Origin of the sequence: Peribacillus frigoritolerans, from assembly GCF_004358755.1 — a bacterium.
Classification (GTDB): domain Bacteria; phylum Bacillota; class Bacilli; order Bacillales; family Bacillaceae; genus Bacillus_P.
Genome location: NZ_SMZY01000010.1, coordinates 1 through 46981, shown reverse-complemented (window position 1 = coordinate 46981; position 46981 = coordinate 1). Strand labels below are relative to the sequence as shown.

The following is a 46981-nucleotide window of genomic DNA, read 5'->3' as shown; positions in this document are numbered from 1 at the left end:
CGCCAGCGTTCGTCCTGAGCCAGGATCAAACTCTCCGAAGAAAATTTGTGACTCAATTTGTTGCTGACTTAAAAATTTAAAACGTTTGGTACGCTTTTGGTTTTGTTTAGTTTTCAAAGATCATTTGTTTCAAGTGCAACTTTCTAATCATAATCTATCTGACTAGCAAAGTCAACAACTTTTTTCATTTCATTTTATCGCTTGTTTGCGACAACAGATATTAATATACCACGATAACTTTAGAGAGTCAACGTTTTTTTAAAGGTAATTTATTTATCTGAAAGGTGCTCTTAAAAGGCACAAGAGATAGAATACCAATCTATTAAACTAAAGTCAACAAAAAAAAGAGATGCCGAAGCATCTCTTTTTTTGTTTCTTCTATTATCCTGCTAAAAAGACGAAGTAGAGAATGAAGATGACGAACAGTCCATACATAATTGGATGAATCTCTTTTGCTTTTCCTTTTACGATCATCGTAATTGGATAGAAGATGAACCCGATGGCAATTCCTGTTGCGATGCTGTACGTTAACGGCATTGCAATGATTGTCAAGAAAGCCGGAACAGCCATCTCAAAGCGGTTCCAATCAATTTTTCCAAGAGAAGAAACCATGAGAATACCTACTATAATTAATGCAGGTGCTGTAACTGGCGCTGTGATGACACTAAGCAGCGGCGAGAAGAACAGAGCAAGCAAGAACAAAGCAGCCGTTACGACAGAAGCAAATCCTGTTCTCGCTCCTGCTGCTACACCCGCAGAAGATTCTATATAAGATGTAGTAGTAGATGTACCTAAAATAGATCCGATCACTGTTGCTGCTGAATCGGCAAATAAAGCTTTGCTCGCTCTTGGCAGCTTGTTTTCTTTAATCAGTCCAGCCTGATTGGCAACAGCTACAAGTGTGCCCGCGGTATCAAAGAAGTCCGCAAACAGGAATGTCAGAATGACCACAAGCATTTGAAGAGTAAACAGCTGATCTAGATTTTGGAACGCTGCGCCAAATGTTGGTTCAAGACTCGGAACAGCCCCTACCACTTGGGTCGGTACATCAATTAATTGAAAGATCATGCCCATAATAGCTGTAAGGATCATTCCATAGAAGATTCCGCCATTGATCCGTTTAACCATAAAAATGACTGTGATGACTACCCCAAAGATAGCAAGCAATGCATTTCCGTCTTTCAGATTCCCAAGACCCACTAACACTGCATCATTATTTGTGATAATGCCAGCATTCTGAAAACCGACAAATGTGATAAATAATCCGATACCTGCTCCAACTGCGTGTTTCAATTCTTCCGGAATGGAGTTGATAATTTTCTCACGAAGACCTGAAGTCGTTAAAACAATAAAGATCAATCCTGAAACAAGCACCCCTGATAAAGCAGTCTGCCAAGGGATACCCATTGTAAGAACAACAGTAAAAGCGAAGAAAGCATTTAATCCCATACCCGGAGCAAGCGCAATCGGATACCTGGCTATCAGCCCCATCAGCAAGGACCCAATTGCAGCAGCAAGTGCTGTTGCTGTGAATACCGCACCCTGATCCATTCTAAGTTCATTAGGGAAATCAGGCACAGACGCAAGAGATAGTGTCAGCGGATTGACAAATAAGATATAAGCCATGGACAGGAAGGTTGTTAACCCTCCAATAAACTCGCGGCGGTAATTCGTGCCCAGCTCCTCAAATTGAAAATACTTCTTCATCTAAAATCCTCCCAATATCTTAAACGCCGTTATAAGCAGGTGGCCCGCAAAAAGATAGAATAAGTGCAAAAAGCGCTCCCTGCTAACGGGAGCGCTTGACGACAATGATATTAGATAGGACGGGTTCCGGAAATAGATCACGGATTCCCAATCTTATATAACACCTCGTAGTCAAGCTCTTTACGGTAGCTTGGTAGAAACTTTTGGGCCATATCCCCAACTTTATACGACGTATTTAGACAATTTTTGTGTACCTTCATCTTAACAGCATAGGTATAAAGTCGTCAATAAAAAAAACGAACATTTAATTAAAAATGTTCGTTTTCGTTCGTCTATTCCCACTCAATTGTTGCTGGCGGCTTGCTCGTGATGTCGTAAACTACACGGTTAATATGTTTTACTTCATTCACGATGCGGGTCGAGATGATCTCAAGCACTTCCCATGGAATGCGCGCCCAGTCAGACGTCATCCCGTCAATTGAAGTTACCGCACGGATGCCGATTGTATAATCATATGTTCTTGCATCACCCATAACACCTACACTGCGGATGTCAGGAAGAACAGTAAAGTATTGCCAGATATCTCTTTCAAGTCCTGCCTTAGCAATTTCATCGCGTAAGATTGCATCAGATTCGCGAACAATCTCAAGCTTTTCTTCGGAAATGGCTCCTAATACACGGATTCCAAGTCCCGGTCCAGGGAAAGGCTGGCGCCATACGATTTCATCAGGAATACCAAGTTCAGAACCAAGTGCACGCACTTCATCTTTAAAGAGGGTGTTCAAAGGCTCGATCAGTTTAAACTGCATGTCCTCTGGAAGTCCGCCTACATTGTGATGAGATTTAATCGTTTGAGCTGTAGCCGTGCCGCTCTCGATAATATCTGTATAAAGAGTTCCTTGAGCCAGGAATTCAATGCCTTGAAGTTTTGTTGCTTCATCATCAAATACGTAGATGAACTCATTGCCGATAATTTTGCGTTTTTGCTCAGGATCAGAGACTCCGCGCAGTTTTTCCATGAAACGCTCTTTTGCATCCACTTTAATGACATTCATATTGAAGCCTTCACTGAATGTTTTCATAACACCCTCTGCTTCATCTTTACGAAGAAGACCGTGGTCAACAAAGATACATGTCAGCTGATCTCCGATTGCTTTATGAATAAGCACTGCTACTACAGAAGAATCGACTCCTCCGCTTAATGCACAAAGAACTTGCTTGTCGCCGACCTGCTCACGGATTTTCTGAAGCTCCATTTCAATGAAGTTTTCCATTGACCATTCTTCTGAACAGCCGCAAACTCCGAATACAAAGTTTTTCAGCATGTCAGTCCCGAACTCTGAATGGCGTACTTCTGGATGGAACTGTACCCCATAAAGACGGCGCTCTTCATTACTGATCGCCGCAAAAGGACATGCCGGACTTGTTGCATCGACAATGAAGCCGCCCGGAATATCAGCAACTAAATCGCCATGGCTCATCCACACGATCTGCTGTTTTGGCAGATCAGCAAACAATGCTGTTTCTGTTTGAACGTTTAAAGTCGCTTTTCCGTATTCACGATGATTGGCAGCTTCTACTTTTCCGCCCAGGTAATGTGTCATCAATTGCATGCCGTAGCAAATGCCGAATACTGGAATGCCAAGGTCGAAAATTCTTTCGTCACAGCGGAAAGCCTGTTCGCCGTACACACTGTTTGGCCCTCCAGATAAAATGATTCCTTTAGGATTCATCTTCGTGATTTCTTCAGCCGTAAGTGTATGCGGATGAAGCTCACTGTATACACCTAGCTCACGAATCCTGCGGGTAATTAATTGATTATATTGACTTCCAAAATCCAACACTAAAACCATTTCATCTTGCATGTTTATCACGGGTGGTCACCTCATTCGAAAGATATCCTCTTAATGAATAAAGAGGGGTCAGGCGTCAGACACTGATGCATCTTGTGCTTATTAAAAAAAGCTAGAACTATGCCTTCAATTCAAAAAGAAAAGAAGGCAGAATTCTAGCTTTTACACTCGTCTATTCTGCCTTCATAGTCAGATTATTTGCGGCAATCCGGTAGAGACTCTCGAACCATATTATCGAGGATATATGAAGGATAAGTACTATTAATTTTCCCTATTCTAACAATGTCCCGTCATTCGGTCAAGATGATATCTTTTTAATTAAATTTTCCCACAATTCCTTTGATTTTATCCATTCTTCTTTTGAATTATCTCCGCGGTAGAGAGATTTCTCATAACTGGCTGTCAGTCTGATCATATCCCTTACGTCAAAAAAGGAATCAACATACCTTGCATAATCCCGAAGTGTTTGCCCTTCTTGGCGCTTCAATCCATAACGCTCCAGCTGTTTTAATAGTGCGGCATATGCATCACCATACACTCTTTCGTCTTTACGGTGCTTATAGGTGTATAAAATCACATATGGCATCCATTTCAATCTCGTTTTATATAAAATAAAAAGAATCAGCGCACCTGCTAACAGGATCAGATAGAAGGCCGTACTTCCGATTTGGATGGAAAATGGCCATGAACTGCTGTTTGAACTGCTTGACTGCGGCGTATTGTTCTCCTCAGGGACAGGCTCTCTCTCAGGCTGGGATTGTTCCGGTGTTTCCGTTTCTGCAGTCTCCTCTGAATCTATGTTAAACGTAAAATCATATGGATTTGAAAAGCTTTTGGTCGGTTCAAACGGCACCCAGCCGATCCCGCTGAAGTAAACCTCTACCCAGGAATGGGCATTATTGTTCGTAATCTTGTACTCTTTCTGATTCCCGCCAAGGTTTTGGACAAATGCCCCGTCTGAATACCCTTTTACCCATCGGGCGGGAATATCTGCAGCCCGAAGCAAAACAATCATCGAGGTCGAAAAGTTATCACAATACCCTTTGAATGTTTCAAAAAGGAATTGATCCACGTAATCCTCCTCCCCCCTTGGTACAGCAACGTCTGTTGTTTCATACGTAAACTGCGACCCTCCGAGGTAGGTTTCAATGGATTTCGCCTTATCATAGTAATTTTCGTTATCAGATGTTAATTCCTGCGCCAAATCGCGGACCCGCTGCGGAAGCTCCTCAGGCAGCTGAGTATAACGGGCACGAATATCGTCTGGTACACCATTATTTGATGAAACGTTACGGAGTTCATCAATTTTAAAGTCCGGAAACTCATAGACTGTTTCATAAGATCCAGGCGAAAAGTTTCCTCTGTTCTCAGCCAGGCGCGGAGTCATGAGCTCGGTAAGAGGATTAACATCTAAAACTGAATCCCTGGGAAGAGTAACAGACTTAATTCCAGCAGGATATATGACATGGTCATATCGGTATCGATTATCAATCTCTACACTTGCTGTTAGCTGAACAGTGTCTACTCCTTCTTCAGTCGATAAAATGGAGATATTTTCAGGATCCATCTGAACAGAATCTGCATCAGGATCTGATACATCCCAGCCTTTTCCCGTGTAGACATCCTTTGTTTCCACTCTCCAGTAATGACGGTCTTCGGCAACCGCAGTAAAAACAGGGGTATCATCCGCGACAAAAGCTCCGCCAAGCTGTTCGTCATTCGGGCCATAGCCAATTTTGTTAACCGTGCCGTTCGGTCCTTCCTCCTGACTCCCATATGCCGTTAAATATGGAACAGGATCCGGCCATTGCGGTTCAGCCTTTGGTGCGAGAAAACCGACAAGAACAGCACAGCCGATTAAAGCGGAAAGCGGCAGCACCCACTTCACCGTCATATAACGCTCTCTCTTAATCCTTTCAAGAATCTTGAGCCTTTCCAGATAAAGCAGCCCGATCAGCACAAAGCCAATGACGACAATCCTTACAATGGCAAAGCTTGCATCATATTCCGTAAATGTATCAAGCACAGTCACATAAACAATCGTAATGATAAAAAAGAACATGATGCGTTTTTGGAAGATGATCCAGTAATTAATCAGATACACAAGCAGCCATAAAAGGACAAAGAACAGCAGCGTACGGAATGGAGAGGAAATCTCCATCCATCTTGCTTCCATCATTAAGACTGAGTTATTACTAATATCTCCCAAAAACATTCCCAGCCATGCAGGACTGAAAAAAGATCCCTCAAAGAACAAAAGATGCTGGACAAACAGAATGTAAAAGATTTTCACTAAAGCCCCTATATACCAGCGAGCCTTTATGGATATGAATAAAAAGCTGAGGCCAATAAAAAGGACAAACACTGCGGTATTCCCTGTTTCCGTGAAATCCTGAAGCGGCCTCAGCCATTCCCACAGCAGCAGAAATGCAAATCCATAATAGATGTAGGCGGATGTCTGTTTTTCAAAGTTTTCACTCACAGCGTACTCACCTCTTTAAATGCATCTTCAAATCTGCCCGCACTTACTGCTTTTATTATAATTCTCCGTTTCATCAGCCGTTCTATCATCACTTTTTCTTCGCTTGAAATACGGTCACCTGCTTTTTTTATCAGGAACACAAACGTTGAGTGATTCCGGCTTCCAATCAGTTCAAGCTTTCTGACTAAATCAAGTGATAAGCTTGCCGTTACAAGCAATGGCGTCACATTTTTTGATTGCCAAGCCGGCAGTTCGCTTTCCGTTACATCTGCAAACGAACGCCCGCTGTCACAATCGACTTTTGCCAGGTGATAGTAAATCTGCTGCAAATGCTGTTCGGTTTCCTGCAGGTTAAACACCGTTTTTTCCCGTCCGGCGGAAACAAAGCCTATCTTTGCCCCGCTTTTTATAATCGCTCTTGCAAGCGAGGCCGAAAACGTGACGAGTTCTTCAAAAGCCTCAGACTTTACCCGGTCCATCATCACCACGACATCATGACTTTGCATTTGTTCAAACTCTTTTGTCATGATGCGGTCTCTTCTTGCTGTGGCCTTCCAGTCAATCCACGAAAAACGGTCTCCAGGCTGATACTCCCTTATCCCGATTGCCATTGTGGTATCCTGCCAGAATTTCGCTTTCGAATTGGTTGCTCCCTGCTCAAACTGCTTCTCGTGTTGACGGTAAGTCAAGTCTACTGAATGAGGATAAACGAGGAAGTAATTTTCAGCTTTAAATGTCATCTCTTTATCGATAAGGCCAAACAAATCTCCCGTTCTGACCCGCACTTCTGTAAAGCGGTGCTCGCCCCTAGGCATCCGCTTCAATTCATATTGCATGGTGATCGTTTTTTTAAACCATGGAAACAAAAGCTTCTTCGGTTCTTTCATTAATTTCTGCTCTGTCAGCTTCTCAGGCAGAATGTCTTCTACTATTAAATAGAACAAAGGAAAAGGCACGTTCCTTTTTATCGTGATTGTCCCGACTAACTGTTCCCCTACTGAAAATTGCTCCTGATTTATGGAACGTGTTACTTGAAACGTTCTGATTGGGTAAATGGCAATCAACAGTGAATAAATGGAGATCGGCAGAAAGCTGTAAAATAAAAACCAGCTCACAAATCCCCCCTGAAACATGGCATAGGCATATGTGACCGCCGTAAAAAACAAAAGGCTCACGAGCTTCCAGACATAGCGGATTTTAAGAAAAAAGGATTTCATTAACGGCTCATCGACCTTTGCACCGGCACAGAAGTCCTTGAAATGATTTCAGAGAGCAGATGTTCAGCAGACTTCCCTTCATATTTCGCTTCTGATTTTAAAATCATCCGGTGAGGAAGCGTATATGGGGCAAGATATTGAATGTCGTCCGGAATAACATAGTCACGGCTATACAGGAAGGCATAGGCTTGAGCGGATTTCATAAGTGCGATGGATCCGCGGGGACTTGCTCCTAAGTAGACGGAAGGATGTTTGCGCGTCTTAGTGACCAGCTCGACTATATATCGTTTCACTGTCTCATCTACATAGACTGACTGGATTTCTTTTTGAAGCTCGACTAATTCTTCTTTCGTAATGACTGATTGGATATGATGGATGGGTCTTTCTTTTTCTGCGAGGTTTAAAATTTCAAGCTCTTCTCCAGGAGTTGGATAGCCCATTCTGATTTTGAAAAGAAAACGGTCAAGCTGGGCTTCCGGCAGCGGATAAGTGCCTTCGTATTCGATCGGATTCTGCGTAGCCATAACAAAGAACGGACGCCCGAGTGATTTCGTTACACCATCAACCGTCACATTTGCTTCTTCCATTCCTTCTAAAAGTGCCGATTGGGTTTTTGGCGACGTACGGTTAATTTCATCCGCAAGGACGATATTTCCCATAATTGGACCCGGGCGGTATTCAAATTCGAGTGTTTTCGGATTATAAATAGAAACTCCTGTTACATCAGACGGCAATAAATCAGGAGTAAACTGAATTCGTTTAAAATCTGCTCCCACCGATTTGGCAAGAGATCTGACCATCATGGTTTTACCGACGCCAGGGACATCTTCAAGCAGAACGTGGCCCTCAGCCAATATGGCAACAAGACTGAGCACGGCCACATCCCGTTTTCCAACCATGACACGTTCTATATTTTCAATCACTTTACTGAGTTTAGGATGCATCATTTCATTTTGAGCCATTCTATTCCTCCTAGAACTAGTTATCGATAAGCTGCTTAACTATAATAGAGTTCTGAACGAAGCGACAAATTCCTGTTTGTTTTTACATATTTAATCTTTTCTTAACAATAACACGGAACCTTTTGAACAAATCAAATCTCAGCACATTCGCAGCAGATTCATAGAAAAGCGGAACCGACTGTTTAGACCCGACAGACAGATAAGGATTCGTCAGAAAAGGAGCTTTTTGCCTTTACTGACGAATCCGTTCTGGCCGAGGGTCTAGGAGGTGGAGCTAGACACCTCGAAAAGCGGAACCGACTGCTCAGCCCCGACAGGTAGATAAGAATTCACCCATAAAGTCCGATTTTGACTTTTTGGGTGAATCCGTTCTGACCGAGGGGTTAGGAGGTGGAGCTAGACACCAATGCGCAAAACTTTATCCTTTCTTATCTCTTGAAAAAAGCCGCTTCACAGGCTTGAAGCGGCTTCATATCTATGCTTTTAGTTCACTGTCCCGCGGTCGACCTGCTCTCCCAGCATTTCCATATTGGACGTCACCCTTTGAGAAACGTCGCAAAGAGCCTCGATGGCATTTGCTTTGTTTTGTCCGAGCTGTGTAACCACATCTGAAAATGTCATTTCCATTTCTCTGAGAATGGCAAAAGCTGCAAGATTATATAGTTGGACATTCGCATAACTCGTTGCATTGAAAATGGCTTGATCGAGGTACGGCCTGAAGTTTGAAACAAGGGTTGGAAATTGAATCATCAGCCTTTCCGCCCCATCTCGGATCCCTTCAACAGTAGCAGCCATCTCATCCAAGGGTTTAAGCGTGTTATGCACATATGCCGTAATCTTGTCATCAAAATCCGTAAACATGCCGATTAGTTTTCCAGGCAGTGTATGGTTCACTCCAAGGTATGCTGCTCCTTTTATTGCTGAAGAAATCCCTTCAAGAGTAATCTCAATAAGCTCCGTTAACGTTTTTAAAGCAACGATGAACGGGAAAACCTTACTATAAGCAAAACCGGTAAACGCTGTGAACGCCAAATCAAGCTGTATCTCTTTGATCCGCATGCCCACTTTCAAATAAGGAGATTCCTCTAAAACAAAGGAGGTTGTTTTTTGGACAGGGCCTGCTTCATCTGCTGCCTCTGCACCTGCTCTTATGCTTTCTCCTATTGAATGATCTCTGCTCTCAAATGAATCAGCTGTGCCATTTACTTGAGCTCTGAATTGTTCAATATGTTCAACCAGTTTGTCTTTGTTTCCATTTATTATATCAAAATGAGCTCTAAGCTCTCCTACTACCGCATCATACCAAAGATCCGTTCCGCCTTTGAACAGCTCCGGAATCAGGTCAGAAATCACGTTCCCGAGCATTCGAGAGAGTCCGTCTGCTTCATCCTTCATCTCACAAAGCTGATTCCTGGCTTTTCCAAATAAGCCTTCTACACTCACATCAACATTAAACACGTGTTCCATAAGTTCTGCCGGCGGGGAATTTAAAACAGAGTTTAGAGATCTGCAAGAACCTTCCGCGCGCTCCAGCAGAGAAATCAGATCATCTATTTCTCCTTTTAAACGGCTGCCTGCAGATGTAATCCCAATAAAAAGAGGATCACCAATCGAGTTTTCAAATGACTCCTCAAAAATCTGCTGCAGCATTGAAATCCGCTGATACAGCCTGGTCCCCTCATCTTCAATAATTTCTGCAGAATTTGCGAGATAATCATTTGCTGTTGCAATCCTCGCCTTTACCTGACTATCGATTCTTTCAGCAAGCAAAATGAGATTTTCTTTATTGATTTCGATGTATGCTGTATTTCCTCCGTAGAGAGGACTTCCGGTCCAGAGGCTCGTCACAATATGTGCATCGGCATCTATAAAGATCTCTCCCGCTCCTGGCTGACCTGGCATCCCAATTTTATAAGATTGAGAGCCGTCATCTTTTCGCAAGTACCCTGTGTGGTTTGTCCCTAAATGTTCAAATGCAGGTACTGGGATTCCATTGAAAATTTCATACTGATGGCCGGGTATACGGGAGTGAAGGTCAAGACCAGACAGTCCTTTTGTTAAAGGGTCATAGCTGCTGAAGTAATTTGTAATATGGCTGTATTCCATGGCAGGTTCCATCATGCCTGCAGGAAGGAGGGCGGGATTCAGAGTCACTGCTTTTACATCAGGGTGTTCAATGGCAACTGACCCCACAAGAGCTCCGCCGAGGGAGTTCCCTGACATCGATTTAATTCCGCCTGCACTCTGATACTTTTTATCCATCTCATTAAAGTATGCTCTCGCATCTGCGATTTGTGCGGGAGTCAGATCGCTCATCAGCTGGAGATCTGTCAGGAGATCTTGTTTTTGACTCGGGTTTGTGCCGACGTAGACGACGGTATATTCTCCAGTTTCATAGTTTTGAACTGTTAAAGCGTCTAAACCGCTTTTTTGATTATATTTAGTGTTAACTACTGTATAGTTTCTTCCGTTTACAGTGATTGTCTCATCCACATCAAAGCTTCTATATGCATGGTAACCCGCTAGTTCTACTAAATCTTTATCACTTATTGTGGAATCAACACGGTTAACTTCATTAACTTTAACAGTCGATGTACCAGGTTTTTTCATAGTAGAGACTCCTTTTTCATTGCCTATTCTTTTACAATATAATCCGGGTTCGAGCGCTCTAGCGTATTGTCCTTCGTTCCTATACCATTCGTTTTATCGATTAAATTATCATTAAGATAGACCGAATAAGAACCACGGGGGAATCCATCCATCTCTTCAAGATCTTTTACAACCTTGTCAAAAACCTTTTGATCAGGCTTTGCACCTTCTTCTTTCATATAGAGATATAGAGTAATAATGACGCCTTTTGACGGGTAATCATTTTTTGTGAAAGTTTGTTTCCATTCTTCTTTTGACAGATCCGGATTTTTCAAATATGCGTTGTAAAGCTTGTCAAAAGCAGGATCTAATGTGTTTACATAGTAATATGGGGTACTATATCCTCCAGCACGAACAGTTTCCAGCGCTTCCTGAGTGATGCCGACAACAGGATTTTCTTTTACAACATCTTCTACATATTGATCTAGCGCAGAAAATTCCTGATCGAAAATCATAGCAAAGATACCAGTCTTTATCGCATCTTCAACCTGCCCCTCCTGTGACCATACCTTATCCGATAACACTTTATCTCCTTCAATCGGTACAATCGCATACGTATAAAAATGCGGCTCCCCAACGGACTCCACAAACACTGTTGCCCCGTCTGCAGCTCCTACAACATTGTGAACTTTAACTTCTGTCTTATATGTATCCTGAAAGAACGCCTTCACTGCCTCGTCAATCTCTTCCCGATTGGATTCAGCAATTTTGTCGGTTTTTTTGCCGTTATCGAGTTCGTAGCCTTCTCCCTTGTAATCTTGGACACTTACATACACATCTTCCATTTGCTTTTCTTGTTGCGCTGCTGTTTGTTTTTCAATCTCTTTTTCAGTCCCTGCGTTATTCATGTCAGAACACCCTCCGAGCATTAATGATAGACCCATGCTTGATATGATTAATTTCTTTTTATAGTTCACTCAGCTGTCCTCCTATTGGATGGCATCGAATTATGATTTTCTTTTATTTTATCGGAATAAGGAAGGTTTTTACATGAAGGATTAGCTTGACCTCCTGAAATAAGTCAATCCTCATAGGGTTCTTGGAATAGGAGTGCTACTTTCCAACTAGTAAAACTAAAGAGCAGATAAAACTTTTGTTATACTGGTTATACGTGATATCTGAACTATCAATTGTATAATTACCCCATATTTTGAATTTTCAAGCATGTTGTTTAACTATTTACTAAAAAAAGGACTTCCCTATACGGAAAGCCCTCTCTCAATCGATCCCTCTATTTCATCATCTCTTTAACTAACTCCCTGTTCCGCTCTTTAAACACTTCGTTATGAGAGGAAACCATTGCAGACTTATGTGCATCTGGCTGTATATACTGCTTTGCTTTGTTTACCGCATTGGCCGCATCCTGGAAAGCTCCCGCGATTAAGTGCAGCTTCCCGCTGTGCATGAGTATGTCGCCTGCAGCAAATAGTCCTTCAACAGAAGATTCGCTCGATTCATTGCCTGCAATATAGAATTCTTCTGCGAGCGCGATGTTCAGCTGACTTTTTTGAAGCAGTTCAGCATCCCGTTCATATCCATGATTGATGACCACCTCATCAATAGTGAGGTAAGATCTTTCTCCAGTTTCATGATTTGTCAGTTCGACACGTTCGATTTTTTCATGGTCATCAGAGGCTATCAGTTTTGTAATAGATGTCTGAAATACGCACGTTGCTTTACTGTTCATCAGCTGGGACACTTGTGCTTCATGACCTTTAAGTGCATCCTTCCGGTAAACGACATACACTTTTTCAGCAACAGGCTCAAGCTCAAGCGCCCAGTCTATGGCCGAATTCCCTCCGCCTGAAATGATGACCGTTTTATCTTTAAATCGCTTTAATGATTTGATCGTATAGTTCAAGTTTGAGACTTCAAATCTCTCTGCCCCTTCAATCTCGAGCTTTTGAGGATTTAAGATGCCTCCGCCTACTGCTGCAATGACCGTTTTTGAATAATGGGTGCGTCCGGATGCAGCTTTCATCACGAAAATGCCTTCTTCATTTTTTGAGATAGACTCTACTTTTTCATTCAGCACAACTTCCGGATGAAACGTTAATCCCTGTTTAACCAGCTGATTAATTAATTGTGCCCCTGATATGGGAGTAAGTCCCCCTATATCCCAGATCATCTTCTCAGGATATACATGAACTTTTCCGCCGAGCTTGGGCTGATACTCAATAATCTTAGTTTTCATTTCTCTCAGTCCGCTGTAAAAAGCCGAATAAAGCCCGGCAGGACCGCCCCCAATAACCGTCACATCAAAAATTTCATGCCCCTCCACACTCAACACTCCCTCTTTGCAAAACTCTTTATTTATATAGTATTAATTATTATTGATTATCATTCTCAATTAAATATATCTTGTTATCTTAAAATTGACAAGTAAAACTGTTATTGACAATAGTCAGAAAGAATTATAGACTTTTCTTATTCGACACTGAGAATCATTATCAGTAAATATTACCAATTTATCAGCAAATGGAGGGAGAAAAATGGTTCGCCTACTTACCGAGTCAGTAAACATTGGCTATGGTGAACGTTTAATAGTAAAAGATCTTAGCGTGAGTATTCCGGATAAAAAGATTACAACCATCATCGGTCCAAATGGCTGCGGAAAATCCACTTTGTTGAAAGCGATTACCCGTATTATCTCTCTTCAGTCAGGGGACGTCGTTCTCGACGGAAAATCGATTTCCAAAGAACAAACAAAAAAACTGGCAAAGAAAATGGCGATCCTTCCTCAAACACCTGAAAGCGCCGCCGGCCTTACAGTAGGCGAGCTTGTATCATACGGGCGTTTTCCTCACCAAAAGGGCTTCGGCAGATTAACGAAGAAGGATTATGAGGTCGTTGAATGGGCTCTTGAAGTGACTGGAACTGCCGACTTTAAATTCCGTCCTGTCGATTCACTTTCTGGCGGCCAGCGTCAGCGTGTATGGATTGCGATGGCCCTCGCGCAGGAAACAGACATTATCTTCCTTGACGAGCCTACTACATATCTTGATATGGCTCACCAGCTTGAAGTGCTTGAACTGCTGCAAACGTTAAATGCTGAGCAGGAACGCACCATTGTCATGGTTCTTCACGATTTGAATCAGGCAGCCCGCTTTGCAGACTACATCATCGCTCTTAAAGACGGCGAAATCGTGAAAGCAGGATCATGTGAAGAGGTCATTTCCCGTGATGTGCTGAAAGAAGTTTTTCACATTGATGCTGTGATCGGAAATGACCCGCGCACTAATAAACCAATGTGTATGACCTATAACTTAATAAAGGGTGAAAAAGAAAATGAAGAAATTAATGATTCCATTCCTGCTGCTGCTCTTAGTCTTGCTTAGCGCTTGCGGCAATGATGCAGCTAAAGATAAAGGCTCAGATAAGAAAGAAGAAAAAAGCACCATCACTTACGAGTCAGAAGCAGGACCTGTTGAAGTGCCTGCAGATCCAAAACGCGTCATAGTCCTCTCCTCTTTCGCAGGAAATGCGATGGCCTTAGATACAAACCTTGTCGGAGTTGATTCATGGTCAAAAATGAATCCGCGCTTTGAGGACAAATTAAAAGGCGTAGAAGAAGTAACAGATGATAACCTGGAAAAAATCATTGAATTGAATCCAGACTTAATCATCGGCTTATCAAACGTCAAAAACGTTGATAAATTAAAAGAAATCGCTCCAACGGTTACATTTACTTATGGAAAAAATGATTACTTAACCCAGCACCTTGAAATAGGCAAACTTTTAAATAAAGAAAAAGAAGCTCAAGCCTGGATTGATGACTTCAAAAACCGTGCGCAAACTGCCGGTAATGACATCAAAGCAAAAATCGGCGAAGATGCAACGGTTTCTGTTATTGAAAACTTCGAAAAACAGCTCTACGTATTCGGCGACAATTGGGCTCGCGGCACAGAAATACTTTATCAGGAAATGAAATTGAAAATGCCTGAAAAAGTAACGGAAATGGCCTTACAAGAAGGTTTCTATGCCATCTCTGCAGAGGTTCTTCCTGAATTTGCGGGCGACTATATGATTTTCAGCAAAAACACAGACGGAGATACTTCCTTCCAAGAGACTGAAACATATAAAAATATTCCTGCCGTTAAAAACAATCAAGTATTCGAAGCGAATGCAAAAGAATTCTACTTCAACGATCCAATCTCACTTGACTACCAGCTTGAATTCTTTAAGAAAAGCTTTTTAGAAAACTAATGCAAAAAAGAGGGATTCTTACTAGTAAGAATTCCTTTTCCTTTATTCCTAAAAGAAGAGAATGATTGACTGATGACAAAAAACATGTTGTTCCCACTAAAAATGACCGCTTGCATTCTCGTATTCATAGCTGCTTTTACTGCGGCTATGATTTTCGGTGCAGCAGATACGACTCTGAAAGATGTCCTGCTTGCCATGACGAGCTCAGATCTGAATGATAAGGCAACCATGATTCAGGAAATCCGCCTGCCGCGTGCGCTCGCGGCCATTTCAGTCGGCGCTGCCCTTGCAGTATCTGGTGCCATCATGCAGGGGCTGACGAGGAACCCGCTAGCTGACCCTGGATTAATCGGGCTGACAGCAGGCGGTACGGCAGCTCTTGCTGTCACACTCGCTTTTTTCCCTTCAGTGAATTATTTCGGCATTATGATTGCCTGTTTCATTGGCTGTGCAGTTGGAGCCGTTATGGTTTTTGGTATAGGTTCGATGAAAAGAGGCGGATTTTCGCCAATGCGCATCGTATTAGCTGGTGCAGCCGTCTCTGCTTTCCTATTTGCGGTCGCCGAAGGAATCAGCATTTATCATAAGCTTTCAAAGGATGTTTCAATGTGGACTTCAGGAGGCATGGCAGGCACATCGTGGAATCAGCTTCAGTTCATTGTTCCGTTTATTGCGGCTGGTATTGTCATTTCCCTGATGCTTTCGAGACAGCTTACTATTCTAAGTTTAAGTGAAGAGGTTGCTGTAGGATTAGGACAAAAAACGGTTTATATTAAGGCTACTCTTTTTGTTGTCGTCGTTTTGCTTGCAGGCGCAGGCGTTGCTCTTGCAGGCAATCTGGCTTTTGTCGGACTGATGATCCCGCACATCGTCCGGGCGATAGCGGGAACGGACTACCGTTATATCATTCCAATGTCCGTTGTCGCGGGAGCAACGTTTATGCTGATTGCTGACACGCTTGGCAGAACCATCAATGCTCCTTATGAAACACCTGTGGCGGCAATCGTCTCCATTCTCGGTCTGCCATTCTTTCTCTTTATAGTCCGCAAAGGAGGCCGAGATTTCACATGATACATTCTGCCTTAGTCAAAAAACAGCGAATCACCATTTTGATCTTGTTTACCCTGCTTATAACGACCATTATTGCTGGAATGGGGCTTGGCTACGCTTCTCTTTCTTATGACAGGCTGATTCCCGTTCTGCTCGGACAAGGTACATTTAAAGAAGAATTTATTCTCTATTCCATTCGCCTTCCGCGGATCATCATCACGATTCTCGCTGGAATGGCGCTTGCTCTATCAGGTGCCATTTTGCAGGGCATCACAAGAAATGATCTGGCTGATCCCGGCATTATCGGCATTAACTCCGGCGCAGGAGCAGCTATCGCTGTATTCTTTTTGTTCTTTCCTATTGACGCAGGTTCATTCGTTTACATGCTGCCTCTAGTTGCATTTGCGGGAGCCCTGCTGACCGCTATTCTCATCTATGCTTTTTCGTACAGCCGCACCGGGGGCATGCAGCCAGTCAAACTCGTATTGACTGGTGTGGGATTTTCTATGGCCCTCTCAGGTCTGATGATTGTCCTGATTTCATCTGCTGATCGCCAAAAAGTGGACTTTATTGCAAAATGGCTGTCAGGGAACATATGGGGTGCGGATTGGCCTTTCATTTGGGCCATCCTTCCATGGGCTGCCATTCTTATCCCATTTACCCTGTACAAAGCGAATCGGCTGAATCTTCTTGGGATGAGTGAACCTGTGCCTATTGGCTTAGGTGTCTCAGTTGAAAAAGAAAGGGTGATCCTGCTGATGACTGCGGTTGCGCTTGCAGCTGCTGCTGTCTCTGTCACAGGAGGCATCGCCTTCGTCGGACTTATGGCTCCGCACATTGCAAGAGCTTTAGTCGGGCCCCGAAATCAGCTTTTCCTGCCTGTAGCGATTCTGATTGGTGCCTTCCTCCTGCTTTTAGCAGATACGATAGGACGGAACATCATCGAACCCGAGGGTATACCTGCTGGAATCATGATTTCGCTGATAGGAGCTCCGTATTTTATATATTTGCTGCTTAAAAAATAGGATAAATCGATTCTAAAGCTGAAGATCTCTTCAGCTTTTTTGTTTGCCCATCATTTCGTCAAGGGAACATAATATGAGACATCCCTGCGAAAAATATAAGGGTAATTGGCCTTTTACAAATCCTACTTGTGCACGATTGACTTGGATTTTGGGTTTGATATAGTTTTAGGATGCTAAAGAGAGAAAGCCGTATTTCAGCCTTCCGCGAAAGGAGTGACTCCTGTGAAAAGCATACAAAGCCGCCTGTTGATCATGCTGCTGATTTTCATTGTTCTGCCCTACTTCCTGTCTGTTTTTTTCATCTACACCTATACAAAAAGCAGTGTGGAGCAGCATGAACTTGAAAACAGCCGGGAACAGCTTCAGAAGAATGCGGATGAGCTGGAGCAGTATTTTGACGGCATGATCGATTTTCCTTACATCCTTTACCGGAACCCTGATCTTTTCCGGATTTTTAACAACGGCTTTGAAGACTCTATTTATTTCAGCCCCAAGACGATGGAAAAGAGTCTCGAAACCTTTTACCTGATGAGAAACGAAATCAGGCAAATTAGGTTCTATATTAATAAAAACAAAGAATCATTCACGCTGTACAATGCGATGATCAGCACACGCAGATATCAGCCTGAATTTCTTAAGCAGAGTCCAATTAAAGAGCTGTATGCTTCTGATTCGAATTATCTAATAGAGCCTCCCCGCCCGCTTGTCAATTACAACAACGCAGCGATTGTTCCAAAGTCAGACAAAACGATGGTGATGACGTTTCATCACAAGATTACAGATGTTCTCTCCAGGAAATTTCTCGGGATCATCACGATTGACATTGACATGGGCGGCTACGCGCGCATCTGCAATAACCTTGTGCAGGGTGATGAATCTTCTGTTCTGCTTATTGATTCTGAAGATCGTGTTCTGTATTCAAATGACCGTGAACTGATTGGAAAACCTCTTTCTAAGCCGCGTCTGAACGGAAATGGGAGCGGCAAGGATGACAATATTCTGCTTTCCAAGGAGCTATCCGGCTCATTAAACGGATGGAAGCTGATCAAAATCACCTCCAGTCAGGCCTTATATGAAGATGTCAGAAAAACCGCGTTTACGAATATCCTTGTCGGACTTGGCGTAGGTTTGCTGGGCCTCCTGATGATCGGCATTATCTCAAATCGAATTACCCGCCCGATCTCTAAGCTGAGCAGCAAAGTCCGTTCCATTGAAGGCGGAAATCAGAATGTGCCGTTTGATGATGATAGAGATGATGAAATCGGCCATCTTGAATCTCACATGAAAGATATGATGAACCGGATCAATTCCCACATTGACCGGGAATATAAGCTTGAAATTGAAAACAGGAAAAACCAGTTCAGAGCATTGAAATCACAGATTAACCCGCATTTCCTGTTCAATGCCCTGCAATCAATTGGGGCAGTTGCTTTAAGGTCAAATGCTTCAAAGGTGTATCATTTGATTACCTCGCTGTCCAGAATGATGCGCTACTCCCTGCAGGCGGATCAATGGGTTCGGGTACGGGATGAAGCCGACTACACAAAAGCATACCTGTCTCTGCAATCCGAACGATTCGGTGAAACGGTCAGCTATTCAGTCGATATCGATGAGTCTATTATGGACATGACCATTCCAAGCATGATTCTGCAGCCGCTCGCTGAAAATTTCTTTAAACACACATATGAGGATGGCTACAGCAGCGCTCATCTATCCATTATTGGGAAGAAAAATGGGGACCATCTGCACTTTCTTGTGGAGAATGACGGCCCGGGCATTGCACCTGATGAGCTGCAGGCCCTGAGGAACAATATCTGCACACCGCCATACGAAGGGACTTATTCACATGAACATATTGGCCTGAAGAATATCCGCGACAGATTGCTGCTGAGGTATGGGCCTGTTGCCGAATTTAACGTTGATTCAAAAAACGGAAAAGGTTTTTCAGTAAGCATGAAAATCCCGATAGATGTCTCTCAATGAAGGAAAGGAGTTGAACACGGTGAAAGCACTGATTGTCGACGATGAATTCAATGTGCGGGATGTCATCCGCCATTTAGGCCAGTGGGAACAGCACGGAATTACCAAGCTGCTTGAGGCAAGCAACGGCAAGGAAGCGAAGAAATGGATTGAGAAAGAAAAGCCCGAGCTGATTTTTACAGATATCAAAATGCCCGGAATTACCGGCATGGAACTGATTGAGTGGCTTGATTCGATTTCATATCCGGGAAAAGTGATTTTCATCACTGGATACAACGATTACTCCTATATGCGCAAAGCCATCCAGCACAGCAGCTTCGACTATTTGCTGAAGCCGATAGAATATGAAGCGTTCAACAATACCCTGGAAAAATCCGTACAGGCCTGGAAGGATGATTACCAGCATGCAGAAGTGCTTGAAGATGCGAAAAAACTGAGAAGAAATCAGCTGGCCACTGCAATCTGTCTTGGAGAGCGTTCCGACGCAGACAGCTTGACCGAGTTTCTTCCACAATCGGAAGGCTATGAGCTGACACTCCTCTCCTTTTATCAGATGCATAATCCAGATGCTTATGTCGAAAAATTAGCAGATGAACTGACAGAACGCAAATTAGGAAATGCATTTTCCCTTCAGACAGATTTGAATCTTTGCCTTGTCATCACAATCCGCGGCCAGTGGCTGTCTGCAGAAGAATGGATCAGCCAGGAAATCACTGTTCCTGTAAGACTTGTTACCGGAGAACCGATTGAGGCGCTGGCTGCAATCAGGCCCTCTTTTCAAGCATTGGAGAAAAAACTTGAGGAGCAGGATTTCAGATCGATTCACAGGCTGGATGAAATCGATGCCGCCCGGCGCATGGAGGATATCGTTTCCTATGTTGAAACGTATTACATGGAGGATTTAAGTCTGGAAAAGCTGTCGAACGTCTTTTTTTTAAGCAGAGAGCATATCTCACGTAAATTCAAGCAGGAAACCGGTATGACCCTTTCCAAATACATTACCGATCTCAGGATCAAACAAGCAAAAACATGGCTGCGGGGAACGGAAAAAAGCATCTATTCCATCGCGATCATGCTCGGCTATCAGGATGAAATCTATTTTTCTAAGCTGTTTAAAAAAGTCGTCGGCATGACGCCGTTTGAATTCAGAAAGGGAGCAGCAAAATGAAAAAGATCATTTTTCTACTAATGGCCAGTCTGCTGCTTTCTGCCTGTCAGAACGAAGCAAAGCCTGAAAAACCTGAAAAGAAAGAGCCTCAGATTACGCTTGATCTAAGAAATCCAAAAGTAGAGGTATCCACCCAATTTGAGGAAATGACGCGTGCATATGAACAGGAAAATCCACATGTGAATATCCGCGTGCATACCGTTGGAGGCGCGATGGATGACCTGTCAGACCTGAAGGCGGAAATGGCGACTGGCGCCGGACCGGATATTTTCACAAATACCGGCTATGAAAATACCAAGCTGTGGCAGAACTATCTTGAGGATCTGTCAGAAGAGCCATGGATTGATCAGGCATATCCGGAAGCACTGACACCGGTCACGTTGAACGGCAAGGTGTACGGAATGCCGATTAACCTTGAAGGATATGGATTTATTTATAATAAAGACTTATTTGAAAAAGCCGGCATTGCGCAACCGCCTGACACTCTTACTGAGCTGACAGCAGCTGCCGAAAAACTGAAGAAGGCGGGCATCACACCATTTGCAACAGGCTACTATGAAGACTGGAAGCTTGGCGATCACCTGATGAATGTCGCATTCGCCCAGCAGGAGAATACAAAAGCGTTTATCCAAAATCTGAATGACGGAACGGAAAAAATCAGCACGAACCAAAACTTTGAGGACTTGCTTAACCTGCTCGATCTCACCTTAAAATACGGAAACGATAATCCTTTGACTACTGACTACACGATGGAAGTCAATCTCTTTACTTCTGAAAAAGCAGCCATCATTCAGCAGGGCAACTGGATCCAGCCGATGATTGATCAAGCTGCGCCGAACATGGACATCGGCTTTATGCCAATACCAATTAATGATCGTCCCGTTAAAGAATCCCTTGTGGTCAGTGTTCCAAACTACTGGGCCATCAACAAACAGTCCAGTCCAGATAAGAAAAAAGAGGCAAAAAAGTTTTTAAATTGGATGGTGTCTTCCGAGCAGGGCAAACGGTACATGACGGAAGAATTCAAATTCATCCCTGCCTTCCATCATATCAAGTCTAATAATCTGGGCCCGCTTGCAGAAGAAACGTTGCGCAATTACAAAAATGGCAACACCGTCCCTTCTAATTGGTTTCACTTCCCTGTCGGAATCCGGGAAGAATTCGGCGCCGCCACTCAGCTCTATGTCGGGAAACAGCTGAACCGCACGCAGCTGCTTAATGAATATCAGAATTCCTGGGAAAGGTTTTCGGGGGATTAAGCATACCGCTTTTGGGAGGCGGTATGCTTTTTTTCTTATAGGTGAGGCTGAATCGGTGAAGATTGTGTTGCATAACTGAGTTTGGCGCACTTCCTTCGGCTTTTCCGGTGATGATTGTGTTGCATAACAGGGGTTAGCGCACTTTCTTCGGCATTTCCGGTGATGATTGTGTTGCATAACTGAGTTTGGTACACTTCCTTTGGCCTTACCGGTGATGATTGTGTTGCATAACTGAGTTTGGCGCACTTCCTCCGGCTTTACCGGTGATGATTGTGTTGCAAAAAAGGGGTTGGCGCACTTCCTTCGGCTTTTCCGGTGATGATTGTGTTGCAAAACCAGGGTTGGCGCACTTCCTTCGGCTTTACCGGTGATGATTGTGTTGCAAAAAAGGGGTTGGCGCACTTTCTTCAGCTCAACCGCTGTTGAAATTGTTCCAATACAGCGATAAGCGAACTCTCAGTTTCTCTACAGATAAAACCGCTCAATTATCACACCTCAAAAAAACTTTGTCTCTCAACTTTGCACACCCTTAGAGAAAACGTTTTGTACCATTCCGCTTTTCCTCGATCCTGGGCTGCCAAATGAGCAGAGTGCTCCTTCCACTTTCGGATGGAGTCCAGCGAATTCCAATACGAAACGGTAATCCCCAGTCCTTCATCCCGTGCGCTTTCCACTCCTAAAAACCCGCTCTGAAGAGAGGCAAGCTCCACCATCTTATCCGCCATTCTTCCGTATCCATTGTCCGCCTCGGTTCTCTCTGATGCAAAAATCACTGCATAATAAGGCGGTTCAGGTGTCTTGGCAATTCCGCTCATATGTACTCAGTTCCCCCTCTTCATCCAATCTTCCCTTGTCAATTTCATAAAAATCGAATCGATCCATTCCCCTTCAAACTCTAATTCATTTTTATCTACACTGCATGTAACAAAACCCAGCTTTTCATATACTTTCATTGCTCGCGGATTAAATGCAAAAACACTAAGCATCAGGAATTTCAGGTCCGTATTCTTAAAAACATAATCGATGATCAGCCTGGTTGCTTCCGTACCCAGACCGCGGTCTCTCCCTCTCGGACCAATAAGAATTCTGAAATTCATGCTTTGCTGCTTCTCATCATAAAGATTGACGACGGCTTCTCCTACCAAAACATCCTGTGCCTGATCAATAATCGCAAGATCCAGGCGCTCGATTTGTTCATTTCTGGACCGATACCACTTGAAAACCTCTTCCCTGTCGTACTCGTCTGAACTGCCGGTATATTTTAAAACGACTGGATCCTTTAAACACTCTTCTAAATAAGGGAAATCTTCCTCTGCTTTAAACGGTCTAAGAATCACTTTTTCTCCTGTAATGACAGGCTTCATGCTTAAATCCACCATTTTTCTCCTCTCTTCACCAATCCAGAAACTAAAAACACATTTATTGCCCGGCATTTTCTTCAGCAGATTTTCGTTTATGTTTTTCCGCAATGATTTTTTTGTTAAAAATCCTCACATTGCCAACCATCAGCAGCCTCATATCTTCTACAATATATTTGGCCAGCTCCTCATTAGAAATGTCTTCTCCTTCAATATCAAGCCGAAATTCCTGCCCCTGAAGTCCGCCCCCGTTAGTAAACTTGATTTCAAAATCGAATTGAACTCTTTTATCCATTTGATGCCTCCTTAAACGTTTGGTTAAATCTCAATGTCATTGTAATTTCCACAAAAAGAGCATTAACCCTTCTTTCGAGCCAATATCAATATACGACTAAATTCCAATCAATATGTGCCATACCTCTTCCCGGAGGACTGGCCTATAATTCTAATTGTATTAATAAAACAACATAAAACGAGGAGGAAGACTTATGAACTTTAGCAGGCTTGCCAAACAGGCAACAGCAGTAACACTCAGTACTGGAATTCTATTAAGCGGTACTGTTACCCAGTCTTTTGCGGCTCCAAAGGATCCGGCAGATTACAAAGAAACGTACGGTACTTCACAAATCACTCGTTCCGCAATGAAAGATATGATTAATCAGCACGGTGATGCAAGATATACCGTTCCTAAGTTTGATGAATCCACCATTAAAAACATCCCTTCTGCCAAAAAAGTAACCGAATCAGGCGAAACGATTGACCTTGATGTATGGGATACATGGCCTCTCCAAAATGCAGATGGCACTGTAGCAGAATATAACGGCTATCATATTGTTTTCGGCTTAGCCGGCGATCCTAAAAACGCAAACGACACATTCATCTACCTGTTCTACAAAAAAGCAGGCGACAACTCTCTTGACGCTTGGAAAAATGCAGGACGCGTATTCGATAACAATGACAAAAACGTTCCAAATGATCCTTACTTAAAGCATCAAGCAGAAGAATGGTCCGGTTCTGCAACATTCACTGAAGACGGCGAAGTCCGTTTGTTCTACACAAACCGCGAACCATATACAGCTGATACAGGCCATTACGGGAAGCAAACCTTGACGACTGCTCAAGTTAATCTTTCTCAGCCTGATTCTAAAACATTAAAAGTTGACGGTGTTGAAGATTACAAATCCATCTATGAAGGCAAAGACAGCAAGTACTATCAAACGGTAGACAAGTTTGTTGAGGACGGAGCACCTTCTGATAACCATACGTTCAGAGACCCTCACTACATTGAAGAAGACGGCCGCAAGTATCTTGTATTTGAAGCGAATACAGGCACAGAGTATGGCTACCAAGGAGAAGAATCTCTTTACAATCAAGCCTACTACGGCAACAGCAACAAATTTTTCCAAGAAGAAAAAACAAAGCTTCTGAACAGTGACAAGAAACAGCTGGCTGAAGTAGCAAATGGCGCCATCGGAATCATTGAAATCAACGACGATTATTCTCTTAAAAAAGAAATGAAGCCGCTGATCGTATCAAACACAGTAACGGATGAAATTGAACGTCCAAACATCTTCAAAAAGGGCGGCAAATGGTACCTGTTCACAAGCTCACGCGGATCTAAGATGACGATTGACGGAATGGACAATCAGGATATCTACTTGTTAGGCTATGTGTCTAATTCCCTTACTGGCGACTACAAGCCGCTAAATAAAACGGGAATTGTGCTGCATCAGGACCTGGATCCAAATGATATCACTTGGAACTATGCTCACTATGCCATTCCTCAAGAAGGCAGCGACAATACAGTTGTCACAAGCTATATGACGAACAGAGGATTCTTTGAAGACCACAAATCAACATTTGCTCCCAGCTTCAAGCTGAACATCAAAGGAGACAAAACAACGGTTGTAAAAGACAGCATTCTTGAACAAGGTCAAATTACGGAAAAGTAAGAGCCAAAGAAAAAAAGAGAAAGAAAATGTCACTTGGCATTTTCTTTTTCTATTTTAAAAAGTGGTGAATTTAATGAGCAAAAAACGAGTTTTCAAGAAAAGCTACAAGATTGCCGGAATCGTGATCATTGGATTGTGGATGGTGATCAGCACAGGTTTTTTAATTCAAACATTCTTTGAAACAAAAGAAGTGCCGCCAGAGGAAAAAGAAGAGTATTCCTACCGGGCAGCTTATCATTTTACGGCACCTGATCATTGGAAAAACGATCCGCAGAAGCCGGTTTACTATGAAGGAACGTATCATTATTACTACCTGTATAACGGGGACTATCCGGATGGCAACGGAACAGAGTGGCGCCACGCCACCTCAAAAGACCTAGTGCACTGGAAAGACGAAGGCGTTGCCATCCCAAAATACACGAATGAAAACGGAGATCCATGGTCTGGATCTGTTGTCATAGATAAAGAAAATACGGCCGGGTTCGGAAAAGACGCTTTTATCGCCGTCGTAACCCAGCCATCAAAGAACGGCCAGAAGCAGGAACAGTTCCTCTGGTACAGCACGGACAAAGGCAAAACGTTTAAGCCATACAGCGAAGAACCGGTCATGAAGAACCCAGGCCCAAAGGATTTCAGAGATCCAAAAATCATCTGGGATGACATCCATCATAAATGGATCATGACCATGGCAGAAGGCAGCAAAATTGGCTTTTATGAGTCTGACAACTTGAAGGATTGGCGCTACAGAAGCAGCATTTCCACCGAAAACCTCGGCGTGCTTGAATGCCCTGATCTCTTCCGTATGCGCGCCGATGACGGCACTGAAAAGTGGTTGCTGGGCTTCAGCGCAAACGGTAAAATCGCCGGCAAACCAAATACCTACGCTTATTGGACAGGATCCTTCGACGGTTCCGAATTCAAACCGGACAGCCAAGAACTCCAATGGCTTGACTACGGCTTTGACTGGTACGGCGGCGTCACATTCGAAAACGCAGAAAGCGATCCTTTGAAAAAACGCTACGCCCTCGCCTGGATGAACAACTGGGCCTACGCCGATAATACGCCAACAATGGACGAAGGATTCAACGGCTTGGACTCCATTGTGCGTGAAATCGAACTAAGGCATGAAGGAGAAAATCAGTATTATCTTTCTTCTCAGCCCATAGGAGCATTAGATGAATCTTCAAAAGTATCGAATGCATATGACGAAATCAAAGTGAATGGCTCGAAAACACTTGAAGTGAAGGCTGATGCCTATCAATTAGAGGCAGACATTTCATGGTCCGATCTTCAGCATGCAGGCTTTAGGCTGAGAGAATCAGCAGACAAAAAACGGCACATTGACGTCGGGGTATCCTCAGAAGGGAATTACTCGTTTGTTAATCGGGCGTTTACAGAGCATCCTGATAAAACAAATCAATTCGTTGAAAGCACTGCACCGTTTGATGCTAGTAAGAAGAAAGTTCATTTAAAGATTCTTGTTGATAAAACTAGCATCGAAGTTTTTGTGGATGATGGAAAGATTGCACATTCTAGTCTGGTATTCCCCCAGCCTGATGATAAAGGCATTACTCTCTTTTCTGAAGGTGGAAAAGCAGTTTTTGAGAATGTGAAGGTTAAGCATTTTGATTCGTTCAATTGAACCTCACCCTCAAAGAAATTATTCTTGGTGCATTCTAAAAAACACAAAATAAAAAAGCGTCAAATCCTTTTAAATCAGGGTTTGACGCTTTTTTACGGGATGAAATAATCATAAAGCTCTTTTTCTTAAATAAAGTATGTCTACTTCCTTATCAATAAAACAAATGGCTATTTTGGAGCTCCTGATTTTGTCGATATCTACTCAGAATATGTAGATATTTCCCGGGAATTAGTCGGAATATGAAAAATGGCGATGTAGAATATTGGTATAAAGTTTAATAAAGATTGATTAGGATTAATTGTTTATGTGTGACTGTATCGCTATTCACTCGGTTTCTAGTTTTATCGTTGGTATGACCATATCGCGCAGCGCTATTAGCGCTTTGATGGCGGATTGGAAATGATCCGCCAATCACTTTTAAAACTCATAAAGATTCTGGGGATATATTTGCAAGTTGTATCGCCCTGCGATACGAAACCCATCAACCCTTTCCTTGATTACAAAACTAAGGATAAGATGACCCTGCTTAGTTTTAATCCATTGGTTTAAATCATCATTTGTTTTATGTATCGCTATCTGTCTTTAGCTTAATCGTCTAGGATCTTTCCATATCGCCTCACGCTACAAGCGCTTTAATACCTAAGGTGAGGATTCTGGGATTCATACGCACGTTATATCGCCCTGCGATACGATACAAAAAAAGAGCCGATTCGCCCCTCTCTTGAACAACTCCATTAAGGATGATGTTCTTGAAAGAAGCAACCGCCTCCAATTCTTAGCTGAGCCTCCGTTTGCTTTGTAAGAGCGCGGTGATACCTTGTTATCCACACGCTCTTACAAAGCATGCACCCAAACCTGTTAATTAATGAACTATGATTTTATTCATTCTTATTCCGGAATAAAGAAAAAAGCCAGCTCCAATTTTCTCTAGGTTTTTGTATCGCTTCTTCTAAGCGTTTATTAAACTCATTTTGAGAGTTCCACTCTTGCTTTTGTTCATTGTGCATCGTTTGAATTTGTTTTTGCAGGAGCTCACTTTTTTGTTTTTCTTCCTGCAATAATGCTTCGTAGTGATCCGTTTGCTGTTGAAGCAGTTTTTCAATTTTGGCATTCGTTTTATGTGACGAATTTCCAATCGTTGAACTTATTACATGATGATCTTGCTGTAGCCGGGAAACCGATGTTTTGAGCTGTGTTAGATCGTTTTTCAGCGCCACATTCATTTCACGTGCAGCTGCAAGTTCATTGACCACATACATAAATGCCTCTTTCAACTGACTGGGATCATTTGGAAAATGGTTGTATGTATCAGCTAGCGCAATTTCTGATGAATCGGATTCTTCTAATCTCTCTTTTTGTTCATAAACAAGGTCTTTAGCCGTATCGTCCAGGGGCTTGTCTGTATCGCGCAGCGCTATAAGCGCTCTGATGTCAGATTGAACAAAGATTCGCCGTTCGCCATCTTTCAGAAACTCATAACCGTTCCGCTCTAATATTTGGCCATACTTACGGACAGTGGGAGTCGCAATCCCAACTTCTTCAGCCGCTTCCTTTGAAGAGAAAGCTCGTTCATTCGGTTGTATATCACGTCGCATATCGGACCTCCTTTACTATTAAATATGAGGGTTATTAAACTTATTTGCAAGCTGTATCGCCATGCGATACAAACAGTTCTATAAAAATAAGTTCGAGAACCAATAGTTATTTATGGCTTGCCAGCAGTTATTAAAAATTAATCTAATTTAAAATATTTGCTTTCTTATAATGAATGATGAATTTACGCTATACCTGCCTTGTGTCAAGGCAGGTATAGCTGCGATTTTGTTAGAGCGGCATCTGCGCTTCTAATGCATCCAAAACCGTTGTACCTCATGATAGGCATCCGCACACTCATTTAGGTATCTGCCCGCATAAAGTACATAAGTGTACGAAGGATGGAGGCTTATGTATGATTAATTTTTATGCGTTTCAAGGAATCGTCACAGCGATCAATGATTTTAACACAGGACAAAGCGGCGAAGGCTGCTTCAAAGTATTCTCAGTAGAAAATCAATCGGGCACCACTGTAAATTTCATTGTGTCACCTTCTACCTATTTTGTCGACTATGCAATGGTATCTGCCGGAGACCTGGTAACTGGATATTATGACGGAAATGCACCTGTCCCCCTCATTTATCCGCCCCAATATCAGGCGCTGGTGATGGTAAGAGAAAGCCAGAATCAAAATGTGAAAGTTTCGTATTTCAACAATCAGCTGGTGAGCAGCGATGGACAGCTGAAGCTGAATGTATCACCTTTTACTCAGACATTGCTGACAAACGGCCAGGCTTTTACGGGCAATCCCGCTAACCGTGATCTTGCTGTCATTTACGGTGCTTCCACGAAAAGCATTCCTGCTCAGACAGTTCCTTACAGGGTGATTGTGCTTTGCTGAATACAATGGAAAAAGCTCATTCTTTGCTGGTAATCAGTTAAAGAATGAGCTTTTCTATTTTTATTCTACCAGAAAGTTAAAGAAATAGAATGTTTGGAAGTAGAGAATCATTCAGAGGTATAAAGAGGTGATTTGAAGGAAGACATCCCGTGGCCTAACTAAAACTAACCCTTACATTTCCTTCTTTTTCTGCTGCTGACATACAAATGGATAGAAAGTCCTGTATTTGTTTTATCTCCCACTTAACGAATTCACTTTCCGGTATTTTATTGCTTTTCCAAAAACTCTGATATTCATTCAAAGCTTTTTCCATTTGCTGCATGGAAAAGGAAGAACTGTTGCCTGTGCCGCTGACTCCTCCATTGAATTCGTCAGCATCCAGTACACTGTATACAATTGCTGCATGTCCATTACTCATGCCAAAACGAAGGTATGCAATTTCTTCTCCTGCCTGATTATATCCTGCGATATCGTGACCCATAAGTGTCCTCCTTTGAAATTAAAGGTACATAAAAATACAATTCCTATAAAATTTAAACGTTTGTTTACAAATGAAATCACCTCCTTGAAAAAGAGAGTTTGTGATGCAGCTTTTTTGAATGATTGTAAAAAAAGGGGATTTTCACTAATTTTAAACGTTCACAGAGAGAGGATTTTTTGCCGTTTAATAGGGAGATTTTGTATAGGATAAAAGACACAGATTCCTGCTTCAATCATTACACTTCCTGTAATTCCAGTCAATATAGGGGCAGGAAAATTAACCGAATTTTTACAATCAATTCCCTTTTTATTTTTTAAATATGCAAAGGCTGCCCAATCATTTGAGCAGCCTTCTATATGACCAGCGACTTGCCTTCCTTACCCCAGCTTGCGTTTAAATTCTTTACTTGCAAAAAAGGAAGCGATGACCATGATGCAGAGGCACCAGGCAAGCGCGGTCCAGATATCGCTTCCAGCGGAACCTTCGTACAAGAGAGCACGCAGTGTATTTACAATTGAGGTTACAGGCTGGTTTTCAGCGAATACGCGGACAACTTTCGGCATCGTCTCAGTGGGAACAAAAGCCGAACTGATAAACGGCAGAAAGATCAGCGGGTACGAATAAGCAGTCGCCCCTTCCATAGACGATGCTTTTAATCCCGGAATGACAGAAAGCCATGTGAGCGCCAGCGTAAACAGCCCGAGTATACCGGCTGCCGCCAGCCAGCCCAGGATATCCGCGCCGGAACGGAAGCCAAGCAAGAGCGCAACGAATATGACCGCCAAGACAGAAAGAGCATTGGAAACAAGCGAGGTCAGAACGTGAGCCCATAATACCGACGACCGCTTAATGGGCATGGTCAAAAAACGTGCCATTAGACCGCTTTTCACATCCGTATACAGCCGGAGGGAAGTGTACGCGACCCCGGATGCGATCGTAATCAGCAGAATGCCCGGCAGCAAATAATTGACGTAGCTGTCTGTCCCAGTCTCTATGGCACCGCCAAAAACATAGACAAATAGCAGCATCATCATAATCGGCGTAATCGCCACAGTAATAATGGTATCCGGACTGCGCATCATATTGCGCAGCAGACGCCCCAATAATACACCTGTATTGCTCTTCATCTACATCTCCTCCTTTTTGCCGGTGATTGCGAGGAAGATTTCCTCCAATGTCGGCTGCTTCTCAATGTACTCCACTTTGACCGGCGGGAACATTTCCTTGAGTTCAGTAAGAGTACCGCCAGTGATGATTTTCCCCCCATGAAGAATGGCAATACGATCCGCCAGTTGTTCCGCTTCCTCCAGGTACTGAGTGGTCAGGAAAATCGTTGTGCCGCCTCCGGCAAGCTCCTTGACGGTATCCCAGACTGCCTTCCTCGCTTCTGGATCAAGCCCTGTTGTCGGTTCGTCGAGAAAAATGACTGCAGGCGTCCCAATCAGGCTCATGGCAATGTCCAGCCGGCGCTTCATCCCGCCGGAATAGTGATCTGCACGGCGGTTGGCCGCATCGGTCAGACTGAATCTTCCAAGCAAATTGTCTGCAACTTGAGCAGGATGGGAAACTCCACGGAGCCTGGCAATCAGCATCAGGTTTTCACGTCCGGTGAGCATGCCGTCCAAAGCTGCGAACTGCCCTGTCAGGCTGATGCTCTGCCGGACATGATCCGGCTGCCGCATTACGTCAAAGCCGCAAATATATGCTTCACCGTCATCAGCCTTCATAAGCGTCGAGAGAATGTTAACCGCAGTTGTCTTGCCCGCTCCATTCGAACCCAGCAGTGCGAAAATTTCTCCGCGCCGCACTTCAAAATCCACACCCTTCAGAACCTCTTTGTCTTTGAAGGATTTTTTTAACCCTTTGACAGAAATGACAGTTTGATTCATCCTTTTTCCTCCTTATTTATAATCTGCATCCGCTAATTAGTGAGACTGATATTCTGTATCACTTACTACTAGAGCAAAAAATATCTGAACAGCAAAAGCGGCCATTAAACCAGCTATTCAGTCAAAATTATTTATTAAACTTCTCTTTTCCCAATCGCTTCATGATACTCTGATTCAAATCTTCGCGATGTTTAGCTGTATACGTTCTCGCGGTTGCGACCAGGTCGTCGGCAAAGGTCGCTACGTCTTCCCCTGTAATTTCAAGCACTTGTCTGCCTTCTGCGGCTCCGCTTTCGAACAATTCGATCAGCTCATACTGGATATGCAGCATATCCATCCCACTGCCTGCAGAGAAACTCCACATGTAATTTTGGATTTTCTTAAAGACAAACTGATAATCCTCCGGCAGGACTTCAACCCGTGCCATCATCGTCCTGTACTCTTTTTTATCACCAATCATTTTTCTAAACCATTCCATCATGCTGTTTTTCCTCCTTTTTATGAAGCTGCTTTATTTCTATGAGACTAATTGGACTTCAAGACGTTGATTTTCGCAGATACAAAATCCCATTTTTTCCAAAACAGGTCAAGTTCCTCCCGGCCAGCCTCATTGAGTGAATAAAACTTCCGTGGGGGCCCCATATCTGACGGTTTTTTTTCAATGTTCACCAGTTTCTTCTTTTCTAATCGCACAAGAATGGTATAGACTGTCCCTTCCACTACTTCAGTAAACCCAAGTTCATTCAGACGGCGGGTTATCTCATAGCCATACGTTTCATGGCGGCTGATAATTTCCAGCACGCACCCCTCAAGCGAACCCTTCAGCATTTCCGTTAAATTTTCTATGTTGAGAACCTCCTTTATTTTGTGTGGCATATTCAAACACTATTCAGTATTGCTTATTACTTATATATAGTATTACTTAGTAGTAATGGTGTCAACTGTTTTTAACATTTTTTTTGCATTTGCGGTTTCAAGAGCAGTAAAAAGAAGCTCCCCGCAAGTTTAATCAACTCACGAGAAGCCTCCTTATTGTTTCCTATAGTAAGGGATGAGGATGTGCTTGAAAGCCGAGATTCCTTGATAACCCTGTCACACATTATGTGATAAAGAAGGTACAGCTGGCAGCCCCAGTGCAGAATGGAAGCAAGATTTCCAAACGTAACGGTACGGTAGATTTTGACGGAATCTTCAAACGTTCGATTTGGATTGTAAGGGACAGGAGCCGGGATGTACTCAAACCAGACCTGGTTCGCAACGAGGCGGCGTGTTGGATCAGATTCCGGATTATCGTCTGGTGCCACGGCCGGATAATACGTGTCATTGGCAAACTCATGGTCATCCCAGATTCCAATCATGGCATGCTTTTCATGAAGCTTTTGCAGATTTAAAGGCAGTAATAAGGACTTATTACAAGGCGTTTATAAGAATGTAAAGGGGCGGTAAAAAGCGGTGAAGGAATTGGGTGGGTTGGAAAAGAGAGGTAGGAGAGGGAATACACAGGTGATTAAAACCTTGCAGTTGATAATCAACTATGCGATTTAATTAAAATGCTTCAAAGAAGGATCACCAAAAATTGAATTTTTGGCGACCCCGAATGTAACCGTTACTGCTTTACATTAGTCCTATCACATTGTACTAATATCAATGACGAAACGGTACTTCACATCTGAATTCAATACACGGTCGTATGCTTCGTTAATTTGATCGGCTGAGATGACTTCAATTTCAGGAGCAATGTTATGTTCTGCACAGAAATTCAGCATCTCCTGTGTCTCACGGATCCCGCCAATTAATGACCCCGCAAATGAGCGGCGATGACCAATCAGAGAGAACACGTTTAATGACAGCGGTTCTGCCGGTGCGCCTACGTTTACCAGGCTGCCGTCAAGTGCAAGAAGGGAAAGATAATCATCCAGCTTCAGCTTGGCACTTACCGTGTTAATGATCAGGTCAAACGTACCGGCAAGCTTTTCAAACGTCTCCGGATCACTTGTGGCATAGTAATCAGCTGCTCCGAACCGAATGCCGTCTTCTTTTTTCTTCAAGGATTGGGACAGCACTGTTACTTCTGCACCCATAGCGTGTGCAATTTTAACAGCCATATGGCCAAGACCACCGAGACCGACAACCGCTACCTTTTTCCCTGGACCTGCTTTCCAGTGATGAAGCGGTGAAAAGGTCGTAATGCCCGCACAAAGAAGCGGCGCAGCCTGATCAAGCTCAATCTCATCCGGGATGCTCAGCACAAAGTCCTCAACCACGACAATATGAGTAGAATAACCGCCCTGCGTCGGCTCGCCGTATTTGTCGACACCCGCGTAGGTAGGAACATTACCTTTCAGGCAATATTGCTCCTCCCCTTTCTGGCAGTTCTCACAATCCCCGCAGGAGTCTACCATACATCCGACCCCTACCCGGTCACCGACCTTGTATTTTGTTACCTCGGGTCCTACATCCGTAACAATTCCCGCAATCTCATGTCCTGGTACTAGCGGATAGTTCACCTCGCCCCATTCCCCGTGCGCCGTATGAATGTCAGAATGGCAGATTCCCGCAAATTTAATTTCAATCAATACATCCTTGGAATCCAGATCGCGACGCGTAATCTCAGCTTCTTTAAATGGTTTGTCCGGACCGTCAACAGCTCTTGCTTTAGCAGTAATCATAGAAAAACCTCCAGTAATGATAGTTTCATAATAAGAAAAAGCAAAGTACAGAGCAGAATACTCTCTACATCTCTATACCTCTTTTTTCTCTTATGAAACCATGGTAACTCTTAGAGTTGACTCTAGGTCAAGTGATAATGTTATTCTATCTGGCGGTTTTGAAATGCATACAACACTGTCTTATCGCTTTTGTAAACTTATGTTGAAATGTAAATATTAAGTAAACAGGAGGAAACATATTGAAATTTTTAAGAGTAATAGCACTTATTATTGCTGTCTTATTCCTATTATTTTGTTTAGTCGGTTCCCAAAGAGCATGGTTCGGAATCATTATTTTCATTATTGGACTTTTCTTACATAAGCAATATCGGAAAGGGAGAATTCAGTTTTCTAAATCTAGATATATTATTACTCTCGGTCTGCTTTCTGGGTTCATCCTGGCGCTTACATCTCCAGCTGATACTAAACCTAAACCTGTTAAACAAACTGCTTCTGAAGCAAAAGCTGCAGACACTGCAGTGAAAGCTGAAGAGGAAAAGGCTAAGGAAGCTGAAAAGAAAAAAGAAGAGGCAGAAGCCAAAAAACAAGCCGAACAAAAGCGTCTTGAGGAAGAAGCCAAGAAGCAGGCTGAACAAAAACGCCTTGAAGAAGAAGCTAAGAAGCAAGCTGAACAAAAGAGACTGGAAGAAGAACGAAAAAAGAAAGAACAGGAGCAGGCAGAAGCTGCTGCGCAGGAAGCCGAGCGTAAAAGAAAAGAACAAGAAGCAGCTGCAGCTGCAGCCGAGCCGGTTCAATCAACAGAAACATTTGATAATTGTACTGAAATGAGAAAGGTTCACCCAAAAGGAGTACCATCATCTCATCCGGCATATGAATCACAGCATGACCGAGATAAAGATAATTGGGCTTGTGAACGTTAGAAGAAGTTGCATGACAGCTTCTTTTTTGTAAGCATCATTTCATGAATCCGCAACCTTGTTCTTCAATTAGAAACAGACCTGATTTTATACATGGAATTTCACTACTTTGCTTGAATGTTTGCTCCAAATATGATGTTAGTGCTGCTTTCCAGATGCTCAGTATGTCTGTCTCCACGTAACGTATGGAATAAAAAAGAGGCTTCCCAAATCCTATTGGGAAACCTCTCATTTTGTTTCTGACGATAGCATATTATGCTATTTCAGGTTTCGGAGCAAGATTACATCATGCCGCCCATTCCACCCATGCCGCCCATATCAGGCATTGCAGGAGCGTTTTCTTCTGGCTTGTCAGCAACTACTGCTTCAGTAGTTAAGAACATAGCAGCTACAGATGCAGCGTTTTGAAGAGCTGAACGAGTTACTTTCGTTGGGTCAACGATACCGGCTTCGATCATGTTTACCCATGCGCCAGTTGCAGCGTTGAATCCAGTGCCTACTTCAGCATGCTTCAGGCGCTCAACGATAACTGAGCCTTCAAGACCAGCGTTGTGTGCGATTTGGCGTACTGGCTCTTCAAGAGCGCGCAATACGATGTTTACGCCTGTTGCGAAATCGCCTTCGCCTTCTAGTGATGCTACTTTGTTGTATACATTTACTAGGGCAGTACCACCGCCTGATACGATGCCTTCTTCTACTGCAGCGCGAGTAGAGTTAAGGGCATCTTCAATGCGAAGTTTGCGCTCTTTTAATTCTGTTTCAGTTGCAGCACCAACTTTGATAACTGCTACACCGCCAGCTAATTTAGCTAGACGTTCTTGTAATTTTTCTTTATCGAACTCAGAAGTTGTTTCTTCTAATTGAGCACGGATTTGTTTTACGCGGCCTGCAATTTTGTCAGACTCTCCAGCACCTTCAACGATTGTTGTGTTTTCTTTTGTTACAACAACTTTAGAAGCGCGGCCAAGTTGAGTGATGTTCGCTGATTTAAGATCTAAGCCTAGATCTTCAGTGATCACTTCTCCGCCAGTAAGAACTGAGATATCTTCAAGCATTGCTTTGCGGCGGTCGCCGAATCCAGGAGCTTTAACAGCTACTGCATTGAATGTTCCGCGAAGTTTGTTCACTACTAATGTAGCAAGTGCTTCACCTTCAACATCTTCAGCAATTAATAATAGAGGCTTGCCTTGTTGAACAACTTGCTCTAATACAGGCAGGATCTCTTGAATGTTCGTGATTTTTTTATCAGTGATTAAGATGTATGGGTTGTCAAGGACAGCTTCCATTTTATCTGAATCAGTAACCATGTAAGGAGATGCATATCCGCGGTCGAATTGCATACCTTCAACTACTTCAAGCTCAGTTGTGAAGCCTTTTGATTCTTCGATTGTGATAACGCCGTCGTTTCCAACGCGCTCCATCGCTTCTGCAATCAATTGGCCTACTTCATCGTCAGCAGCAGAAATCGCAGCTACTTGAGCAATTGATTCTTTGCTTTCGATTGGTTTAGAGATCGCTTTTAATTCTTCTGTTGCAATGACAACAGCTTTTTCGATTCCTTTGCGGATACCCATTGGGTTAGCGCCAGCTGTTACGTTTTTAAGACCTTCGCGGATCATTGCCTGAGCAAGAACCGTTGCAGTTGTTGTTCCGTCACCGGCAACATCATTTGTTTTGCTTGCAACTTCAGCAACAAGCTTTGCACCCATGTTTTCGAATGCATCTTCAAGCTCGATTTCTTTTGCAATTGTTACACCGTCATTTGTAATAAGCGGAGAACCGAATTTCTTTTCAAGAACCACGTTGCGTCCTTTTGGTCCAAGCGTAACTTTAACTGCATTAGCAAGTGCATCAACCCCGCGCAGCATTGCGCGGCGAGCGTCTTCACTGAATTTAATGTCTTTAGCCATGTTCCATTACCTCCTAAGAATGATGTTCTATGATATTGGAAATTTATTAATTAGCCGATAACTGCTAAAATGTCACTTTCGCGTAAGATTAAGTATTCAGAACCCTCATACTTCACTTCTGTACCAGAGTATTTTGAGAAGATGATACGATCGCCTTCTGCAACTTCAAGAGCAACACGCTCACCGTTGTCAAGCACACGACCAGTACCTACTGCCACTACTTTACCTTCTTGCGGTTTTTCTTTCGCACTATCCGGCAGTACGATCCCACTAGCAGTTTTTTCTTCAGATTGTACAAGCTCAATTACGACACGATCACCTAATGGCTTTAACAAGTGAAACAACCTCCTCAAGATTTCATTAATTTAAATTTTCATTTTATTAGCACTCATATGTCTTGAGTGCTAACACAAGTACTATATTATATAATCTCTCATTCAAATTCAAGTAATATGTAAAAAAAAATTGAAATCCTTTTCCTTATCCCGCTTTCACATGTTTCTAGCGCCTTCTGCATACTCTAAAGGCGTTATCCTCCTACATCCGGCCTTATTTATGGTACAATTATGCCTAGCTGAAATTTTGCTTATCCTGACTTAAACCATCCGGCAAGTAAAGGAGTCGTTCGTTTGAAGAAAGAATATTGGCTTATTATTTTGACATATATCGTCATGCAGTTTTCAGGCATTCTTGGCATTCCGCTTCTGCTTAAACTTGGCGTCGGGGATGACGAATCGATGCGCATGGCGCAGATAACAGCATCAGGCTATTGGACCGTGTTCAGTTTTGCAGCAGCCTTTATGATTGTACTTCTTCTCCTTCGCAGCCATTTTAAAAGCAATGATCTAAGGGGCGATGCCGCTCCAGCTGGTCCATCCATTTTATGGGCTGTAGGCGGAGTGTTCATGGCGCTGTCTGTTCAAGTGATTGCCGCTAATATAGAAATTCAGGTATTTGGCATTGAAGGTGAATCAGAAAATACAAAGGTCATCATGGAAGTATTGAAGGTAACGCCTTTGCTTATAGTCGTCACTTCCATCATCGGCCCAATTCTGGAAGAAATCATTTTCAGAAAAATTTTATTCGGTTCTTTGTATCAGCGGATGAATTTCTTTTTGTCCGCACTGATCAGTTCGATTGTATTCGCACTTGTTCACGGTGAACCTCAGCATCTTCTTCTTTATGGATCCATGGGGTTTGTGTTTGCTTTTCTATATGTAAAAACGAAGCGCCTCATGGTACCTATTTTTGCCCATGTTGCGATGAATACGTTTGTGGTCATTCTGCAATCAAACCGGGAACAGCTTGAGGAAATGATGAAGAAGGCAGAACAAATGCAATTTATTTTTGGAGGCATGTAAGCATGAGAACAAGCCCAATTTCAATGGGAGTCTTTTACTTGGCAATGGGTATTTTGTTTACCTATCTTGCCGTAAACAGTTCAGAAAGCGGGATCTGGTCGTTTCCGACAATTCTGCTTATGTTAATCGCTACGTTTGATCTTGGAGTAGCATTTAGAATGTTTAATCTTTCTTATAAAGTGAAAACGAAGAAAAAATAAAAAGAAGGGTGATCCTATTAACAGGATCACCCTTCTTTATTTGCTTCTTCAAACTGTGTGCGCTGCGCCTTGCGGTAAGCAAATCTTGAGACAACTATGCTTATTTCATAAAGGATAAACAGCGGTACGGAAACCATGAGATGCGAGACAAGCTCCGGCGGTGTAATCAACGCTGCAATAACGAGAAGGGCAAAGTACGCATATTTCCTGATTTTCGAGAGGAACATCGGTGTTACGATGCCAAGCCTCGTTAAGAACATGATGACAACCGGAAGCTGAAACAGAAGTCCAAACGGCACCGTCAGCTGAATTAAAAACTGAAAGTATTCATTGATGCCAATGACTTGATTAATCTCTAAGTCATTGGAGATCCCCTCCATGAAATCCACGACATATGGAAAGAGCAAAAAGTACGAGAAGCTGATGCCGGCAAGAAACAGTCCAATGGAGATCGGAATATAGCTCAGCGTGACCCGTCTTTCTTTTTCATAGAGACCTGGACTAATGAATGCCCACAGCTGATAAAGAATAATTGGAGATGTAATAATAAAGGCAATGATAAATGCAAATTGCATATAGACCATGAGCGGATCGGTCATTCGGAATGAATTCAGCGTTAAGTTCTGAGCTTCATTCGTATGCTGTAAATAGATGATTATCGGCTTTGCTAATAAAAAGCCTGCAATCACAGAGATGAAAAGGAAAAAAACCGTAATGATGAGCCTTTTCCGCAGCTCGGCGATGTGATCGTAAACCGACATTTCGTTTTGTTTCATGACAGCTTTCATCCTATCTTACTTCTCTTCTTTCTTTTTATCTTCATCATCATCCGCGAGACCCTTCGTTGCATGCTTAAATTCACGCAATGAATTTCCGATCGCTTTTCCAAGCTCAGGCAGTTTCTTTGGCCCGAAGATTAAAAGTGCAGCAAAAACAATCAGCAATAAACTTCCAAAACCGATAGTAGGCATATCATTCACCTCAATTCTTAAGCGTTAGGATAGTGCTTCAAAAAGTACACGAGTGATTGCAGTTCTACTGCAAGATCAATATGATGAATTCGTATTTCCTCGGGTACATTTAACCGTGCCGGAGTAAAATTCAGAATCCCTTTAATTCCTTTTGCAATCAGCCTGTCCGTAATGGGCTGGGCAGCCTGTGCCGGAACCGTTAAAATCGCCACGGTCACATCATCAGGAAGGTGTTCTTCAAGATCATCCAGATTAAAAATAGGCACATCTCCGATTTCAGTGCCGATCTTTTTCTCATCGACATCAAAGGCAAGTGAGATTAACGTATTATTATTCTTAGTAAAATTATAATGCAAAAAAGCTGTGCCTAGATTACCGACACCTATCAAGGTAACTTTTGTCACTTCGTCCTGATCGAGCGTTTTTCTGAAAAAAGACAGAAGATAATTAACATTATACCCATATCCCTTTTTGCCAAGGGCTCCAAAATAAGAAAAATCCCTGCGGATCGTTGCAGAATCCACTTTTACCGCATCGCTCAGCTCTGCTGAAGAAACACGCTGTTTCCCTGATGCATGAAGATTCTTTAAAAAACGATAGTATAAAGGCAAGCGCTTAGCAGTAGCTTGCGGAATTTTCGATTGTTCGATGTTGTTCACATTCTATCCCCCACATTCAAAGCTACATCTACGTCTCGTGTATAATCTCCGCTTTTCCCGCCAGTTTTTAAAGATAAATAGGCAGGTCCGATGATTAACCCTTTATCAAGTGCTTTACACATATCATACACGGTCAGGGCACAGACTGAAGCGGAAGTTAGCGCTTCCATTTCCACACCTGTACTTCCTGTTGTTTTCACAGACGCAGCAATCATCAGATGGAAAAGATCGTTCTCTTTTTTCCATTCAAATTCAATATCAATTCCCTTAAGAGGAATCGGGTGGCACATTGGAATGATGTTCCATGTGTTTTTGGCAGCCATGATGCCTGCTACCTGGGCAACAGCCAGCACGTCCCCTTTTTGGAGCTTGTTATTTACAATTTGTTCATATACATGTTCTTTCATGACAACGCTTGAAACAGCCACAGCGGTGCGCACAGAATCATGCTTACTTGATATATCAACCATCTTGGCTCTGCCCTGCTGGTTAAAATGAGTAAAATTTGACATCTTTTAACGCCCCTCATACTAGACTATACACTATTTTTACAAATCTGTCTTTTTACTTATTGTGACAAATGTCTGCACCCTGAAAGCTACAATCATTGCGGCTCTCTCTTCTATAAGCTACACTTAAACTATCATAGCCTGAGGTGAAAATACATGATTTTGCTACAAATTAACCAGCTGACGAAATATTTTGCAGCTGATCTTATATTATCCAATATCAAACTTGAAGTTCAAACAAGGGATAGAATTGCTCTTGTCGGCCGAAACGGGGCCGGAAAATCAACCCTGCTCAAAATTATTGCAGGTCAGCTTTCTTACGAATCCGGAGAGATCATCAAGCCAAAAGGTGTCTCAATCGGTTATCTTGCTCAGGATACGGGTCTCGAATCCAGTCTATCGATTTGGGATGAAATGGTTTCTGTGTTTCAGTTTTTAAAAAATATGGAACAATCCATGCGTGATCTTGAGCAAAAGATGGCGAATACAGATCCAGCACAGCGCGAATTTGACCAATACTTGAAAGAATACGACCGTCTGCAAATTGAATTTAAAGAAAAAGGCGGCTATCAATATGAAGCGGATATCCGCTCTGTCCTCCACGGGCTGGGATTCGCGGAATTCGATGTCTCTTCTCCTATCCAGCGTTTGAGCGGAGGCCAGAAAACGCGCCTGGCACTTGGCAAGCTGCTATTGACAAGTCCTGACTTATTAGTGCTGGATGAGCCGACAAACCATCTGGATATTGAAACACTGTCCTGGCTCGAGCAATATCTGCAAAGCTACAGCGGAGCGATTTTAATCGTTTCCCATGACCGATATTTTCTAGATAAAGTTGTAAACCAGGTCTACGAAATTTCGAGAAACACCAGTATTAAATATGCAGGAAACTACAGCCGCTACTTAGAGCAAAGCGCGGAAAACTATGAGCGTGAATTGAAACTCTACGAAAAACAGCAGGACGAGGTGGCAAAGCTTAAAGATTTCATCCAAAAGAATATGGCCAGAGCGTCTACCACAAAACGCGCTCAAAGCCGAAGAAAAAAACTGGACCGCATGGAACTGATGGACAGGCCTCTAGGCGATGAAAAATCAGCTCATTTCCGTTTTGATATTGAAAAACAAAGCGGAAATGATGTGCTGAAAGCCAATGATATAGCCGTTTCATATGATGGTGTGCAGCCAATCATCTCAAACGTTTCTTTTTCCATCTCAAGAGGTGACAGCATTGCTCTTGTCGGTCCAAATGGAATAGGCAAATCTACGCTTTTAAAAACAATCATTGATAAGATGGCTCCATTTAAAGGAGCATTTGAAATAGGTTCAGGAGTGAAGATCGGTTATTACGATCAGGAGCAGGCGAATTTAACTTCAAACAAACGCGTGCTTGATGAATTGTGGGATGAATATCCGATGCTTGCTGAAAAAGAAATCCGCACCGTACTCGGCAATTTTCTATTTTCAGGCGACGATGTTTTAAAGAATGTATCAACTTTAAGCGGCGGGCAAAAAGCACGACTCGCTCTTGCCAAGCTTATGCTGCAAAAGGCAAATCTGCTCATCCTTGATGAGCCCACAAACCATCTCGATCTTGACAGTAAAGAAGTTCTGGAAAATGCCCTGATTGATTATCCAGGCACAATCCTATTTGTATCCCATGACCGATATTTCATTAATCGCATTGCAACCAAAGTATATGAACTATCAGCAAACGGCGTCTATGAATATCTGGGCGACTATGATTATTATCAAACTAAAAAGGCAGAACAGCTGGAGCTTGCAGCACTAGACGCAGTTCCTGATTTGAAGCCTAAAGAAAATCAAAACAAGCTATCCTATGAACAAGATAAAGAAGCAAAAAAACTGGCAAGACAAAAACAAAGAAGACTGCAGGAAGTAGAAGAGCGAATCTCGTTCGCTGAACAGCAGATCGAGAAGAATGAAGAACTGTTATGTGATCCGGAGATATATCAAAACCATACGAAAGTGCAGGAAATCAACACAGAAAACGATGGTTATCAACAAGAACTCGAACATCTAATGAATGAATGGGAACAGCTTCAAGAGGATTAACAGCTTATACACATATTTTATGAATCAAAAAAACTCAGTGCCGATAATAGCACTGAGTTTTTTAGTTATCCACATAAGAAAATCTTATTTTATAAGGTTCCCACTCTTTTATTCACATTATCCACAAAATAGCGCTTTTTTATCCACATTATCCACAGGTTATTCAATGCTTATTCCACAAGCTTTTCTAAAAGCGAAATAATGTTATTAGACTGCATGTGGATAACATGTTAATACAACATATTAACTAGGCAGTTCCAGTCCAGGATTCGCATTCATTCTCAAATTGCCCCTATGACCCTTTGTAAAAAGGACGCTTCCAGCAGCAGCAATCATCGCTGCATTGTCTGTACATAGAGATAATGGCGGAATCAGCAGCTCTACATCCTGAAATTCTTTAAACTTCTCTTCTAAAGCCGCCCTTAAACCGCGATTGGCTGCTACACCTCCAGCAAGAAGAACCTGCTTTACCTTGTATTTCTCAGCTGCTGATGCTGTCTTTGTGACAAGAACATCGATAACGCTCGCCTGAAAGCTTGCCGCTAAATCATTGGGATCAATGACTTCACCCCGCTGCTCTGCATTGTGAAGAGTATTGATGACAGCCGATTTCAAGCCGCTGAAGCTGAAGTTGTAAGAATCCGGCTCAAGCCAGGCTCTCGGTAAATTGATAACAGGAGACCCTTCCGCTGCCATCCGGTCTATATGAGGTCCACCCGGATAAGGCAGATGAAGCGTTCTTGCCACTTTGTCATACGCTTCACCTGCAGCATCATCAAGCGTTTCTCCAATTACTTCAAATGATCCATGTTCTTTCATATAAACAAGTTCAGTATGCCCCCCGGATACAACAAGCGAAAGCAAAGGAAACTGCAGTTCCGAGATCAGCTGGTTTGCATAAATATGACCGGCAATATGATGAACGCCTATTAATGGCAGCTGGTGGGCAAATGCCAGCGCTTTTGCCGCATTGACTCCAATCAATAGTGCGCCAACAAGACCCGGTCCTTCGGTAACTGCGATGGCATCGAGGTCTTTAAATGTCATTTCAGCCTGCTGCATCGCTTCTTCTAGCACAAGTGTCATCTGCTCAACATGATGTCTTGATGCGATCTCAGGTACAACCCCGCCAAAACGTTTATGGCTTTCAATTTGAGAAGCGACAACATTCGAAATGATTTCACGGCCGTTTTTTACAATCGATACGGCCGTTTCATCACAGCTCGTCTCGATTCCTAATATATATTGATCTATTACAGTCATTTTAATTTCACCCACATTACTAACGCATCTTCCCCGTTATCAGTATAATACCGTTTTCTAATTCCGCCGGGCTGAAAACCGAGCTTCGTGTACAAAGATTGCGCGATATGATTTGAGACTCGTACCTCTAGAGAAATTTTCCCTGCTCCATATTCCTTCGCCATTCCAATTGCCTGTTTCAGCAATGTTTCACCAATCTTATTCCCTCTGAAGTCCGGCAATACGGCAATGTTCGTTACTTGAGCCTCATCCATAATGATCCACAGTCCGCAATAGCCGATAATTTTCTGGTCAAATTCTACAACAAGATATTCGGCAAAATGATTTTGAGTCAATTCATTGTGAAAGGATTCCTTCAGCCAAGGTGTTGCAAAGGATTGTGTTTCAATTTCATAAACAGCCTCAATGTCATCTACATTCATAAGCCTGACCCTGATTGTATCCTGTTCCTGTTTCAACCTTCTCACCCACTTATTTCTGTTGTTCGAGCCACTTTACTTCCGCCTCTGCTAAACGGATATAGTTCGGCACGAAGGTATGTATATCCACAGGCTCTTTCATCAAGCCGATTTTTCCAAGCATGGCCGGTCTTGGATTATGTTCGGTCATACTTGCAATCACTGCCTGATCACCAAGCACTTCAATGATTAACTCCTGATGCAGGCTAACATCATTTCCGATAAAAAGAATTTGCTTCTCTTCCTTTTTTAACTCTAAAAGCCAATCTGACAGCAGGAGATTTTGATCGTTTCTTCTATTTAAAAGATCCCCATCTGCATACTCATACAAGCCTGTATACACCTGACCGCGCCGGGCATCAAAAATCGGACAGATAAAACCATTAAAATAGCATCCGCCAGCTGCAAGCACCTCAAGACTTGAAACACTGGCAAGGGGAATGTTTAACGTCCATGCAAGTGTTTTAGCAATGCTGACACCAATTCTGAGGCCGGTATAAGATCCAGGACCACCCGCAACAATGACACGATCCAGTTCACCAGGCGTAATACTGCATTCCTGCATAAGCCATTCCACAGCAGGCATTGCCCGAACCGAATGATTCTGCTTGATGTTTGTTACATATTCTCCAACCACTTTGGTGTCTTCCACTATCGCCACACCAAGCGTCAAATTGGACGTATCAATCGCGATTGCTTTCATCTATAAGCTCCTTACATAATCCAATATAGTGATCCCCGATAGGTTCGAAGATAATTTCACGGGACTCATCTTCCACACGAAGTATACGAATACCAAGTCGATCTGGAGGAAGCTGCTCCTGAATAAGATGTGCCCATTCAACCACTGTGACACCCTCTCCTTCAAAAAACTCATCAAAACCTAAATCCTCTTCGCTGTCTTCCATTCTGTACACATCCATGTGATAAAGAGGCAGTCTCCCGTCCCGGTACTCCTTCATAATCGTAAATGTCGGGCTGTTTACGTTTTTTTGGATCCCCATTCCTTTAGCTAAACCCTTTGTAAACGTAGTTTTCCCGGCTCCCAAATCACCTTCTAATGTAATTACATCTCCAGGATTCACAAGTTCACCAAGCCTGACGGCAAGCTTCGTTGTTACCTCAGGGCTATTTGTTCTCACTGTATGCTTAGTCATATACTCACCTTACTTAAAATGATTGTATCCCGATTTTTCGAGCTTTGTTTTCTTGCCATTATGCAGAAGCAGCACCTCGGATGAGCCTGCTTCTACCTGCCCAATCCTTGTTAGAAAAATGCCTTCTTCGCTGCACTTCTTTTGAAGAAGGTCAAATGTTTCGGGAGGAACCGTGCCAACCAGCTCAAAATCTTCTCCTCCATATAAAATCCACTCATCGAGCTGCTCAGAATGTAAAGAACGCAGTGAATCACTGAGTGGAACGCGGTCTTTTTCTATGACCATTTTAACACAGCTTGCCTCGCATAATTCATTTAGTTCACTTGCAAGGCCGTCACTTATATCATTCAATGAGATGCGCTCAGCGGAAGACATAAGCTGCCCTGCCTTAACCTGCGGCACTGGACGCTTATGGCGATTCACAAGAAATGCAGAATCATTTTCTTCATGAACTGAAAGGTTTCCAAGCAGAATCTGGAGTCCTGCAGCTGAATCACCAATTGTCCCTGTAACAAATACCACATCACCTGGACGTGCATCCTTTCTTAAACGCTGTTTCCCTTGCTGAACTTCTCCTATGACCGTTACCGTAATCACAAGCCTATCTGAGGTTGAAACCGTATCCCCGCCAATCAGATCCATGTGGTATAATGCAGCGATCTCATCCATCCCTGCATAGAGCTCCACTAATTCCTCTTCAGACCAGGTTTTAGGGACAGCAATGGTGACGAGATAGTACTTTGGAACACCGCCCATAGCTGCAACGTCACTGATATTGACAGCCACAGCTTTATAGCCGATGTCCTTTGGAGAAGAAGCATCTTTGAGAAAATGAACCCCCTCTGTCATTGTATCTGCACAAACAATTTCCAAATATTCGGGTTTTGCTCTATACAAAGCAGCATCATCCCCTATGCCTTCTATTAATTCCGGCTGGCGATTCTTACTTTGCCTGATTTTATCTATAAAATGAAATTCATCTTCTATGGTCATGTGCTGCACCGCCTTTTCTGATGTAGCCTCGGACTCTTATAAAAAAACCTTAGAACCCTGCAGTTCTAAGGACCGTTCCCTGTAATCAAGTGTATCGCATCTAATTAGTTTGTCCAAGTTTCATTAACAGTCTACCCTAAAAAATGCATAAAAAAAACGAAACACGTAGTTTCGTTGTTGTTTATGTAATAATGGCGGTCCCGACCGGGATCGAACCGGCGATCTCCTGCGTGACAGGCAGGCATGTTAACCGCTACACCACGGGACCAATTGGTTGCGGGGACAGGATTTGAACCTGCGACCTTCGGGTTATGAGCCCGACGAGCTACCAGACTGCTCCACCCCGCGATAGTAATAAATATCTATGAGCTTTTATGCTCATTGATAACATATATAATTGATACTGCCTGGCAACGTCCTACTCTCACAGGGGGAAACCCCCAACTACCATCGGCGCTAAAGAGCTTAACTTCCGTGTTCGGCATGGGAACGGGTGTGACCTCTTTGCCATCATCACCAGACAATAT

44 protein-coding genes, 2 tRNA genes, 1 rRNA gene and 2 riboswitches are annotated in these 46981 nt (G+C 43.0%); of the genes, 14 read left to right on the top strand and 33 right to left on the bottom strand.

Translation table 11 applies throughout. The annotated features are described in order from the left end of the window. Positions 1-381: 381 nt before the first annotated feature. The 8 genes from E2R53_RS22595 to E2R53_RS22560 form a co-directional block, all read right to left on the bottom strand. Entirely contained in the window at positions 382-1707 is a 1326-nt protein-coding gene (locus E2R53_RS22595) for an NCS2 family permease (protein ID WP_133313906.1), read from the bottom strand. Positions 1708-1855: 148 nt separating this feature from the next. After that, positions 1856-1957, bottom strand: a riboswitch (purine riboswitch). 82 nt (positions 1958-2039) lie between these two features. Further along, positions 2040-3572, bottom strand: coding sequence for a glutamine-hydrolyzing GMP synthase (gene guaA, locus E2R53_RS22590; RefSeq protein ID WP_435796811.1), 1533 nt, complete (start codon positions 3570-3572; stop codon positions 2040-2042). Between the two features lie 154 nt (positions 3573-3726). Next, positions 3727-3828: riboswitch (purine riboswitch) on the bottom strand. A gap of 30 nt (positions 3829-3858) precedes the next feature. Next, positions 3859-6042 carry a transglutaminase TgpA family protein gene (locus E2R53_RS22585; RefSeq protein ID WP_133313904.1) on the bottom strand — a complete coding sequence of 728 codons (2184 nt, stop codon included), beginning with the start codon at positions 6040-6042 and terminating at the stop codon, positions 3859-3861. Continuing rightward, entirely contained in the window at positions 6039-7157 is a 1119-nt protein-coding gene (locus E2R53_RS22580; protein WP_286166389.1) for a DUF58 domain-containing protein, read from the bottom strand. Before E2R53_RS22580 ends, E2R53_RS22585 begins: the two co-directional genes overlap by 4 nt. Before the next feature lie 101 nt (positions 7158-7258). Next, positions 7259-8221: an AAA family ATPase gene (locus E2R53_RS22575; RefSeq protein WP_133313902.1), complete on the bottom strand. Its 963-nt coding sequence runs from the start codon at positions 8219-8221 to the stop codon at positions 7259-7261. A gap of 483 nt (positions 8222-8704) precedes the next feature. Continuing rightward, on the bottom strand, positions 8705-10831 hold the full coding sequence (locus tag E2R53_RS22570; protein ID WP_286166388.1) for an SA1320 family protein: 2127 nt from the start codon (positions 10829-10831) through the stop codon (positions 8705-8707). 23 nt (positions 10832-10854) lie between these two features. Then, complete coding sequence (locus E2R53_RS22565) at positions 10855-11787, bottom strand: DUF1672 family protein (protein ID WP_133313901.1); 933 nt, start codon at positions 11785-11787, stop codon at positions 10855-10857. A 314-nt stretch (positions 11788-12101) separates the two neighbouring features. Continuing rightward, positions 12102-13151: an NAD(P)/FAD-dependent oxidoreductase gene (locus E2R53_RS22560; RefSeq protein ID WP_133313900.1), complete on the bottom strand. Its 1050-nt coding sequence runs from the start codon at positions 13149-13151 to the stop codon at positions 12102-12104. Positions 13152-13362: 211 nt separating this feature from the next. On the opposite strand from E2R53_RS22560, the gene E2R53_RS22555 reads away from it, so the two are divergent. From E2R53_RS22555 to E2R53_RS22525, 7 genes are all read left to right on the top strand, one after another. Further along, on the top strand, positions 13363-14208 hold the full coding sequence (locus E2R53_RS22555) for an ABC transporter ATP-binding protein (protein WP_133313899.1): 846 nt from the start codon (positions 13363-13365) through the stop codon (positions 14206-14208). Further along, entirely contained in the window at positions 14159-15076 is a 918-nt protein-coding gene (locus E2R53_RS22550; RefSeq protein ID WP_133313898.1) for an iron-hydroxamate ABC transporter substrate-binding protein, read from the top strand. The genes E2R53_RS22555 and E2R53_RS22550 overlap by 50 nt, the downstream gene beginning before the upstream one ends. 72 nt (positions 15077-15148) lie before the next feature. Then, complete coding sequence (locus tag E2R53_RS22545) at positions 15149-16147, top strand: FecCD family ABC transporter permease (RefSeq protein WP_133313897.1); 999 nt, start codon at positions 15149-15151, stop codon at positions 16145-16147. Next, complete coding sequence (locus tag E2R53_RS22540) at positions 16144-17151, top strand: FecCD family ABC transporter permease (RefSeq protein WP_133313896.1); 1008 nt, start codon at positions 16144-16146, stop codon at positions 17149-17151. The genes E2R53_RS22545 and E2R53_RS22540 overlap by 4 nt, the downstream gene beginning before the upstream one ends. 222 nt (positions 17152-17373) lie before the next feature. Next, on the top strand, positions 17374-19134 hold the full coding sequence (locus E2R53_RS22535) for a cache domain-containing sensor histidine kinase (RefSeq protein ID WP_133313895.1): 1761 nt from the start codon (positions 17374-17376) through the stop codon (positions 19132-19134). 19 nt (positions 19135-19153) lie between these two features. Then, the gene (locus tag E2R53_RS22530; protein ID WP_133313894.1) at positions 19154-20299 is read left to right on the top strand and encodes a response regulator; all 1146 of its coding nucleotides are present in this window, start codon (positions 19154-19156) and stop codon (positions 20297-20299) included. Then, entirely contained in the window at positions 20296-21558 is a 1263-nt protein-coding gene (locus E2R53_RS22525) for an ABC transporter substrate-binding protein (RefSeq protein WP_133313893.1), read from the top strand. Before E2R53_RS22530 ends, E2R53_RS22525 begins: the two co-directional genes overlap by 4 nt. Before the next feature lie 488 nt (positions 21559-22046). On the opposite strand, the gene E2R53_RS22520 is transcribed toward E2R53_RS22525, so the two are convergent. Genes E2R53_RS22520 through E2R53_RS22510 form a run of 3 tightly spaced genes read right to left on the bottom strand, consistent with a single transcriptional unit; the run spans position 22047 to position 23211 of the window. Beyond that, a complete protein-coding gene (locus tag E2R53_RS22520; protein WP_133313892.1) occupies positions 22047-22373 on the bottom strand; it encodes an antibiotic biosynthesis monooxygenase family protein in 327 nt (108 codons plus the stop codon). A gap of 6 nt (positions 22374-22379) precedes the next feature. Continuing rightward, positions 22380-22937, bottom strand: coding sequence for a GNAT family N-acetyltransferase (locus E2R53_RS22515; protein ID WP_133313891.1), 558 nt, complete (start codon positions 22935-22937; stop codon positions 22380-22382). A gap of 40 nt (positions 22938-22977) precedes the next feature. Beyond that, positions 22978-23211, bottom strand: coding sequence for a cyclase (locus E2R53_RS22510; protein WP_133313890.1), 234 nt, complete (start codon positions 23209-23211; stop codon positions 22978-22980). Positions 23212-23404: 193 nt separating this feature from the next. Between E2R53_RS22510 and E2R53_RS22505 the strand changes: the two genes are divergently transcribed. After that, positions 23405-24868, top strand: coding sequence for a glycoside hydrolase family 68 protein (locus E2R53_RS22505; protein ID WP_133313889.1), 1464 nt, complete (start codon positions 23405-23407; stop codon positions 24866-24868). Positions 24869-24941: 73 nt separating this feature from the next. After that, the gene (locus E2R53_RS22500) at positions 24942-26510 is read left to right on the top strand and encodes a glycoside hydrolase family 32 protein (protein ID WP_133313888.1); all 1569 of its coding nucleotides are present in this window, start codon (positions 24942-24944) and stop codon (positions 26508-26510) included. A gap of 878 nt (positions 26511-27388) precedes the next feature. Here the strand turns inward: E2R53_RS22500 and E2R53_RS22495 are convergent. After that, positions 27389-28105: a hypothetical protein gene (locus tag E2R53_RS22495; RefSeq protein WP_133313887.1), complete on the bottom strand. Its 717-nt coding sequence runs from the start codon at positions 28103-28105 to the stop codon at positions 27389-27391. A gap of 353 nt (positions 28106-28458) precedes the next feature. Here E2R53_RS22495 and E2R53_RS22490 point away from each other — a divergent pair, with 353 nt between their 5' ends. Next, positions 28459-28944: a hypothetical protein gene (locus E2R53_RS22490; protein WP_133313886.1), complete on the top strand. Its 486-nt coding sequence runs from the start codon at positions 28459-28461 to the stop codon at positions 28942-28944. Between the two features lie 154 nt (positions 28945-29098). Here the strand turns inward: E2R53_RS22490 and E2R53_RS22485 are convergent, their stop codons facing one another. The 7 genes from E2R53_RS22485 to E2R53_RS22455 all read right to left on the bottom strand — a co-directional run bounded on the left by E2R53_RS22485 (position 29099) and on the right by E2R53_RS22455 (position 33983). Next, positions 29099-29425, bottom strand: a complete 327-nt coding sequence (locus E2R53_RS22485) for a hypothetical protein (protein ID WP_133313885.1) — start codon at positions 29423-29425, stop codon at positions 29099-29101. A 377-nt stretch (positions 29426-29802) separates the two neighbouring features. Continuing rightward, positions 29803-30552, bottom strand: a complete 750-nt coding sequence (locus tag E2R53_RS22480; protein ID WP_133313884.1) for an ABC transporter permease — start codon at positions 30550-30552, stop codon at positions 29803-29805. Further along, positions 30553-31314, bottom strand: coding sequence for an ABC transporter ATP-binding protein (locus E2R53_RS22475; protein ID WP_133313883.1), 762 nt, complete (start codon positions 31312-31314; stop codon positions 30553-30555). Between the two features lie 127 nt (positions 31315-31441). After that, entirely contained in the window at positions 31442-31795 is a 354-nt protein-coding gene (locus tag E2R53_RS22470) for a DUF1048 domain-containing protein (protein ID WP_133313882.1), read from the bottom strand. 44 nt (positions 31796-31839) lie between these two features. After that, complete coding sequence (locus tag E2R53_RS22465; RefSeq protein WP_133313908.1) at positions 31840-32160, bottom strand: PadR family transcriptional regulator; 321 nt, start codon at positions 32158-32160, stop codon at positions 31840-31842. 101 nt (positions 32161-32261) lie between these two features. Continuing rightward, positions 32262-32699 carry an alkaline phosphatase D family protein gene (locus tag E2R53_RS22460; RefSeq protein WP_286166390.1) on the bottom strand — a complete coding sequence of 146 codons (438 nt, stop codon included), beginning with the start codon at positions 32697-32699 and terminating at the stop codon, positions 32262-32264. Positions 32700-32942: 243 nt separating this feature from the next. Next, positions 32943-33983 carry an NAD(P)-dependent alcohol dehydrogenase gene (locus E2R53_RS22455; RefSeq protein ID WP_133313880.1) on the bottom strand — a complete coding sequence of 347 codons (1041 nt, stop codon included), beginning with the start codon at positions 33981-33983 and terminating at the stop codon, positions 32943-32945. 239 nt (positions 33984-34222) lie between these two features. On the opposite strand from E2R53_RS22455, the gene E2R53_RS23730 reads away from it, so the two are divergent. Continuing rightward, positions 34223-34903, top strand: a complete 681-nt coding sequence (locus tag E2R53_RS23730; RefSeq protein WP_133313879.1) for an excalibur calcium-binding domain-containing protein — start codon at positions 34223-34225, stop codon at positions 34901-34903. 278 nt (positions 34904-35181) lie between these two features. Here E2R53_RS23730 and groL read toward each other — a convergent pair whose 3' ends face one another. Further along, positions 35182-36810 (bottom strand): chaperonin GroEL, encoded by a 1629-nt coding sequence (gene groL / locus E2R53_RS22445; RefSeq protein WP_133313878.1) that lies wholly within the window; start codon positions 36808-36810, stop codon positions 35182-35184. A gap of 50 nt (positions 36811-36860) precedes the next feature. After that, positions 36861-37145 (bottom strand): co-chaperone GroES, encoded by a 285-nt coding sequence (groES, locus tag E2R53_RS22440; protein ID WP_133313877.1) that lies wholly within the window; start codon positions 37143-37145, stop codon positions 36861-36863. A gap of 294 nt (positions 37146-37439) precedes the next feature. Between groES and E2R53_RS22435 the strand changes: the two genes are divergently transcribed. Next, positions 37440-38171: a CPBP family intramembrane glutamic endopeptidase gene (locus E2R53_RS22435; RefSeq protein WP_133313876.1), complete on the top strand. Its 732-nt coding sequence runs from the start codon at positions 37440-37442 to the stop codon at positions 38169-38171. A gap of 2 nt (positions 38172-38173) precedes the next feature. Further along, complete coding sequence (locus E2R53_RS22430) at positions 38174-38371, top strand: YdiK family protein (protein ID WP_133313875.1); 198 nt, start codon at positions 38174-38176, stop codon at positions 38369-38371. A gap of 26 nt (positions 38372-38397) precedes the next feature. Here E2R53_RS22430 and tatC read toward each other — a convergent pair whose 3' ends face one another. Genes tatC through moaC form a run of 4 tightly spaced genes read right to left on the bottom strand, consistent with a single transcriptional unit; the run spans position 38398 to position 40513 of the window. Next, a complete protein-coding gene (tatC, locus tag E2R53_RS22425; RefSeq protein WP_133313874.1) occupies positions 38398-39147 on the bottom strand; it encodes a twin-arginine translocase subunit TatC in 750 nt (249 codons plus the stop codon). 18 nt (positions 39148-39165) lie between these two features. Further along, positions 39166-39342: a twin-arginine translocase TatA/TatE family subunit gene (locus E2R53_RS22420; RefSeq protein WP_133313873.1), complete on the bottom strand. Its 177-nt coding sequence runs from the start codon at positions 39340-39342 to the stop codon at positions 39166-39168. A gap of 17 nt (positions 39343-39359) precedes the next feature. Then, positions 39360-40001, bottom strand: coding sequence for a redox-sensing transcriptional repressor Rex (locus E2R53_RS22415; RefSeq protein WP_133313872.1), 642 nt, complete (start codon positions 39999-40001; stop codon positions 39360-39362). Continuing rightward, positions 39998-40513, bottom strand: a complete 516-nt coding sequence (moaC, locus tag E2R53_RS22410; protein WP_133313871.1) for a cyclic pyranopterin monophosphate synthase MoaC — start codon at positions 40511-40513, stop codon at positions 39998-40000. The genes E2R53_RS22415 and moaC overlap by 4 nt, the downstream gene beginning before the upstream one ends. 153 nt (positions 40514-40666) lie before the next feature. Between moaC and E2R53_RS22405 the strand changes: the two genes are divergently transcribed. Further along, entirely contained in the window at positions 40667-42583 is a 1917-nt protein-coding gene (locus E2R53_RS22405) for an ABC-F family ATP-binding cassette domain-containing protein (protein ID WP_133313870.1), read from the top strand. Positions 42584-42826: 243 nt separating this feature from the next. On the opposite strand, the gene tsaD is transcribed toward E2R53_RS22405, so the two are convergent. The 8 genes from tsaD to rrf form a co-directional block, all read right to left on the bottom strand. Further along, positions 42827-43846 carry a tRNA (adenosine(37)-N6)-threonylcarbamoyltransferase complex transferase subunit TsaD gene (tsaD, locus tag E2R53_RS22400; RefSeq protein ID WP_133313869.1) on the bottom strand — a complete coding sequence of 340 codons (1020 nt, stop codon included), beginning with the start codon at positions 43844-43846 and terminating at the stop codon, positions 42827-42829. After that, positions 43843-44304 carry a ribosomal protein S18-alanine N-acetyltransferase gene (gene rimI, locus E2R53_RS22395; RefSeq protein ID WP_286166385.1) on the bottom strand — a complete coding sequence of 154 codons (462 nt, stop codon included), beginning with the start codon at positions 44302-44304 and terminating at the stop codon, positions 43843-43845. The genes tsaD and rimI overlap by 4 nt, the downstream gene beginning before the upstream one ends. A 13-nt stretch (positions 44305-44317) precedes the next feature. Then, positions 44318-45007 carry a tRNA (adenosine(37)-N6)-threonylcarbamoyltransferase complex dimerization subunit type 1 TsaB gene (gene tsaB, locus E2R53_RS22390; protein ID WP_133313868.1) on the bottom strand — a complete coding sequence of 230 codons (690 nt, stop codon included), beginning with the start codon at positions 45005-45007 and terminating at the stop codon, positions 44318-44320. Then, positions 44988-45461, bottom strand: coding sequence for a tRNA (adenosine(37)-N6)-threonylcarbamoyltransferase complex ATPase subunit type 1 TsaE (gene tsaE, locus E2R53_RS22385; RefSeq protein ID WP_133313867.1), 474 nt, complete (start codon positions 45459-45461; stop codon positions 44988-44990). Before tsaE ends, tsaB begins: the two co-directional genes overlap by 20 nt. Positions 45462-45470: 9 nt before the next feature. Continuing rightward, complete coding sequence (gene thiL / locus E2R53_RS22380) at positions 45471-46454, bottom strand: thiamine-phosphate kinase (RefSeq protein ID WP_133313866.1); 984 nt, start codon at positions 46452-46454, stop codon at positions 45471-45473. A 192-nt stretch (positions 46455-46646) separates the two neighbouring features. Next, positions 46647-46722: transfer RNA gene (locus E2R53_RS22375), tRNA-Asp, on the bottom strand. Positions 46723-46725: 3 nt separating this feature from the next. After that, positions 46726-46802 (bottom strand) — tRNA-Met (locus tag E2R53_RS22370). A gap of 57 nt (positions 46803-46859) precedes the next feature. Then, positions 46860-46975 (bottom strand): 5S ribosomal RNA (gene rrf, locus E2R53_RS22365). Positions 46976-46981: the final 6 nt, after the last annotated feature.

Coding starts and splice junctions, on each gene's coding strand:
- E2R53_RS22595 (WP_133313906.1), bottom strand. CDS start 1,707: ATGAAGAAGTATTTTCAATTTGAGGAGCTGGGCACGAATTACCGCCGC.
- guaA (WP_435796811.1), bottom strand. CDS start 3,572: ATGCAAGATGAAATGGTTTTAGTGTTGGATTTTGGAAGTCAATATAAT.
- E2R53_RS22575 (WP_133313902.1), bottom strand. CDS start 8,221: ATGGCTCAAAATGAAATGATGCATCCTAAACTCAGTAAAGTGATTGAA.
- E2R53_RS22570 (WP_286166388.1), bottom strand. CDS start 10,831: ATGAAAAAACCTGGTACATCGACTGTTAAAGTTAATGAAGTTAACCGT.
- E2R53_RS22555 (WP_133313899.1), top strand. CDS start 13,363: ATGGTTCGCCTACTTACCGAGTCAGTAAACATTGGCTATGGTGAACGT.
- E2R53_RS22550 (WP_133313898.1), top strand. CDS start 14,159: ATGAAGAAATTAATGATTCCATTCCTGCTGCTGCTCTTAGTCTTGCTT.
- E2R53_RS22545 (WP_133313897.1), top strand. CDS start 15,149: ATGACAAAAAACATGTTGTTCCCACTAAAAATGACCGCTTGCATTCTC.
- E2R53_RS22540 (WP_133313896.1), top strand. CDS start 16,144: ATGATACATTCTGCCTTAGTCAAAAAACAGCGAATCACCATTTTGATC.
- E2R53_RS22525 (WP_133313893.1), top strand. CDS start 20,296: ATGAAAAAGATCATTTTTCTACTAATGGCCAGTCTGCTGCTTTCTGCC.
- E2R53_RS22520 (WP_133313892.1), bottom strand. CDS start 22,373: ATGAGCGGAATTGCCAAGACACCTGAACCGCCTTATTATGCAGTGATT.
- E2R53_RS22515 (WP_133313891.1), bottom strand. CDS start 22,937: ATGGTGGATTTAAGCATGAAGCCTGTCATTACAGGAGAAAAAGTGATT.
- E2R53_RS22510 (WP_133313890.1), bottom strand. CDS start 23,211: ATGGATAAAAGAGTTCAATTCGATTTTGAAATCAAGTTTACTAACGGG.
- E2R53_RS22505 (WP_133313889.1), top strand. CDS start 23,405: ATGAACTTTAGCAGGCTTGCCAAACAGGCAACAGCAGTAACACTCAGT.
- E2R53_RS22500 (WP_133313888.1), top strand. CDS start 24,942: ATGAGCAAAAAACGAGTTTTCAAGAAAAGCTACAAGATTGCCGGAATC.
- E2R53_RS22495 (WP_133313887.1), bottom strand. CDS start 28,105: ATGCGACGTGATATACAACCGAATGAACGAGCTTTCTCTTCAAAGGAA.
- E2R53_RS22490 (WP_133313886.1), top strand. CDS start 28,459: ATGATTAATTTTTATGCGTTTCAAGGAATCGTCACAGCGATCAATGAT.
- E2R53_RS22485 (WP_133313885.1), bottom strand. CDS start 29,425: ATGGGTCACGATATCGCAGGATATAATCAGGCAGGAGAAGAAATTGCA.
- E2R53_RS22480 (WP_133313884.1), bottom strand. CDS start 30,552: ATGAAGAGCAATACAGGTGTATTATTGGGGCGTCTGCTGCGCAATATG.
- E2R53_RS22475 (WP_133313883.1), bottom strand. CDS start 31,314: ATGAATCAAACTGTCATTTCTGTCAAAGGGTTAAAAAAATCCTTCAAA.
- E2R53_RS22470 (WP_133313882.1), bottom strand. CDS start 31,795: ATGATGGAATGGTTTAGAAAAATGATTGGTGATAAAAAAGAGTACAGG.
- E2R53_RS22455 (WP_133313880.1), bottom strand. CDS start 33,983: ATGATTACTGCTAAAGCAAGAGCTGTTGACGGTCCGGACAAACCATTT.
- groL (WP_133313878.1), bottom strand. CDS start 36,810: ATGGCTAAAGACATTAAATTCAGTGAAGACGCTCGCCGCGCAATGCTG.
- E2R53_RS22430 (WP_133313875.1), top strand. CDS start 38,174: ATGAGAACAAGCCCAATTTCAATGGGAGTCTTTTACTTGGCAATGGGT.
- tatC (WP_133313874.1), bottom strand. CDS start 39,147: ATGAAACAAAACGAAATGTCGGTTTACGATCACATCGCCGAGCTGCGG.
- E2R53_RS22420 (WP_133313873.1), bottom strand. CDS start 39,342: ATGCCTACTATCGGTTTTGGAAGTTTATTGCTGATTGTTTTTGCTGCA.
- moaC (WP_133313871.1), bottom strand. CDS start 40,513: ATGTCAAATTTTACTCATTTTAACCAGCAGGGCAGAGCCAAGATGGTT.
- E2R53_RS22405 (WP_133313870.1), top strand. CDS start 40,667: ATGATTTTGCTACAAATTAACCAGCTGACGAAATATTTTGCAGCTGAT.
- tsaD (WP_133313869.1), bottom strand. CDS start 43,846: ATGACTGTAATAGATCAATATATATTAGGAATCGAGACGAGCTGTGAT.
- tsaB (WP_133313868.1), bottom strand. CDS start 45,007: ATGAAAGCAATCGCGATTGATACGTCCAATTTGACGCTTGGTGTGGCG.
- tsaE (WP_133313867.1), bottom strand. CDS start 45,461: ATGACTAAGCATACAGTGAGAACAAATAGCCCTGAGGTAACAACGAAG.
- thiL (WP_133313866.1), bottom strand. CDS start 46,454: ATGACCATAGAAGATGAATTTCATTTTATAGATAAAATCAGGCAAAGT.